The organism is Streptomyces sp. JLYT201 (assembly GCF_059448825.1).
Map to the genome: position 1 here is coordinate 171,178 of NZ_CM182551.1, position 57,671 is coordinate 228,848.

The 57,671-nt window shown below is 72.4% G+C and carries 44 protein-coding genes (2 of these 44 only partly in view); 16 read left to right on the forward strand and 28 right to left on the reverse strand.

All coding sequences use genetic code 11. The features are described from left to right. On the forward strand, positions 1-835 hold the 3' portion of the coding sequence (locus AC5WAM_RS00760) for a ScbA/BarX family gamma-butyrolactone biosynthesis protein (protein ID WP_495521117.1). It extends 251 nt beyond the left edge of the window; only the last 835 of its 1,086 coding nucleotides appear in the window; its start codon lies off the left edge, out of view; the stop codon is at positions 833-835. A gap of 703 nt (positions 836-1,538) precedes the next feature. After that, on the forward strand, positions 1,539-2,207 hold the full coding sequence (locus tag AC5WAM_RS00765) for a GNAT family N-acetyltransferase (protein ID WP_495521118.1): 669 nt from the start codon (positions 1,539-1,541) through the stop codon (positions 2,205-2,207). A gap of 109 nt (positions 2,208-2,316) precedes the next feature. Here AC5WAM_RS00765 and AC5WAM_RS00770 read toward each other — a convergent pair whose 3' ends face one another. Beyond that, entirely contained in the window at positions 2,317-3,297 is a 981-nt protein-coding gene (locus tag AC5WAM_RS00770) for an alpha/beta hydrolase family protein (protein WP_495521119.1), read from the reverse strand. Then, on the reverse strand, positions 3,294-4,214 hold the full coding sequence (locus AC5WAM_RS00775) for a zinc-binding dehydrogenase (RefSeq protein ID WP_495521120.1): 921 nt from the start codon (positions 4,212-4,214) through the stop codon (positions 3,294-3,296). The genes AC5WAM_RS00770 and AC5WAM_RS00775 overlap by 4 nt, the downstream gene beginning before the upstream one ends. An 89-nt stretch (positions 4,215-4,303) precedes the next feature. Here AC5WAM_RS00775 and AC5WAM_RS00780 point away from each other — a divergent pair, with 89 nt between their 5' ends. Further along, positions 4,304-5,236: a LysR family transcriptional regulator gene (locus AC5WAM_RS00780; RefSeq protein WP_495521121.1), complete on the forward strand. Its 933-nt coding sequence runs from the start codon at positions 4,304-4,306 to the stop codon at positions 5,234-5,236. 3 nt (positions 5,237-5,239) lie between these two features. On the opposite strand, the gene AC5WAM_RS00785 is transcribed toward AC5WAM_RS00780, so the two are convergent. From AC5WAM_RS00785 to AC5WAM_RS00795, 3 genes are all read right to left on the reverse strand, one after another. After that, positions 5,240-5,590, reverse strand: coding sequence for a hypothetical protein (locus AC5WAM_RS00785; protein ID WP_495521122.1), 351 nt, complete (start codon positions 5,588-5,590; stop codon positions 5,240-5,242). Next, positions 5,587-5,979 carry a serine hydrolase gene (locus tag AC5WAM_RS00790; RefSeq protein ID WP_495521123.1) on the reverse strand — a complete coding sequence of 131 codons (393 nt, stop codon included), beginning with the start codon at positions 5,977-5,979 and terminating at the stop codon, positions 5,587-5,589. The genes AC5WAM_RS00785 and AC5WAM_RS00790 overlap by 4 nt, the downstream gene beginning before the upstream one ends. Positions 5,980-6,109: 130 nt before the next feature. Next, positions 6,110-6,646, reverse strand: coding sequence for a hypothetical protein (locus tag AC5WAM_RS00795; protein WP_495521124.1), 537 nt, complete (start codon positions 6,644-6,646; stop codon positions 6,110-6,112). Between the two features lie 574 nt (positions 6,647-7,220). On the opposite strand from AC5WAM_RS00795, the gene AC5WAM_RS00800 reads away from it, so the two are divergent. Both AC5WAM_RS00800 and AC5WAM_RS00805 read left to right on the forward strand, forming a co-directional pair. Then, on the forward strand, positions 7,221-7,898 hold the full coding sequence (locus AC5WAM_RS00800; RefSeq protein WP_495521125.1) for a DUF6629 family protein: 678 nt from the start codon (positions 7,221-7,223) through the stop codon (positions 7,896-7,898). A gap of 179 nt (positions 7,899-8,077) precedes the next feature. Next, positions 8,078-8,548: a hypothetical protein gene (locus AC5WAM_RS00805; RefSeq protein WP_495521126.1), complete on the forward strand. Its 471-nt coding sequence runs from the start codon at positions 8,078-8,080 to the stop codon at positions 8,546-8,548. Positions 8,549-8,943: 395 nt separating this feature from the next. Here AC5WAM_RS00805 and AC5WAM_RS00810 read toward each other — a convergent pair whose 3' ends face one another. The 7 genes from AC5WAM_RS00810 to AC5WAM_RS00840 all read right to left on the reverse strand — a co-directional run bounded on the left by AC5WAM_RS00810 (position 8,944) and on the right by AC5WAM_RS00840 (position 28,745). After that, entirely contained in the window at positions 8,944-10,758 is a 1,815-nt protein-coding gene (locus AC5WAM_RS00810; protein ID WP_495521127.1) for a hypothetical protein, read from the reverse strand. After that, the gene (locus AC5WAM_RS00815) at positions 10,751-15,997 is read right to left on the reverse strand and encodes a hypothetical protein (RefSeq protein WP_495521128.1); all 5,247 of its coding nucleotides are present in this window, start codon (positions 15,995-15,997) and stop codon (positions 10,751-10,753) included. Before AC5WAM_RS00815 ends, AC5WAM_RS00810 begins: the two co-directional genes overlap by 8 nt. Continuing rightward, positions 15,994-19,203, reverse strand: coding sequence for a hypothetical protein (locus AC5WAM_RS00820; protein WP_495521129.1), 3,210 nt, complete (start codon positions 19,201-19,203; stop codon positions 15,994-15,996). The genes AC5WAM_RS00815 and AC5WAM_RS00820 overlap by 4 nt, the downstream gene beginning before the upstream one ends. Further along, the gene (locus tag AC5WAM_RS00825) at positions 19,200-20,369 is read right to left on the reverse strand and encodes a Kelch repeat-containing protein (RefSeq protein WP_495521130.1); all 1,170 of its coding nucleotides are present in this window, start codon (positions 20,367-20,369) and stop codon (positions 19,200-19,202) included. The genes AC5WAM_RS00820 and AC5WAM_RS00825 overlap by 4 nt, the downstream gene beginning before the upstream one ends. Before the next feature lie 60 nt (positions 20,370-20,429). Beyond that, positions 20,430-25,223, reverse strand: coding sequence for a DUF6603 domain-containing protein (locus AC5WAM_RS00830; protein ID WP_495521131.1), 4,794 nt, complete (start codon positions 25,221-25,223; stop codon positions 20,430-20,432). 1 nt (position 25,224) lies between these two features. After that, positions 25,225-27,855: a hypothetical protein gene (locus tag AC5WAM_RS00835; RefSeq protein ID WP_495521132.1), complete on the reverse strand. Its 2,631-nt coding sequence runs from the start codon at positions 27,853-27,855 to the stop codon at positions 25,225-25,227. Positions 27,856-28,115: 260 nt separating this feature from the next. Beyond that, positions 28,116-28,745 (reverse strand): TetR/AcrR family transcriptional regulator, encoded by a 630-nt coding sequence (locus AC5WAM_RS00840; RefSeq protein ID WP_366791918.1) that lies wholly within the window; start codon positions 28,743-28,745, stop codon positions 28,116-28,118. An 89-nt stretch (positions 28,746-28,834) separates the two neighbouring features. Here AC5WAM_RS00840 and AC5WAM_RS00845 point away from each other — a divergent pair, with 89 nt between their 5' ends. From AC5WAM_RS00845 to AC5WAM_RS00855, 3 genes are all read left to right on the forward strand, one after another. Next, positions 28,835-29,254 (forward strand): DUF4345 domain-containing protein, encoded by a 420-nt coding sequence (locus tag AC5WAM_RS00845; RefSeq protein WP_495521133.1) that lies wholly within the window; start codon positions 28,835-28,837, stop codon positions 29,252-29,254. Positions 29,255-29,430: 176 nt separating this feature from the next. Next, positions 29,431-29,856: a hypothetical protein gene (locus AC5WAM_RS00850; RefSeq protein WP_495521134.1), complete on the forward strand. Its 426-nt coding sequence runs from the start codon at positions 29,431-29,433 to the stop codon at positions 29,854-29,856. 114 nt (positions 29,857-29,970) lie between these two features. Then, positions 29,971-30,717: a phosphotransferase family protein gene (locus tag AC5WAM_RS00855; protein ID WP_495521135.1), complete on the forward strand. Its 747-nt coding sequence runs from the start codon at positions 29,971-29,973 to the stop codon at positions 30,715-30,717. A gap of 43 nt (positions 30,718-30,760) precedes the next feature. Here the strand turns inward: AC5WAM_RS00855 and AC5WAM_RS00860 are convergent, their stop codons facing one another. Beyond that, positions 30,761-31,543 (reverse strand): MBL fold metallo-hydrolase, encoded by a 783-nt coding sequence (locus AC5WAM_RS00860; RefSeq protein WP_495521136.1) that lies wholly within the window; start codon positions 31,541-31,543, stop codon positions 30,761-30,763. A 110-nt stretch (positions 31,544-31,653) separates the two neighbouring features. Between AC5WAM_RS00860 and AC5WAM_RS00865 the strand changes: the two genes are divergently transcribed. From AC5WAM_RS00865 to AC5WAM_RS00875, 3 genes are read left to right on the forward strand one after another with little or no spacing between them, the layout of a single operon-like run. Further along, on the forward strand, positions 31,654-32,256 hold the full coding sequence (locus tag AC5WAM_RS00865) for a TetR/AcrR family transcriptional regulator (protein ID WP_495521137.1): 603 nt from the start codon (positions 31,654-31,656) through the stop codon (positions 32,254-32,256). Between the two features lie 35 nt (positions 32,257-32,291). After that, positions 32,292-33,308 (forward strand): prolyl aminopeptidase, encoded by a 1,017-nt coding sequence (gene pip / locus AC5WAM_RS00870; RefSeq protein WP_495521138.1) that lies wholly within the window; start codon positions 32,292-32,294, stop codon positions 33,306-33,308. A 55-nt stretch (positions 33,309-33,363) separates the two neighbouring features. Beyond that, complete coding sequence (locus tag AC5WAM_RS00875; protein ID WP_366791911.1) at positions 33,364-33,618, forward strand: hypothetical protein; 255 nt, start codon at positions 33,364-33,366, stop codon at positions 33,616-33,618. A gap of 80 nt (positions 33,619-33,698) precedes the next feature. Here AC5WAM_RS00875 and AC5WAM_RS00880 read toward each other — a convergent pair whose 3' ends face one another. Then, positions 33,699-34,433, reverse strand: coding sequence for a S1 family peptidase (locus AC5WAM_RS00880; protein WP_366791936.1), 735 nt, complete (start codon positions 34,431-34,433; stop codon positions 33,699-33,701). A gap of 222 nt (positions 34,434-34,655) precedes the next feature. After that, positions 34,656-36,695 (reverse strand): hypothetical protein, encoded by a 2,040-nt coding sequence (locus tag AC5WAM_RS00885; RefSeq protein ID WP_495521139.1) that lies wholly within the window; start codon positions 36,693-36,695, stop codon positions 34,656-34,658. 759 nt (positions 36,696-37,454) lie between these two features. Between AC5WAM_RS00885 and AC5WAM_RS00890 the strand changes: the two genes are divergently transcribed. Next, positions 37,455-38,720 (forward strand): neprosin family prolyl endopeptidase, encoded by a 1,266-nt coding sequence (locus tag AC5WAM_RS00890; protein WP_495521140.1) that lies wholly within the window; start codon positions 37,455-37,457, stop codon positions 38,718-38,720. 17 nt (positions 38,721-38,737) lie between these two features. Here AC5WAM_RS00890 and AC5WAM_RS00895 read toward each other — a convergent pair whose 3' ends face one another. Then, entirely contained in the window at positions 38,738-39,904 is a 1,167-nt protein-coding gene (locus AC5WAM_RS00895) for a TolB family protein (protein WP_495521141.1), read from the reverse strand. 347 nt (positions 39,905-40,251) lie between these two features. Here AC5WAM_RS00895 and AC5WAM_RS00900 point away from each other — a divergent pair, with 347 nt between their 5' ends. Further along, positions 40,252-40,878, forward strand: a complete 627-nt coding sequence (locus AC5WAM_RS00900) for a hypothetical protein (RefSeq protein ID WP_495521142.1) — start codon at positions 40,252-40,254, stop codon at positions 40,876-40,878. After that, entirely contained in the window at positions 40,878-41,984 is a 1,107-nt protein-coding gene (locus AC5WAM_RS00905; RefSeq protein ID WP_495521143.1) for an MAB_1171c family putative transporter, read from the forward strand. Before AC5WAM_RS00900 ends, AC5WAM_RS00905 begins: the two co-directional genes overlap by 1 nt. 29 nt (positions 41,985-42,013) lie before the next feature. Here the strand turns inward: AC5WAM_RS00905 and AC5WAM_RS00910 are convergent, their stop codons facing one another. Further along, positions 42,014-42,874, reverse strand: a complete 861-nt coding sequence (locus AC5WAM_RS00910; protein ID WP_495521144.1) for a helix-turn-helix domain-containing protein — start codon at positions 42,872-42,874, stop codon at positions 42,014-42,016. A 480-nt stretch (positions 42,875-43,354) separates the two neighbouring features. Here AC5WAM_RS00910 and AC5WAM_RS00915 point away from each other — a divergent pair, with 480 nt between their 5' ends. Next, the gene (locus AC5WAM_RS00915) at positions 43,355-44,389 is read left to right on the forward strand and encodes a Rossmann-fold NAD(P)-binding domain-containing protein (RefSeq protein ID WP_495521145.1); all 1,035 of its coding nucleotides are present in this window, start codon (positions 43,355-43,357) and stop codon (positions 44,387-44,389) included. Positions 44,390-44,445: 56 nt separating this feature from the next. Here the strand turns inward: AC5WAM_RS00915 and AC5WAM_RS00920 are convergent, their stop codons facing one another. From AC5WAM_RS00920 to fabG, 9 genes are all read right to left on the reverse strand, one after another. After that, positions 44,446-45,768, reverse strand: coding sequence for a protoporphyrinogen/coproporphyrinogen oxidase (locus AC5WAM_RS00920; RefSeq protein WP_495521146.1), 1,323 nt, complete (start codon positions 45,766-45,768; stop codon positions 44,446-44,448). 17 nt (positions 45,769-45,785) lie between these two features. Next, positions 45,786-46,841 carry an alpha/beta hydrolase family protein gene (locus AC5WAM_RS00925; protein WP_495521147.1) on the reverse strand — a complete coding sequence of 352 codons (1,056 nt, stop codon included), beginning with the start codon at positions 46,839-46,841 and terminating at the stop codon, positions 45,786-45,788. A gap of 48 nt (positions 46,842-46,889) precedes the next feature. After that, positions 46,890-48,395, reverse strand: coding sequence for a coproporphyrinogen-III oxidase family protein (locus AC5WAM_RS00930; protein WP_495521148.1), 1,506 nt, complete (start codon positions 48,393-48,395; stop codon positions 46,890-46,892). Next, positions 48,383-49,555 carry a beta-ketoacyl-ACP synthase 3 gene (locus AC5WAM_RS00935; protein WP_495521149.1) on the reverse strand — a complete coding sequence of 391 codons (1,173 nt, stop codon included), beginning with the start codon at positions 49,553-49,555 and terminating at the stop codon, positions 48,383-48,385. The genes AC5WAM_RS00930 and AC5WAM_RS00935 overlap by 13 nt, the downstream gene beginning before the upstream one ends. Next, positions 49,552-50,610 carry an AfsA-related hotdog domain-containing protein gene (locus tag AC5WAM_RS00940; protein ID WP_495521150.1) on the reverse strand — a complete coding sequence of 353 codons (1,059 nt, stop codon included), beginning with the start codon at positions 50,608-50,610 and terminating at the stop codon, positions 49,552-49,554. The genes AC5WAM_RS00935 and AC5WAM_RS00940 overlap by 4 nt, the downstream gene beginning before the upstream one ends. Then, positions 50,607-51,533 carry an SDR family oxidoreductase gene (locus AC5WAM_RS00945; protein WP_495521151.1) on the reverse strand — a complete coding sequence of 309 codons (927 nt, stop codon included), beginning with the start codon at positions 51,531-51,533 and terminating at the stop codon, positions 50,607-50,609. The genes AC5WAM_RS00940 and AC5WAM_RS00945 overlap by 4 nt, the downstream gene beginning before the upstream one ends. Beyond that, on the reverse strand, positions 51,530-52,753 hold the full coding sequence (locus AC5WAM_RS00950) for a beta-ketoacyl-[acyl-carrier-protein] synthase family protein (protein ID WP_495521152.1): 1,224 nt from the start codon (positions 52,751-52,753) through the stop codon (positions 51,530-51,532). The genes AC5WAM_RS00945 and AC5WAM_RS00950 overlap by 4 nt, the downstream gene beginning before the upstream one ends. Further along, entirely contained in the window at positions 52,753-53,007 is a 255-nt protein-coding gene (locus tag AC5WAM_RS00955) for an acyl carrier protein (protein WP_138965708.1), read from the reverse strand. The genes AC5WAM_RS00950 and AC5WAM_RS00955 overlap by 1 nt, the downstream gene beginning before the upstream one ends. Before the next feature lie 137 nt (positions 53,008-53,144). Continuing rightward, positions 53,145-53,936: a 3-oxoacyl-ACP reductase FabG gene (fabG, locus tag AC5WAM_RS00960; protein ID WP_495521153.1), complete on the reverse strand. Its 792-nt coding sequence runs from the start codon at positions 53,934-53,936 to the stop codon at positions 53,145-53,147. A gap of 197 nt (positions 53,937-54,133) precedes the next feature. On the opposite strand from fabG, the gene AC5WAM_RS00965 reads away from it, so the two are divergent. Then, on the forward strand, positions 54,134-54,928 hold the full coding sequence (locus AC5WAM_RS00965; RefSeq protein ID WP_495521154.1) for an enoyl-CoA hydratase/isomerase family protein: 795 nt from the start codon (positions 54,134-54,136) through the stop codon (positions 54,926-54,928). Here the strand turns inward: AC5WAM_RS00965 and AC5WAM_RS00970 are convergent. Both AC5WAM_RS00970 and AC5WAM_RS00975 read right to left on the reverse strand, forming a co-directional pair. Then, entirely contained in the window at positions 54,882-56,432 is a 1,551-nt protein-coding gene (locus tag AC5WAM_RS00970) for an MFS transporter (RefSeq protein ID WP_495521155.1), read from the reverse strand. The two genes, AC5WAM_RS00965 and AC5WAM_RS00970, sit on opposite strands and share 47 nt — an antisense overlap. 167 nt (positions 56,433-56,599) lie before the next feature. Beyond that, a protein-coding gene (locus tag AC5WAM_RS00975) for an amino acid adenylation domain-containing protein (protein WP_495521156.1) crosses the window boundary here: on the reverse strand, positions 56,600-57,671 show its final stretch. The gene runs 3,137 nt beyond the window's last position; the window shows 1,072 of its 4,209 coding nt (coding positions 3,138-4,209); its start codon lies off the right edge, out of view; it ends in the stop codon at positions 56,600-56,602.

Consider the following 57,671-nt stretch of genomic DNA (forward strand, 5'->3'; position numbering starts at 1 on the left):
CCTCGCCCACAACGCCTACCACCTCCCCCACGGCCACCACCTCATCTGGCAATACCTCACCACCGACATCAACCCCCACGCCATGCACCACACCCCCCACCACCCCACCCACCTCACCCTCTACATCACCTGCTCCGACATCCGCCGCCGCCAAAGCGGCCACCTCACCGCCCTCACCCTCCACGCCATCGCCCTGCGCAACGGCACCCACCTCGGCACCGCCCAAACCCGCTTCTCCGCCCACTCCCCCGCCATCTACAAACGCATCCGCAACAACCACCCCCAAACCCCCACCACACCCCCACCCCCCACCCACCCCACCCACGTAGGCCGCCACCACCCCCACGACGTCGTCCTCTCCCCCACCCCCCACCCCCACCACTGGACCCTCCGCAACGACACCACCCACCCCACCCTCTTCGACCACCCCGTCGACCACACCCCCGGCATGCTCCTCCTCGAAGCCGCCCGCCAAGCCACCCACGCCACCCACCACCACACCACCACCCACACCACCACCGGCACCGGAACCACCACCAGGACCGGGACCGGGACCGCCACACTCACCCGCCCCCCGCGCCTGACCACCCCACCCGGACCACCCCCCTACCCCACCCACATCCACGCCACCTTCCTCCAATTCATCGAATACACCACCCCCACCCACATCACCACCACCACCCAACCCACCCCCACCCACACCGAAACCCACACCCACACCAGCCCCCACACCGGCACCGGCACCAGCACCGGCACAACCACCACCCACATCACCGCCACCCAAAACAACCAAACCGCCTTCACCAGCACCATCACCACCACACCCCACCCCTAACCACACCCACACCCACACCCACACCCACACCCACACCCACACCCACACCCACACCCACCAACAGCAAAGCCACGCACCCGCTCACCCACCCAAAACCAACGCCCGCTGAACGCCCCACACAGCGGGCACCCCCACACCCAACACCGCCACCGCCACCGCCACCAACTGGCACAGCCTCGGACCCAACCGACCCCACCCCGGCCACAACCACAACCGGCCAACGGCGACAGTCGCCCTACTGTCCCGCCACCGAACCACTCCGCTTTCCCGCAAAGCCGCACACGCCCGGCGGACTCCACCGGTCGCGAGTAGGCAGGGGCGGTGGCGGTGCGGCCAGGCCGGGTCGTGCTGGAGGGCGGCGGACGACGCGTCAGTGCTCACCCGTCGGTCATGAGCATCAGGTGTTCCCCTGTGCCGGACAACAAGAATGGCGAAGGTCTCGGATGAAAGCCTCATGGGGACGGAGCCAGATGGTTGTTCCCGGCTTCAGGGGCACCTCGTCACGCCGGTGTTGATCGGTTGTTGATCGGTGGGCGGTTCACTACACGTGTTGCCCCACTCTTCGGGACCTCACGCACCGCCCTCCACCGGACAACAGCCACGTCCAACGATCCGAGAGGGTCGAAGCGTCCCGTCCGCCAGGAGTCCGTGGGGAACCTCGCCAGCCCTTCTCGCTCGCACACAGAGGATCAGTAGCATCACCGTGAGTACAGTCGCCCTCTCCTCGGCCGTTTGCCTTCCGTCCACCGCTCGTGTCGTGCGCGAGGGCGCCACGCTCGCGCTGCGGGAGTTCGTCTCGTCCGATGTCGATGCGCTGGCTGAGATCCTTGGCGACCCTCATGTCATGCGCCACACCTCGTCCGGCGCGATGTCGTACGAGGCCGTTGTCGATCTGGTGCGTGAGGCCGGGGCGGACCAGGCGGATCCCGCTCGGAGCCGGCATCGGCTCGCCATCGTCCAGCGTGAGGACGGCGCCCTCGTCGGCACGGTGACGGTGGAGCGCGAGCAGTACTCGAGTGTCTACAGTCACTCGATCATCCTGCGGCCCCACCTGGCGAACCTCTCGGCGGGGTACGAGACGAGCCAGCTCGTTGCGGGCCTCGCCCTCGACGAACTCGGTGTCCACCGGCTGTGGTTCATGACAGCGGTCGACAACCTCGCCGCCCAGCGGCTCTTCCTCGCCTCCGGGAGCACGCGGGACGGGAAGGTCCGAGAGCTCTACTTCCGTGAGGGACGCTGGTGGGACTGCTATATGTTCACCATCCTCGAACACGAATGGCGCGCTCGGGCACACCTCACACTGCGCGAGGCCCTTGCCCTCCTTCGGCGACAGGAGCAGGAGCCGCGGGCTTTCCGACCCGCCGTGGCCTGACACCGCGTTCACCCGACCGTTTGCGAGCTTCTGGTGGAGGGCCCGGTCCCGCTCTCTCGTCCGCGGCCGCGATACCGAGTGCGCCCACCCCGCTTCCCGCGGCAACAGGTCACGTCAAATTGTCGGCCATGTGGTCGCCGAGGCGCGGCAGCCAGTCAGGGCGTGCGTTGCCGAGCAAGTGGTCGCCGTGCGGGACGGACAGGTAGTTGCCGCGCGGTGCAAGGCGGGCCAGGGGCTCGCCGTTGGTCACGCCGGGGATGACGTCCTGGGCGCCGTCCACGACCAGGAGCGGCGCCGCGATGCGGGGTGCCAGTGGGGCGAGATCCACGTGGCGTACGAACGTGTGGGCGGCGTCGGGTCCTCCGGCGCGCTGGGCCATGAGGCCGCGTACGGGTGGGGGCAGTTCCTGCCAGTCGAGGCGGAAGGGGCCGCTGACGGTGGCGACGGCTGCCACGCGCGGCTCCAGCGCGGCGGTCCGGGCCGCGAAGTAGCCGCCCAGGCTGAGGCCGACGAGGCCGATGCGGGCGACGCCGAGGGCGTCGACGACTCGGCCCACGACCCGTTCGTAGTCCGGCACGAACGTCGTGGTGGCCGCGAGTACGCCCTGTCCGGGGCCGTCCATCGCGAACACCGCGAGCCCCCTGGCCAGCAGCGCGGACACCAGGTCCAGGAACTCTTCCTTGGCCGAGTCCAGGCCGGGTACGACGACCACGGTCCCCGGCGCGTCGGCGGGGCCGCGCAGCCAGCCGGTGAAGCCCTCACCGCTCACCCGCCGCGCACCGGGTTCCAGCATCGGGAGTGCCCGGCCCAGGGCGCGATCCGCTTCGGCGGCCGCCCGGTGCGCTTCCGCGTACGGCGCGAGGGTGGCCAGGTGGAACCATCGGGCCGCCGTCAGCAGGTGCTCCCCTGCGGAGAGGGACGACCCGGCGTTGTCCGCGCGCTGGAGGTGGGCGTGCCCGGTGCGCAGGAAGGCAGGTCCCCAGTCGGTGACGGAGGTGAGGCCCTCGGTGACGCGCCGGTACTCGTGCGGGTCCACGCCCGCACCGGTGGCGCGGGTCCACTGGGCGGCGGCGAACTCGGTGGCGTTCATCGTGCTTCTCCGATCAACAAGACGGCCTTGCCGCGTATCCGGCGTTCTCGCAGGTCGACGAGGGTGTCGGCGGTGTGCGCCCAGTCGGCGGTGCGGCCGATCTCCGGGTGCAGTCGGCCCTGGTCGACAAGGCGTACCAGTGCGGCGAGATCGGAGTCGTACGGGGCACCGGCGTAGTGGAAGTGCTGGATCGTGGCGCGCTCGGGCCCGCGGAGGAGCTGGAAGAAGTCGAGGGTCACCGGGGTGCGGCTCGCCTGGCCGAACCAGACGAGGGTGCCGCCCGGGCGCGTCTTCGACAGGGCCAGCGGCAGGTCAGGACCACCCGTGGACTCCAGCACGACGTCGAACGGCCCCCGCGCCGCGGCGACCTCGTGCACCACCTGCGCGCCGAGCTCCACCAGCCGCTCGCCGCGCGACGGCGTGGCCGTCACCGCGGTCAGCTCTGCTCCGGCCCCGATGGCCATCTCGGTGACGTAGTGGCCGACGCCACCGGAGGCGCCGGTCAGGAGCACCCTTCGGCCGGCCAGGGAACCGGCCGTGCGCAGCAGCCGCAGTGCGGTGATCCCGGCCAGGGGAAGGGCCGCGGCCCGTGCGCTGTCGATGCCGTCCGGGAGCACCGCGAGCGAGTGCGTGGGTACGGCGGCGTACTCGGCCCAGCCGCCCTGCGCCGGATGCCCGACGACGCGGGTGCCGATGCCGGGGCCGGTGCCGTCGGCCGCCGCCTGGACGACGAGCCCTGCGATGTCCTTGCCGGGCAGCAGTTCCGGCCGGGGGTGTTCGAGAAGGAAGGTCTCGCCCCGGTTGGGCGCGAACGCCTCGACCTTGACCAGTGCCTCACCGGGCTCCGGCACGGGCTGGGGGGCTTCGACGAAGGCGACGGGGCGCTCCGCCTGCCCCGTGGGGATCAGTCTTTGCATGCCGACGATGCAACCCCCAACGGCCCCGCGGGATCCAACAACGACCGGGCGAGACCGACAACCATTGGTTGTCACCTATGGTGAGAGCCATGGATCTCGACGTGGCGCAGGTGCGTGCCTTCGTGCGCACCGCCGACGAGCTGCACTTCGGGCGGGCGGCCGGGACGCTCGCCATCTCCCAGCAGGCCCTGTCCAAGAGGATCGCGCGGCTGGAGTCCCTGCTCGGCACCGAGCTGTTCCACCGCGGCGGCAGCGGCGTACGCCTCACCGAGGCCGGACAGCGCTTCCTCCCGCCGGCCCGGCAGGCCGTCGCCGCGGCCGACGCCGCCGTCACAGCGGTGGTCGGCGAGGACCGTCCGCTGCGCGTGGACGTCTGGGGGCACCTGTACGCGCCGATGCGGGCGCTGGCCCAGGTCGCCGGGCGAGCCGGGGAACTGGCGTTGGGGCACGGGCGCGACCTGCCGTCGGTGACGGCGTCCCTGCTGCACGGCGACACCGACGCGGCCTTCGGCCGCGTCCACCCGCCGTTGCCCGGCGGCCTCGCCCACCGCCTCGTACGCCTCGAACCGGTGGACGCCGTACTCAGCGCGGACCACCCCCTCGCGGCTGAACGGGCGCTCCGTCCGGACCAGTTGCGTGACAGCGTGCTGTGGGCACCCGGCGCGCTGGACCGCCTCGACTTCCTCCACCAGTTCGCCGTCCGGTTCGGCATCCGGAGCACGGCCGCACGTGTCAACCTGGGGCTCGCCCACTTCCTCGCCGAGGTGGCGCAAGAGCCACGGCGCTTCTCGCTGGTCCCCGCGGACGTACCCCTGCCGGAGGTCCCCGGACTGCGCTCGGTCCCCCTCGTCGCTCCGACGCCGCTGTACGCGTGGTCGCTGCTGTGGCGCACCGGCAACGGACACCCGGGGCTCGACAGGCTCGCCACCGCCTGCGCGGAGGAGGCGAAGCGAAGCCGATGGCTGGAGTACGACCCGACCCGGGACTGGCTGCCGGAGCCGCCTCTTCGGTCCGCCGGGTGAGGGTCAGTCGCAGAACGCCCTGTCGAGGAGCGCGTCGACGGCGTCGTCCGGATCGCCGCGGACGTCGGGCGTGAGCGCGCGGGTGACCTGGCGGCGCCGGCCCTCGGTGGTGAACGACCAGGCCTGGTGAGCCAGGGCGTCGCTGTCGTTGCCGTATACACGGACCCCGCACGAAGTGTCCCGCCAGCGCAGTCCCGGCCCGTACGTCCGGTCCTTGACGCCGGGTGTCCGCATGGCGTCGAGCGAGTGGCCCGGCAGGAGGCGTTCACCGAGCAGCGCGGCCATGAGCCGGTTGAGGTCGCTCGTCGTGGAGATCGTCTCGCCGTCGGCGCCCAGCAGCGACGGATTCGTCACGGTGAGGTCGACGAGCTGCCTTCCGGTGGCCCTGACCCGCTGTATCGGTACGTAGCCGTGCGGGTGCGGTCCCGGAAGGCGCGGGGACGTTCCCGCACCGAGGTGCCGCGCAGCCGCAGGGCGCGGATGGTCCGGCGCTCGGTCTCCTCGCTGTACGGACGGCCGGTCACCTTCTCGATGAGCTGGCCGGGCAGTAGGTAGCCGGTGTCGGGGTACGTGTAGCCGGAGCCGGGGGGTGGGAACGTCGGCGGCTCGGCCACCGCCCGCTGGATCAGCTCGGCCTCGGACCAGGTCCGCAGGCGGTTGTCCAGGAACTCCGGCGCCGGTGGCAGCGGCAGCGCGCGGCGGTGGTCCGGCACTCCACTGGTGTGGTTGAGCAGCTGCCGCACGGTGATCCGTTGACCGTCCGGGACACCACCGGCCCGCTTCGCCAGGGCGATGCGGGCCGGTCGCCGCCCCCCCCTCACCACGCCCCGGTGCTCGGGGCGTGGTGAGGGGGGCGGCGACGAGCTGCTGGGCTCAGCCGGCGAGGGCGGCCCGCGCGGCGGCCTCGGCCTGGTCGGCCTTCTTGTTCAGGGCGGCGTCCTGCCCGTTCGTCTCCTCGTCCTCGGCGGCGGACGCGGCATCGTTCGCGGCCTCGGCGGTCTGCCTGAGGTCGAGGGGATAGTAGCGGGAGCGGTCGGCGGTGAGTTTGGCCCCGGCGGTGGCCACGGCCCACGCGGCGCTGGCGGCCTGGGCGGCGTCGGGGGCCGCCACGGCGTCGGCCTCGGCGGCCGTGGCGGCCTCGTCGGCGGCCTGGGCGGCTTGGACGTCCTCCAAGAGCGCGTCAGGGTTGCGAGTGATGATTTGGGAGTATTCGTGGGCGCGGGCGGCGGCGCTGCGGGCGCGGAGGACGTGGCACTGCTTGGCGACCGCGTTGTCGGTCGCCCCCTTGTCCTCCTCCTCCGGGGTGCACAGCTGCGGCGGGGCCAGCACGACCGCGCCGCGGACCGCAGCGGACGTACCGGCGGCTTGCACCGGCGATGCGAGCACCACGGCACCGCATACAGCAGCCATCACCACAGCGGCAGGAACACGTCGACTCATGCGATTTACCCTTCCCAAGGCGGATGTCCCCAGACAGGACAGACGTAAGGACTGCTCACCCCCAACGGAACCGGACCCCGGTAGCCGTCGTCCACCGACCAGCCGCCCGTCCCACTCGAACGGACGATGTGATTCCGGCGCGCGCTACGGGCGCGCGCTCCCCGGCCGACGGCGACCGGCAGCAGATCACCCGGCACACGTCGGCGGTCGTGTTGTGCACGTCAGCGGTCGTGTTGTGCACGTCAGCGGTCGTGTTGTGCACGTCAGCGGTCGTGCTGTGCGCAGTCGCTCCGGTCGCCTGCGCACAGCACGACCGCTGCGGCACGCACCCGTCGCCACGCGGGCCTACCGGGCCGGTTACTGGGCGACGGTCACCGACGGGCGCGAGCTCGACGACTTCGCCTGGAAGGACCGACGGGACGGACGGTGTGCGGCGCCGTCGACGGTGTGCCCGAGGACGGGGTGCGGGCCCCCGGGCGGGACCCCTGCACAGCCCTGGCGGGCCCGCTCCCGACAAGCCCGGCGCAGCCGTACCGTTGGCCCCATGTGCTGGAGCGCAACAGCCGACCTCATCGCGGGTACGGGCATCACGGCCGCAGGAGCTGCCACCGTGACCCGGGCGGCCCGACGCCCCCGCGACCTGCCCCTGGCCGCACTTCCCGTCCTCCTGGGAGTCCATCAGCTGATCGAAGCCGCCGTCTGGCACCACGGCGGCGGCACCGGGGCCGCCACCACCGCGTGGGCCGTCATCGCCCTGCCGCTGCTCCCGCTGTGGGTACCCGCCGCCGTCCTGTGCGCCGCGCCGCCGCGCGCCCACCGCCGTCTGCTCGTCCCCCTCACCGTGGGTGTCGCAACGGCGGCAGTGCTCGCGTACGCGCTGGTCACTCGTACCGTGAGCGCCGAGATTCGCGGGCACACGGTCGGCTACGCCCTCGGGCTGTCCCACACGGGGTTGACCGTCACGGGCTATCTGCTCGCGACCATCGGTGCTCTGCTCGTCTCCGGTGACCGCGTTCTCACCCTCCTCGGTGTCCTGACCGCCATCGGGGCCGCGGTGTCCTTCGTCCTGTGGCGGCGGGAGTTCATCTCCACCTGGTGCGCGGCCGCCGCGGTGGCTTCGGTGCTGCTGTACCACTGGGCCGGGCAGTGCCGCTCCGCCGCCCCGGAAGCGGCGGCTTCGCGGACGGGCGATCGCCGCTCTCAGCACCACCCAAGGCCTTGAAGTTCCACTGACCGGAACCGCGCTGGCGGCCTACGGAGCATTGGGGCACGGTGAGGGCGCCTCGGTGAACCGGAGTCGCAGGGAGGCCCGGTGCCGGGGTGAGCCTTTGAAATCCCGTCCTGCGGGCGCCGGTTCCCGTGCTCCGTGATGACGGGTCCGGCGGAGCCAAGGAGTCACCCATGGACCTGAGACAGCCCAAGCCGGGATCGCCGCAGGGCGGCGGCGACACCGAGAATCCGGACCGGCGCACCATGCTCATCACCGTGCTCAAGGCGACCGCGGGCGCGGCGGGCGCCACCGCGATGGCCGGGGCCTTCGCCGGGCCCGCGGCGGCGGCAGAGCGGCGACGGAGCCCCGCGTCGGTCCGCGCGAGCCAGGCGGACTGGCGGTTCTGTGTGAAGTGCTACGGCCTGTTCTTCCGTGGCTATCCGTCGGACGGCGCGTGCCCGGCGGGCGGCGGCCACGACTCGGCCGGGTTCAACTTCAACCTGCCGCACGACGTACCGGAGACACCGACCGCGCAGCGCAACTGGCGCTTCTGCGACAAGTGTTACGGCCTCTTCTTCTACGGCTACCCCACCGACGGCGTGTGCCCCGCCGGTGGCGCCCACCGCAAGACGGGCTACGACTTCGTCCTGCCGTATCTGTAGGCGGGCACCGCCGACGCACCGTCCTGATGCGGGCGCTGCGGGGCGACGCCCGTCGGGTGTTGCCGTAGCGGCACGCTGGCGTGGAGCCGGGGACGGCACCTCCTGGCGTCGGCCAGCCACGACGGGGCGACCCTGCTGTGGGACGTCGCCGAACTGGCCGACGTCGTCGCGGACCCCGTCCGGCGCGCCTGCGCCATCACCGATCGCGGCCTCAGCCGTGAGGAATGGGCCGTCCACGCCAAGGGCCTTGCCTACCGGCGCACGTGTGGCTGACCCGGGCGCCAGCAGGTGGTGCGGGTCCCGCTCCGTGCGGAACCGGCCCGCGGTGGTCATGTGGCCCATGCCGCGGGCTCGGCCGACGACCGCGAATGGTCCGGGGGCGGCAGGACGGGGCCTCAGGTGGAGGTGTCCTTCAGGAGGTCGAAGGCGAGGCCGCTGGAGCGTTCGCCGTGGCCGGTGGCGCGTTGGGCCGCGAGCCACACGACGACGCGGCCGTCCCGCCACCGGGTCCTGTGGAAGGCGACGGTGACCCGGGTTCCGGTGCGCGTGACCTCCTCCTCGTTGATGAAGTACGGCCGCCCCGCGTCGAGGCCCTCCCGCAGCAGGGCCGTGCGCGGCCGGACCGGGGTGCCGTCCACCTCACTGGGCATCGCGGCACGCTGGAGTTGCACGCTCCGGCTGTCCCCCGGCACGTGGACGGGGATGAAGGGGATCCAGTTCTCGGGGACCGGGCTCGCGATCTCGTAGGCGACGTCGGCGCGCGGGTCGTCGGCCGGTGGCGGCGGGTGCAGCCTGCGGCGCTGGGCGAGGCTCTCGGCTGCAGCTTCGTCGCCGCTGCGCCCTCCGCCGTTGGCCAGTTGGACCGTCTCCTCGATGCCCCAGACGAGGTTGGCGCTCTCGTCCCGTACGAGCACCACGCCCTCCAGCGGCGGGCCGGTGGCGACCTTCGGGGAGCCCGGCGGCAGGAGCAGCCCGGTCTTGCCGTCGGTGCCGAGCGTGAACATCGACCAGCGCTGCCAGTCGTGGCGCTCGCCCGTGCCCGCCGGGGTGATCCACCGGCGCTGCCCGAAGACGTCGGTGACCGCGAGTCCCTGGACGGTGGCCAGTGTCCCCGCGGGCACGTCGCAGGGAAGCTGGTACCAGTCGTTGCTGAAGACGAGCGCGAACTCCAGGAAGACGAGCCGGGCCAGGTCGGTGCTGTCCGGGGTGACGGCGGCGAAGTTCGTGTTGCCGTCCTCCACCGCCCACCAGCGCGGCAGGGGCATCCCCGCGAAGCGGACCGGTGTCGGGAACACGGTGCGTGCGGTCGGCACGGGTGCCGGGTCCGTGCCGCCGAGCGAGCCGCCGGAGTCGGTGGAGAAGGCGTGCCAGTCGAGTGGGCCGCCCGGGTACTCGGCGGCCGTGAGGACGTGCTCCCCGCCGCCGGGGGCGGGTGCGGAGACGGCGAAGGAGTGTTCGAGGCGCCTGGCGTCCCAGGTGGCGTTCCCCTGCGGCCGCTGCGCGGTCGCGCCGGTCGGGGTGTCGATCAACTGGTCGAACCAGGAGGTCAGTCGGGGGCCGAGGGCGTCGAGGGTCGCGCGGTGCGGGCGGGGCAGGTCGATGCCGTCCGAGGGGTGTCCGCCCGCCTTCAGGTGCTCGTGGAGCAGGTGTCCGTCCATCCGGCGGCCTACGAGCGCCTGCATGGTCGCCCAGACCTCCGGGTGCGCGACCAGCGCGCTGTCGGCCTCGTCCGCGGGGTCGGGCAGCGCGACGGGGTAGCGCGCGGTGAACTGCTCGGGCACGTCGTGCGCGCGCAGCACCGGCACGCCGGAGACCAGCTTGAGCCAGCGGCGGCCGAGCGCGAGGCGCAGGTCGAAGGAGATCGGGTCGGCACCGAGGGCGAAGGGCAGGGGCCGGCGTTCGGCGACCGTCTCCAGCGGCCGGTCGGTGGGCAGCGGCCCGGCCGGTCCGTCCCCCGGGCGGAACCGGCTGGGCGTGCTGGTGGTCACGGCGTACCGGGCGGTCACGGGCGAGCCCGCGTCGGCGCCCCGGAACTCGCCCAGCTGCCACTGCCGGGTCAGCAGCCACAGCGCGTCCCGCACCTCCGCGCGCAGCGCGCGGTCGAAGTCGGTGGTGCGCGGCCTGCCTTCGAGCCGGTTCCAGACGCCGACGGCGGGGTGCGTGCGGTCGCGGAGCGCTGCGGCGAGGTCCGCGATGCGTGGCTCAGTCATGGTCGGCCTTCCAGCGGACGTTCGCGATCGACAGATCGGTGCTGATGGTGATCGGTGGGGTGGTCGCCGACATGAGCGTGGCGGGCAGCAGGTGCGCGTAGGCGCTGTCCTCCAGATGTGCGGGCTCCACGGCGCGGGCCCTGGCCATCGCGAAGGTCTCGTGGACCGCGGCCACCAGGTCGGAGGTGTCCCAGGTGCCGGTGCGCACGGGCGGTACGACGAGGAGCATGGCCTGGGGCGGCTCGGAGTCGGGGCGGTCCACGTCGGCGGTGATCCCGGTGGTCTCCCGCTCGGCGGGGATGACCTCGGTCCACTCGTCGAGGAGCAGTCCGCAGTGCGGCTCGTCCTCGTCCGCGCCGTCGGCGTAGTGCGCCGTGAACAGCAGCCTGTCCTCGGTGATCGCGGCGCCGGGGGCGAACTCCATGCCGAGCCAGTGGTCGTTCGGGCGGTACGGGAGCTGGACGGGAGCCAGCTCGGGCTCCTCGTCGTCGCGCAGGGCGGAGCCGAGCTGCACGACGCGCTCCCAGAGGCGGGGCGCCTCGCGGACCCGCGCGAGCCCGTGGATCCAGTCGTCGAGCGGGAAGTCCCTGTTCACCGGAGGCCGGGTCAGGTGCTCCAGGAGCTTGCCGCTGTCCCTGCGGGCCTTGGTCCACTCGGCGGTGAGCGCGGCGGGCGGCGTGAACTCGGGTACGACGACGGCCTCGGGGCCGAGCATCGCCCGGAGTGCCTCGAGGCCCGCCGCGACCCGGTCGGGGGCGGTCACCGCCTGGTCGTACGCGGTGAGCGCGGTGTCCGCCGAGGCCAGTCGGCCGGCGATGTCGGTGCGCAGGGCGCGGGCCCGGTCGAGGAGTTCGCGGCCGAAGGCGACGACCCGGTCCTCGACGGCGGTCAGGTCGAGCCCGGCGGGGTCGATGTCGGTGAGCGGCAGCAGGTCGGACACCTCGGCGAGCAGCCCGCTGAGCGTGCTCTTCGCCGTCTGTGCCTGCCGGTTCAGGGCCTGGAGGCGGTTGCGGAAGGCGGTGCGACGGCTGCCGACGATCCCGCGCAGTTGCGCGGGCCTGTTGGGGACGGGGGTGGTCGGGCGGGTGGTGAGGAGGCGCTCGGCCTGCTGGAGCACGCGGAAGCGTTCGCTGTCGGCGGTGGCGGGCGGCAGCGCGTCGTACCGCGCGAGCAGCGCGTCGGCGTCGGCCAGCGCCCGGGTCATGCGTGACGCGGTGGTGGCGACCGCGGCGAGCACGTCGGCGTAGGCGCTCCTGCGCCACTGGACGAGCTCGCTCCAGCCGCTGCGTACCATCCCGAACCCGGACGCCGTGGTGGCGAGACCGGCGTACCGGGTGAGGAAGCCGTCGATGGCGGTGAGCACCGCGGCCCGCGACGGCGGCGCGGGCGGGTCGGGGTAGAGCGGTGCGAGGTCGTGGACGTAGTCGGCGGCCTCCTCGTCGAGTGCGGCGAGGGAGGCGCGTACGGCGGCCGGGCGTGCGCGGGGCAGGGACACCGCGTCGTCGGCGGCGCGGTCGACGGGCGCGGTGCCCGCGGCGGGCACGAGGTCGCTGGTGCGCAGGGGCCGCGAGGTGGTCAGCAGGGCGCGCAACGCCCCGATGAGCGGGGAGAGTTCGAAGAAGGTGACCTTGCCGGAGACGCGGACGGTGTGACGGATGGTCAGGGTCACGTCCGGTCGCGGGTGGTCCCGGTCGACGACGGCGCCGGTGATCCGGTCCTCCAGGTCGGTCATCGCCTCGGCGCCCGCGGAGCGGACCGTCCACAGCAGGTCGATCGGGTCGAGCCCGAGGTCGTCGAGGGCGATGTTCCGGCTTCGGTCCTGTCCGCTCACCGGGTCGGTCCAGGTGACGCGGGCGACGACGTCGTCCGCGTCCGGCAGCAGCCCCTCCAGCCAGTCGTTGACGGCGGGTTCGGCCTGTGCCCTGGGGGTCGCGCGGCTGTCCGGGCGCAGGCCGGGGCGCAGCCGCAGGGCGAGGCGGTGGGTGAGGGTGGTGCCGCCGCGCGGGGTCTCGACCACGGAGGGCTGGGGCGGGAAGCCCGCCTTGGCGTAGGCGTCGAGGGTCGCGGAGGCGCGCTCGGTGTTCCCGGCGAGGGCCTGGTGGGCGCTTTCGGCCACGGCGAGATCGGCGAGCGCGTCGTGCACGTCGAGGAGCGCGCGGACTTCGGCGGTCAGGGCCGCGGCCTGGCCCGGGGTGGCGGGTGGCAGCACGCCGTCCAGGCCGAACGGGTAGGTGTCCGGGACGCCGGTACGGGTCACGTGCCGGACCAGGGCGAGGCCGTCCACGACGTTGCGCGCCTCGACCTGTTCGATCGGGACGCTGTCGGCGGGGTCGGGCGCCGTCTGCGGGATCTTTCCGGCGCGCAGCGGGAACTGTGCGCGCAGCGCGCTGATGAAGCGGTCGACCTCCGCCTCGTCGTGCCGGTCGTGCAGGCCGCGTTCGAGCCGGTAGCCGAGCAGCGCGCCGAGCGGCTGGCCCTGCCGCAGGCCGTCGAGCAGGCCGAGCGCGGTCCGCACCCGCTCCGAGCTGAGGTTCACGGCGAAGGTGTCGGGGTGGTCGGGGCCGGCGTTGGCCGTGTATCCGGCGCGCAGGACGGCGGCGGTCCTGGCGTGGCCGGGCGAGGGCGCGTGGACGAAGCCCGCGTTCCGCGGGTCGTGCAGGAGCGGCTCGCCGTCACCGAAGATCTCCGCGAGTTCGCCGGTCAGCTCGACCGGGGTGAGCTGCGCCGCCCGGGGCCGGACGTCCTCCAGCCAGCCGTAGGCGCCGAGGTGCAGTCCCGGGCGGGGCACCGCGCCGCCGTTGGCGCCGAACCGCAGCTCGTCCAGGCGCGCGGTGGCCAGGCCGAGGCGCCAGGCGTCGAGCCGGTAGGTGGCGAGGTCGAGGTGTTCGGCGAGGAGCCGCTCCAGGCGGGCCGTGGGCAGGTCGGCGAGGATGCCGAGGGCCTTGATCTGCTCGGCGAGTTCGGCGGTGGCGGGGGTCTTGCCGAGCACGCCCGGGAGGAAGTCGGCCAGGAGCTGGTCGGGGCTTCCCGTCACGGCGCGCTCGGGCGAGTACAGCCTGCGGAAGCGGCTCTCGCTCGGCAGCGTCTGTCCGGGTTCCGGTATCCGTACGTGCACGAACGGCGGGTCGGCCGCGAGTTCGTCGGGCGTGGCCGCACCGGCGGCGACGGCGAGGTTGCGGGCCGCGTCGGCCCAGCCGAGCAGCACCGCGTGCCGCAGCAGCAGGTACAGCAGCGCGGCGGGCGGCGCGTCGTCGGTGAAGCCGCGTTCGAGCCGGACCGCGTCGAGGCTGACACCCGCTTCGTCGGCGAGCAGGCGCAGGTAGTTGCGGCCGTCGGGGGTGTAGGCGCGTACGGGGTCGGTCTCCGACAGGGGCCGGTCGTCGACCAGGGGGGCGAGGAGCGGCTGCTGGGCGTCGGTGAAGAGCTTGCGCAGCAGGTCGGGGTCGTGGCCCGGGCCGCCGTCGGGGTCTCCGAGGCGGGCGAGGAGGGCGCGCAGCGGTCCCGGCATGTTCAGACGGTCGAGCGCGGGGAGTACGTCGGCGCCGCGGCCGCCGAGGTTCTCGCGGTTGAAGAGGTCCTCGACGCTGTGTGCGTACCGCTGGTGGTACTCGGCCGAGGTGGGGTGCAGGGCGAGGACGTCCAGGAGGAGCTGGTGGGGGTCGTCGGTGTCCTCACCGAGGTGGGCGACCTGGTCCGCGGCGGCCTGCCAGTCCTGGGCCGCCGCGCTCAACAGCCGGTTCAGGCCGCGCAGGTGCGTGGCCGAGTCGGGCCAGGTGAGGCGGGAGAACGCGGTGGTGGGCAGGATGCCGTACGGCTGGCTGCCGATGCGGACGGCCGGGAGGGGGCCTCGCCCGGAGACGTGGCGCAGGAAGAAGTCCCTGGTCTTGCGGACGGTCTCGACGTCGAGGACGGGGTGCAGGGCGGTCTGGAGGAAGGAGCCCCACGTCACGGGCCACAGGGCGGTGTTGGCGGCGCGGGCCTCGCGCTGGTCGGTGCCGTCCGCGTGCGGCATGCCGTCGAGGACCGTGGCCGGGAGGCCGAGGAGTTCGGCGAAGCGTCGGCCGTCGGTCGCGGTGGTCCAGTCGGTGGCCTCGGCGGCCGGTGCCGCGGCCGGGCGCAGGGCCGACTCCGCCTCGTCGGCTTCGCCGCGTCCCGCGGGCAGCCGCTCGGTGTTGTTGGTGGGGGTGCCCTGGGGCAGCAGGGCGTATCCGTCCGGGCCGCGCAGCTGCCGGGTGATCAGGTCGGTGAGCTGCTGCGCTGACGTGAGCGGGTCGGTCTCCTTGCGCAGGCCGAACACCAGCAGCCGGTCCAGGCCGCCGCGCGTGCGGTCGTCCAGCGGGACGCGCAGGCCCATGCCGAGGGCGACGGCGCGGTCGAAGTCGGTGAGCCAGCGCAGTTCGTCGGGGACGTGCAGGGCCCCGGTGGCGGGGTCCACGGAGATCTGGTCGGCGGCTGTGGGGTCGGGGCTCACTGGCAGCGCGTCGGGCACGGGCGCGCCGGTCGCGGACAGGACCTGCTCTCCGTCGACGTAGCCCAGGGCCTGGAAGCGCTCGGGAAGGAGCCGGGCGCGCGCGGCCCGGGTCCATGACTCGGGTGCGGTGGATCCCGTCGCGGGTGGCGGCAGCACCAGGAAGGCCACGTGGACGGCGTCGCCCGTGCCGGCGGGCGCCCCTTCGACGCCTGCGGGGCGCAGGGCCCTGATGGCGGCGGCCCGGGTGGCGCCGACCGCGGTGAGCAGCGCGGTGTCGGCCTGCCGCAGCAGGCGGCGGTCGCCGTGCGCGCGCCAGACCGCGGTCCAGTAGGCGGAGGTCGGCTGCCGGTCCGCGGCGGCCACCGGCTTGGGGCCCACGACCACGAGCACCGTCGTGCCGGCGGGGACGGCGGTCGGCTCCTCGCCGGGGTTGGCCGGGAGCCGCTCGCCGAGGAGCCAGGCCGCGCGCCCGGGGGCGATCCGCCGGGCCAGCTCCAGTTGGGCGGCGCGGAGCGCGGCGGGCTCGCGCGCGGCGGCCCAGCGCGCGGTCCAGTACGCGTCGAGGGCGGCGATCTCGGCCGGTGTGGGCAGGGGCTCGAACTTGTCGACCGCCCACTCGTCGGGGAAGATCCGGATCAGGAGCTCGGTCGGGGTGAAGCGGGTCTCGATCCGTACGGGGCCGAGGAGGACGGGGACGTCGTCACTGAGCTGAGTGGTGGTCGCCGCCGTGGCCGAAGGCGGGGCCGGGGGTGGTGTCGAGTGCGTCATCGCGGCAGCATTTCCTGTGCGTGGACGGCCACCAGGACCGGCACTTGGAAGAGGATGTAGGCGAGGTCGGCGGAGCTGAGGCCGGCGTGCCAGAGCGGCAGGTTCTCGTCCTCGGCGCGTTGTTCGCGCTTCTCCTGGTCGTCCTCGGAGCCGTCGAAGTGGGCCAGGGGCACGGTGACGTGGGGGTCGAGTTCGAGGAAGCCGCGCCCGTGCGGGTCGACGTCGGTCCACGACAGGTCGTTCCACACCTCCACCGGGGTCGGCTCGGCGTCGTCGACCCCGAACCTGGGGTCCCCGGGGCGCTCTTTGAGGAGGAAGAACCAGCCCGCGTCGGCGGGTGGGGCGCCGCGTGCCTCGTCGGCGTCCAGGTCGAACCCGAGGAGGGTGATGTCGGGCTCGATCCTCGCCTCGTACAGGGGGAACCGCACCAGTGAGGGCGGCGGCCGGTCCTCGTCGGGAAGGAGCACGGGCACCCGCTCCTGCGTCAGGTCGGGCAGGCCGTCGGGGCCGGGCGGCCACTGGGCCCGCTGGGCGTAGACGGCGGCCGTCGGGTACCTCTTGAGCAGCTCGCCCCGCACGACCAGGACCAGGTCTTCCTTCTGGGGTCCGGTGGCGGCGCGGTCATGGGCGTTCTGGCCGAGCCGTCCGGTGGTCGGCCAGGTGTGGACGGGCGGGATGTCGTAGCACCGCTCGCGCCGGCGCTCGGCGCTCTCCCCCGGCCGGGGCTGTGCGGTGCGGGGGTCCCAGAACTGCCGGAAGGGGGTGCCGCGTTGGTCGGTGGGGTACTCCCGCCAGAGCAGTTCGCGGGCCATCTCGTGGTTGAGTCCGGCGAGGTAGGCCTCGATGAACTCGCGGTTGTTGGCGAGCAGGGTGATCGAGTTCTGCGGGAGCAGGTCGAGGTGCGGGACGAACGCGTCGACCGACTGGTCGAGGAGGGCCTGGTAGGTCGGCAGGTCGAAGACCGGGTACGCCATCGCCTCGATGAAGCCGTCGGCGAACGGGCGGAGCCGCTCGGGCAGGCCGACCGATCCGAGCAGCGTCCTGGGCACGGTGGTGTCGGCGCGCAGTGCGGACAGCACCGCGCCGGTGGCGGCGGCGACGTCGAGCCGCGCGCGCGGAGCGGCCCTGCCGACCGAGGTGGCCGCGTTCAGGCTCTGGTGCAGGTCGCGCAGCGCGCCCTTGAAGCGGGCCGCTTCCGGGCTGTCGGTGGTGCCCGTCCTGGGCACCACCGCGTCGCCGAGCTCGCGGAGCCGGAAGTCGGGGCTGTGCGGGAGGCTGTCGACCGGGTCCGTCGGCGGCGGGCCGGGGTGCAGTGCGGCGGCGAGCCGTTCGGCCGTGACGAGTCCGGCCGGGGTGGTCTTCGCGGGTGCGGCCGTGACCGCGCCGGAGGCGGCGTCCATACGGGGTACGAGTGCGTCCGGCGGGCGGTCGGGGGTGAAGGGCAGCATCCGCATCAGGCGGGAGCCGGGCCGCGTGATCCGTCGCATCGCCGGGGACAGCGGCGCGCCCGCGACCTGGCTGGCGGCCACCCGGAATCCGACCGCGACCTTCTCCGTCTGCCCGTCGGGCGCCGCGGCCGCCGTGGAGGACCCGGTGACGGTGGACGTCACCCGCGTGTGCGCGGGCGCGGTCAGGCGCAGCGAGCGCCCCGACGCGGCGGCGGACCGTTCCGTCGCCGTGGTGCCTCCCACCGGGTCCAGGTGTTTGGTCTGGAGTACGTGCCCGACCTCGCGGGCCAGCTGCGCCGCGCGGATCCGGGCGTTGGCGGCCAGGACGTCCCCGACCTGGGCCCAGGCGGCGGCCATCAGCTCTTCCTGGCGTGTCTGGACGACCCGCGTGCCCCACTGCGCGGCGACGCGGAAGCGCGGGTCGAGGTTGAGCCGGTGGACCCAGTTGCGGTTCTCGGGCGGGGGGACGGGGGTGCCGTCCTGGCGGGTGAGGAGCCGGGGGGTGAGGGCGTGCCACCGGCCGTACAGCGAGGGGGTGAGGATCGGGTCGGACTCCGCCGCGGTCGGCGGCGCGTCGAGGGGCGTCGCCGCGAGCGCGGCGTGCGCCGCGGCCGGGGTGTGGCGCTGGTAGTCGTCGGCGAGGTTGAGCAGCGCGGCCAGGGCGCTCTGGAAGGGGTGCGGGTACGGGGCCGCGGGCGGCGGCCGGTCGTGGAAGTTGTCCCAGTTCTCCGCGTCGTCAGGTTCGGTGCCCGGGGGCTGCGGCACCTTGAGCGCGCCGCCCATCGGCAGTACGCCGCCGAGCGCCGCGGGTGTCTGGATTCCGGGCAGGCCGAGGCCGGGTGAGCGGTGGACGTCGATGTTCCGGCGCCCCACGCGCGGGTCGGGCCGCTGGGGGCGAAGGAGCCGGACGAGGGATTCGAAGTCGCCGGTGCGGCCGGTGGTGAACTGCCAGCGGTGGTAGTACGGCAGGTGTCCCGACGCGGGCCGGCCCGCGTACGGCGGCCCCCAGGCGAGGTACACGGCGCCGGGCGCGGTCGCGGGGTCGAGGCCGAGCCCGGCGAGGCGACCGGTCTCGAACGCCGGTACCAGGAAAGCCTCGTAGGCCGTGTCCGGGCGCAGCCTGCGCGGACACATCAGCCGCGAGCAGGCGTCGTCGGCGTGGGTGCGCAGCAGCTCGGCGAGCGCGGCGAGGGCGGGTGCCGGGCTGTCGGAGGCGACGGGGCCCGTCAGTGAGCCGTTGACGTGCACGTGGGCCCAGGCGCCGAGCTGGTCGGGCCGGGGCAGGGTCGCGGCGGTGTCCCGTACGGCGATCACGGGCAGCGGTCCGCTCCCCTGCGGGCTCTCGGTGAACTCCGGTGCCGTGCCGTCCGCCGGGGCCTGGGCGGCGAGGACGACGAGGGCGAGCCAGGGGGCGAGGCGCTTGGTGGCGGCGTCGGGCGGGGCGGGGCTGTAGCGCCAGGGGAAGTCCTCGTCGTAGAACTCGATGTGGGCGAGGTAGTTCGGCTCGTGGTTGGTGGTGCCGGGCCGTGGTTCCCTGCGGGAGATCGCGCGGGGGTCGACGCCGGTCACGTCTCCGGGTCCGTAGAGCTGGACGCTCCGCTCGATCTCCTGTGTCAGCGGCCCGCCGGTGCGGGGTTCGCCGGAGATCCGCAGGCGGACCGGGATGCTGGCGCGCGCCGAGGTCCCGGGGTCGCCCGCGATGCGCGTGGCGATCCCGGCGCGCAGCCAGGGCAGGAAGGAGTACGCGTTGGTGGTCACGAGGCGCCCCCGCCGCTGAAGACCTCTGTGCTCGCCGTCAGTTCGGGCAGGTCGGGGTCGGCGGCGGCCGCCCCGGTGCGGGCCGTGCCGCCGGTGACCAGGACCTTCCCGCCCGGCAACGGCGCGGCGGCGAACGCCCACCGGCCGTCGGCGAGGCCCGCGACCGGGGACCAGGTGTCCGCGACCGAGTCGTAGAGGAGGGCGCTGCGGTAGCCCGCCTCGTCCTTGTCGTCGGCGGCGCCTCCGACGACGAGGACCCCGCTCGGGCCGAAGGGGAGCGCGCGGTGCAGTGCGCGTCCCGAGGGCATGTCGGCCGCGGGCTTCCACGTCCCGGCGGCCAGGTCGTACAGCTCGGCGGTGCGCTGGCTGAACGGGTCGAACGCGCCGCCGCCGGGCGCTCGGGGCGCGAGGCCGCCGGTGACCAGGACCGTGGTGTCCGAGAGCCGGGTGGCCTGGTGGTGGCTGCGGGCCGCGCGCAGGCTTGCGGTCGGGGTCCACTTCTTGGTGGTGGAGTCGTACAGCTCGCAGAAGGCGAGGGCGGGTTCGTCGGCGCCGCCGACCGGCGCGGTGCCGCCGCAGACCAGGACGGCTCCGCCCGCGAGCGCCAGGGCGGTGTGTCCCGTGCGGGCCTCCGTCATGTCGCCGGCCGCCGACCAGGTGCCCGCCGCGGGGTCGTAGAGCTCGGCCGTACGCAGGGCCTTGACGCTCTGGGTCGACCGGAACGCGGTGCCTCCGGCGACGAGCACCTTGCCGTCGGCGAGCAGGACCGCGCTGTGGCCCGCGCGGGGCCCCGCCATGGCGCCGCTGGTGGTCCAGGCACGGGTCGCCGGGTCGTACAGCTCGGTCGTCGCGAGGGCGGGGGCGCCCGGTGCGGGGCCGCTGGTGCCGCCGGTGGCGAGGACCTTCCCGTCCGGCAGGAGGGTCAGGGTGTGCAGCCGACGGGGAGTGTTCAGGGCTCCTACCGGGAGCCAGGTTCCCGCGGCGGCGTCGTAGACGGCGGTATGGCTGACGGCTGCCGAGGTGCTGTCGGCTCCGCCCGCGACCAGGACGGCGCTTCCGCCCGTTATCGGGACGGCGTTGTCGTGCTGCCCGTACCAGGTGGCGGCCCGGGGCAGGCCGGGAGCGGACGTCCAGGACCCGGTGGCCTGGGGGGAGGTGGTGGTCATCGAGGCTCCTCGGGTGCGCCGTCCGTATGGGTGGTGGACCGGTCCGTGGGCGGGAGGTGGTCAGGGGATCAGCGCTTCCGCCGTGGCGGCGAGCTGGAGTGGTTCGGGTCCCGGCGCGGCGGCGCCGGCCGCCGCGATGCCTCCGGACACCAGGACGCGGCCGTCGGCGAGTTCGGCCACGGCCGTGGACCACCTGCCCTGGGAGAGGCCCGCGAGCCGCGTCCAGGTGCCCGCTGCCGGGGCGTACGCGATCACGCTCCGGAAGCCCGCGGTGAAGCCGGGGCCCGTGGTGCCGCCGATGATCAGGACGTCCCCCGCGCGCGTGAGCAGCGCGCGGTGCCGGGCGCGGCCGCCGGGCAGGGGGGCCGCAGGGGTCCAGGTGCCGGTGAGCGGATCGTAGAGCTCGGCGGAGGCCAGGGCACGCGGGCTGAACGTGCCGTCCGCCGCGACGACGGCCTCGCCGCCCGTGACGATGACCCGGCCGTCGGGCAACAGGGTCGCCTGGTGCCCTTTGCGGGGCGTGCGGAGGCTGCCGGTCGGGGTCCAGGTGCCGTCGGCCGGGTCGTACAGCTCGCAGTGCGCGAGGGCCGCTTCACCCGTGCCGCCCGTGGGCAGCGCTCCGCCCGTGGGCAGCGCTCCGCCCGTGGGCAGCGCTCCGCCAGCGACGAGGACCCGGCCGTCGTGCAGGAGCACGGCCTGGTGGCCCGTGCGGGCGTCGTTCATCGGCGCCGTGGCGGTCCAGGCCCGGGTCGCGGGGTCGAACAGCTCGGCGGAGCGGAGCGCGCCGAAGCCGTGCCCGGCCCGGGCGGCGCTGCCTCCGGCCGCGAGGACCCGGCCGTCAGGCAGCGGTGTCGCGGAGTGCGCGAACCTGGCCGCGGCCATCGGGCCCGACGCGGACCACGTCGCGGCGGCCGGGTCGAACACCTCGGCGGAGGCCAGGGGCAGGGCGTCGGTGCCCCGCCCTCCGGCGGCGAGGACCCTGCCGTCGGGGAGCCGGGTGGTGGTGTGCAGGCGGCGGGGTGCCGCCAGCGCGGCCGAAGCCGACCAGGCGTTGGCCGTCGGGTCGAAGAGCGCCGTCGCGCCGAGTGCGGTGCCCGTGGGGCCGGTCCCCCCGGCGATCAGCACTTTGCCGCTGGCGAGGACCACGGTGTCCCCCTGGCCGACCGGGGCGGGCAGTGTGCCCGCGGGCGCCCAGGTGCCGGGCACGAAGGCCGGCACGGCCGCCTCGGACGTCGGGATGACGTGCAGCAGGCCGTCGAGCGTCGTGTCGGCGGCGACGAAGTCGGCGAGGGCGTCGGCCGCCGTGGCCTGGCTCCGGAAGTCCACCGGAGCGCCCGCGGACCTGCGGCCGAGCGCGCGCGGCGGCAGCGCGGGCACGTTACTGCGCACGTACGCGACGACGAACCGCTGGTCGGCGACGCGCACGGTGTCGGCCGTCGCGAACGGCTGGCGCAGCAGTGCCTCGCGCCGGGACAGCGGCGACCTGCTGGTGCTGCTCCCCTGGAGCAACCCGTCGAACACGGCGGGGCTGACGCTGTGGAACCGCTTGGTGCGCGCGGCGGACAGCCGCGCGGGCGGCTCGGTGCGCGGGCCGTCGGTGCCTACCGCACCGCGCGCGCCGTTGGTGGCGGGTGCGCTGTCGATGATGTGCAGCTCGTAGCGCGCGCTGCGCCGTACGACGCGTGCGGACGCCAGGGCGCCCGCGGCGGCGGTGAGTTCCAGGCCGGTGTCCTGGGTCTCGTACGCGGGGCTCGACAGCTTCGCCGCGTCGGTCATGTCCTGGTACTGGGCCATGGCGAACTTGTCGCCGGTGTCGGAGATCCGCACGAGCCCGCTGTCCGGCGCGGGCGCGACGGTGAAGCGCCTGCCGTCGGCCGCGCGCCGCGGGCCGACCTTGTCGAGACGTACGTTGAGCGGCAGCGCCCGCTGCTGTACGGACAGGGTGCCCAGGGGATGCAGCACCAGGTCGTCGGACGGGGGGAGGCTGCGGAGGCTGACCAGCGGCTTGCCGCTGCCGGTGGGCAGGCGGGTCTGCCAGCCCTCGGTCTTGCGCAGCTCGGCGGCGAGCAGCGGGAGGACCAGGAGGGGCGGCAGGGTGGTGACGGCGTTCTCGCCCCAGGTGATGTCGAAGTTGGCGGAGATCGAGAAGAACAGGAACCCGATGGATCCCTTCCCGCGCGCCCGCCAGGGGGCCGGTCCCTCCAGCTGGAAACGCAGGTCGATGCTGAACACGCCGACCCCGAACGCCTTGAGCGAGACCTCCGCGCTAATGGCGACGGCGAACCGGAACGGGTTGAACTGGAACAGCGCGTCGAAGCTGAGGTGCCCTTCGACGCCGAACCCGCCGAAGCCGAGCCGGAGTTCCGCCTCCGCGCCGAACTGGGCGGTGTTGCTGGTGAGGGCGAAGTAGCCGGAGACGCGGATCAGTTGTCTGTCGCGGTGCAGGATGTCGATCGACACCCGCTCGGGCACGGCGAAGGGCAGTGCCGGTGCCTTGTACGAGGGGTGGAAGCCGCCGACCGTGAGCACCAGGTCGGGGTTGTCGCCCCAGGCGACCAGGACGCCCATGCCGCCGTCGAGGGGCATGGTGAGCACGTGCGAGTCCACGAGGCGGGCCTCGAACCACAGGCGGTTCTTGCCGGGTTCCAGTGCGCCGAAGAAGTCGACGCGCAGGTCGAGGAGGGGCAGCTTCGTGTTCGGCAGCGTGGCGCGCAGGGTGCCGAGGACGGAGATGTTGCCGGGGATCTCGATGATCAGCCCGAGGGAGATGCTCACCAGCGTCGGGGTGGCCCAGCCGATCCTGGCCATCGGGCCGATGAGGAACGTGCCGTCCTCCGGCGGGAAGAACGCGTTCAGGTCGGACAGGACGCGCGGCGCGTTGGCGATCACGTCGCGCGGGAACATCACGGATTCGATCGAGCCCGTGCGGATGCCCTCCGCGAGCGCCTGGAGGTTCATGCCGCGGTTCAGCCCGATCAGGCCGCCGACGGCAAGCAGGGTGAAGCCGTAGCCGAGCTGGATGCCCTCGCCGAAGTCGGCGGTGACCACGATCAGCAGCGAGAACCCCTTGGAGCCGTCCGGCATCCGTGTGCTGACGAGGCCGACGGCCTTGAGCTCCAGGAAGTCGGCGAACTCCAGCTCCATCGCCCCGGCGTACTCGCCGCGCGCGGGGTCGAAGGCGAGGAAGCCGCCCCCGCGCACCACGCCCGTGTCGATCGAGAGGCCCGCGCCGCCGGGCGGCTTGAAGCCGAGGGAGACGTCGAGCAGGCCGAGGTTCCCGTCCTGCCCGGGGCGCCCGTCGAACAGCGCGATGAGGCCGACCTTGTCCACCACTGCGGTGACGGGGCCCAGTTCGGCCGTGAACGTCGCGCCGATGCCGACCGGCACGGATCCGCCCGAGGGGGCCGCGGAGACGGTCAGGCTCTGGATCTCCAGGGGCCCGAGCCGTCGGCGCACCGGGATCTGGAGGTTCAGGTTCGACGTGCCGCGGAAATACAGGCCGTCGCGGTGCGAGACCCCGACGGACAGGTCGCCGCCGACGCCGAACCCGTCGGCAGGAAGGACCGCGGCGAGGAATCCGTCGGCCTCCTGCCCCGGCCGGAACACGAACTCCAGGCCCGTGAGATCGAATTCGGCGAAGACGTCCACGTCGTCACCGTCGATCCGGACGCCGCCGGTGCCCGCGAGCGCGCGGAACTGGAGCCGGGTGCCGTCGGGCGTACCGAGGAGCAGCACCGGAGCCCGGTCCGCGACCATGTTCTCGGCCGTGACCTCGATGGCCCCCTTGGCGTGCACGGGGGCGCCACCCGACGCGAAGCCGGTGATCACGTCCACTCCCGCACCCGGCCGGGCGAGGAGCGCCACCCCGCCCTGGAGGTCGAGGCCGCTGCGCACCGTGACGGCGATGCCGCACGCCAGCTCGAACCTCACCCCGAGCGAGCCGGTCAGCGAGGGCAGCAGCGCGAGGCCCGGCGCCCCGCCCGGGGCGGCCGGAGGCACTCGGACGAGCCGCACCGCGCCGCGCGCCCGCGCCTCGTCCTCCCCCACCGCCTGGTCGAAGGCGACGAAGGTGAGCGCGGTCGCCGTCGGGCCCAGCGGGTCGGTGCGCGGACCCTGCACGGCGGTCTCCGCACCTTCGGACAGCTGCGCGATGCGCACGTCGAAGCCCATGCCCAGGAAGAGGTTGTCGAGCTGGGAGGCCAGCTCCGCGAAGTCGAGGTCGGGCCCGCCCCACCCGTACGCGTTCTTCAGCACGAGCGACGGATCGTCGAGCACCTTGGGCACGTCGGTCACGTCGAGCGTCATGCGGGTGTGGGAGGGGCGGCTGCCGGTGGGCGGCACGTAGGCCGCCTTGATGACGCCGAGCGCGCGCAGTCCGAACCCGACGGACGGGTGGAAGCGTTGCAGGTACGTGATGACCAGGTGGTCGAGGAGCTGGCGGGGGAACTGCTCGCGGAAGCCGTCGGCCCGCAGGTGTGGCGGGATGGCCGCGTCGGGCGCGTCGGCGATGGCGCGGATCGCGGTCACGAGGCCTTGGACGGCGGCGAGTACGCGGGCCGCCTCGTCGGCGGAGGCGGCGGCGCTCGCCCTCTCGGGCTTTCCGGGTGCCGGGGTGCGGAGCCCGGGCGCGCCCTCGTTGAGTCCGCCGTCGCCCAGCAGGCGGCGCAGGCTGTCGTACAGCGTGTCCGTGGCGGTGCCGAGCGCGCGCAGCGGGGCCGGGGGGTCGTCGACCGTCCAGCCGAGCTGGTGGAGGAGGCCGATGAATGCCTGGGGTGAGGCGACGGCCTCCCGCAGGGGCAGCAGTGCCTGCCCGATCCCGGCGAGGAGCTTGTCGAAGGTGCCCTGGTCAGCCATCTCACGCCCTCGGGTACTGGTGCGCGTCGAGCGGGGCGTGCTGGGCCGGGTCGATGAGATTGACGATCAGCCATTTGCAGAGGAAGCAGAACACGCCCCGCAGGTCCGCGTCGTTCGTCGTGCCTTTGTCCTGGCCGCGCATTTTGCATTCGCCCGACGCCCGGTAGAAGCCGCCCGCGAAGTGGTTGCCGCCTTCGAAGATCCCCACCATCTGGTAGGCGAACTTCGGTGGCACGAAGCCCGGCACGTTGATGGGGAGATCTGTTTCCTCTTCCCTCTTTCCGAAGGGCTTCGTCGTGTCGCGGTTCCGGTTCAGCGGGCCGTGGCTGCGCTGGTTCGCAGGGCTGGGGTCGGCGACGAAGTCCCGCACCGCCTTGTCCACCACGAAGACCGGTAGCCCCGAGGGGTCTGTCCGCTGGACGAACACCACCGAGCCCTTCTTGAAGACCGGTATCGCCGCGACGGGTCCCGGGGTCTGGAGGAAGAGGGTGCCCTGTTTCTCGTCGGGCCTGGACGCGATGGTCAGATTGGTCAGCATGTCGGCGGGCGTCACCGACAGCGGCAGCTGCCGGTTGTCCGCCTTGGTCGTGAAATTGCGCACCGTCACCTTGGCGTTTTCCGTGAACGCCTGGACCCACTTCCCCATGTCGGCGGTGCCGACCGTGACTTCGAATACGTCGGACAGCAGCGTCTGGGACGGCTTCAGCAGCTTTCCGGATATCCGCACCCGGGGAACCTCGAACCACTTGATGCGGCCGGGGTTGAGCTTCCGGTCCTGCGGCGGCGCTCCCTGGTGCAGGAAACTGAGCTTCGCCAGGTTGTCGAAGGTCACGTCATGGAAGGGGTCGTTGTCCCCCTGCCGGTCGCCACCGAAGTCCTCGTACTCGTCCCCCAGGTTGAAGGAGTGGGCGAACTCGTGGGCCACCTTGTTGACGAGGTGGTCGATGTCGGTGATCCCCAGGGGTTGATTCGCCGCGACGGGCGGAGGAGGGGTCCGTGTCATCACCGGTCTGGTACCCGACGTCTTGGTGAACTCGACTTTTCCCTGCCTGCCCACGGTCGAGGCCGTCATCGTGCCGTTGTTGAAGGCCGTGCCGCCCAGGAGCGATTCGTACGCGATGATCGCGACCATCCCCCGGCTCTTACGGAAACGCGTGTCGTCGGGAACCCAGTTCTGTCCGATGGGGAGGTTCGGCGGCTCCGAGAGCCGAAGCCCCGCGAGATAGCCGAGAACCGCATTTCCCGGGTTCGCCGCATTGCTGTCCGCGTACACCTCGGGGGCGTGGCGCCGAGGATCGAGTTCCAGCGTCTGATGTCCCGCGACCCGGTAGAACTCGTAGACCCGGTCGATGAACTCCTTCAGGCGCGGGGCGTTCGGCGTGTCGCCGGCGGGCGGCTGGACCGCGGGTTCCCCCTGGCCGTGGAACCTGCCGCCGTCGGCCGGCCGGCGGCCGAGGTACAGGCCGTAGAACGTGTCCGACGCCTGGAGGAACCCCTCCGACTGGTGCGCCTTCCACGTCTCGACCACCAGGTCGCTCGCCCTGCCTTCGGCGAAGTCCGTCAGGCTCTGCGTCTTCCACAGGTCCCGCAACTGCTGCGGAGACCGGTCCTCGCCGCGCTTGGGCAGACCCACGCGCTCGACCAGCTCCTGCACGCTGTAACTGTTCGCCGGAAGGCCCCGCGGGTCCGACTCGGGAATGCGGCGGCCGGTGAGATCAACCCCGTTTCCCGCCGCGCTCACGACGCGGGGGCCGCAGGTGACGAGTTGCTGTTCGGAGGGTTCGAACGAAGAGAAGACGTTGAAGCTCTTGCTCAGCAGCGCGTAGGGCTGGTGTCGCGGCTTTTCGAACAGGTCGCGCACGGTGCGCTGGACGATGCGGTCGAACAACTGGGCGTCCTTGGCCTGGAACCCCTCCGCGATGAAGACCATGTTGCACTGGTCCTCATGGTTCGCCACGTCCGCGGCCCTGACCCGGGTGAGCGTCGTCCGGGACTTCGCGTAGTCGACCACCCGCACCGGAAGGACGTCGGTCTTTTCGGTGCCTTTGAGTTTTCCCGTGATGATCACGGGAGCCGTCGTCTCCGCCGCTCCCCGCAGCCTTCCCCTCGGCGCGACGACCACGTCCGAACTCGGAGACTTCAGCTCGATGTAGTCATGGCCCGTGATATCGCCGACCGTGTCCGTACCGGCTGCGCGGTGCTCGCTGAACCTGGCGTAGAGCGACGGCTGGGCGTGCGCGAACTTGCTGTCCTTCGCTGTGGCAATGGATGTGTTCCCGAACCACCACTCCTCGATCTTCTCGTGCACCTGGAGCCTGCCCACCACCACGCCGAACCCGCCACCGACCGTGATCTGGAAGAGGTAGACCCCGGGTTCCTGAGCCGTCACGACTCCCTGGCTGTTCACCGATGGGAGCCTGTTGAGCCGGTCGCCCACCGAATGGTGCGGAGCGAAGAAGTGGAATGTGCTGCCCTGCGTCTGTTCCGTCAGCACGAAAGGCTGGGGTGCGGCCTCGGTGAAAGTACGGCTGAACACCTGGATCTTGAGCGGGAGTTCGCCGGTGAGTACAAGATGCAGATCGAGGTGCGGAAAGACGGGAAGATCCGTGGTGATAGGAACCGTGCTGGCCATGGTCACTCCCACCGTTCGATCTCCGGGCAGCGAAGGGGTCCGATCGTCCCACCGCCCCCAGATCAAAGAAAGAGCGAATGCGACATGGCTGGAAAAATGTGCTGGAGGGGCTGAAAATCGCCGTCGCCGGAATTTACGGCTCCAATCGGAAGGGAACACTTACCCGGCCCGCCGTGATGGGTGGGCCGACTTCCGCCGCTACACCGCGATGCACGAAGGAACACGGCATCCCTTCCTGCTGCCGCCCCTGCACGAGATCGTCAGTCGCCCGCGCCCAGACCTTGTCCTGGCCAGTCCGGGGCGGGGTCCTCGGTCAGCAGCGGCCGCAGAGCGCCGAGGACCGCGCCGACGCAGATGTCGCGCAACTGGGTGCGGGTACAGGTCTCATGGGTGAGCCAGTCGACGCAGAGGACCTGGACGAAGACCAGCCAGCTCTTCAGGACGCCGGAGACGGCCTCGCGGGCGCCCTCGTCCGCGAGCGGGAGGACGTCCAACAGCCGTGCGCGGAGGGCGTCCAGCTCGTTCGCCATGATCGTCTGGATCACCGGGTCGCCCGCGAGGACCCGGTTCGCGGCGAGGACGGCGTGGCGGTTGGCCACGAAGTAGTCGAGGTGGACGTCCATCCCCTGGATCAGCTGGTCCACCAGGGAATCGGCGCGGTCCAGGCGCGTCCGCGCGAGCAGCTGGTCCGCCGCCTGCTGGTAGACGGCCGCGAAGAGGGCGTGCTTGCTGGGGAAGTGGCGGTAGAGCAAGGCCCGGGAGACCCCGGCCTCTTCGGCCACCTCCTCCATCAGTACCTCGGCGTACGGGCGGGCGGCGAAGAGCCGTGAGCCGACGGCGAGGAGTTGGGCGCGGCGGTCCGCGGGGGCGAGGCGCTGGCGGGGCGGCATGAAGAGAGCTTAGTTGACACGCGTCTACTGGCGCGCCAGTGTAGTAGACGCGTGTCAACTAAGCTCCGTCAGGACGCCCCGGAGGGATCGTGGCCAAAGCTCTGCGCACACTCACACTTCTGATGGGCTGGGCCTGCGTGGCGATCGGCCTGTTCCACATGGCGCTCGGCAACGCGGCGCTTCCCGGGGCCGGTTCAGCCGGCGCGACGGTCGACAGCTGGGGCCGTTTCATGGGAGCCAGCTTCGTCGGCTACGGTCTGGCCTGGGTGTGGGCGGCACGACAGCGCCCGATCCCGGCTCAGGCGGTGCGATGGCTCGCCGGGGTCTTCCTGCTGGGTGGCGCGGCCCGGCTGCTGTCGCTCGCCGTGCACGGCCGCCCGCACTGGTTCCAGATCGTGCTGGCGGCGATCGAGCTCGGCCTGCCGCCGGTCTTCTTCTGGCTGGCCGAGGCGGAGGAGAGGAGCGGCGCCGGCGCGGCGGCGCGGAGGCCGGTCACCAAGAGCGCATGAGCCGAGCGGGGTCCTGGTCGCATGAGCCGAGCGGGGCCCCACCCTCGCGGACGGGGTCCCGCCCCCGCGGGCGTGGTCGCGTCCGCCCGGAAGGCCGCCGCAGGAAGCAGGGCTCCACCCGCGCGACCGGTCCGAACCCACCGTGGACGCAGGCCGTTGTTGCTACGGTCGCCCGCATGACTGGCTCCGGATGGTCCGCTGGGCCCACAGGTACCAAGGTCTCGGTCAACGTCCTGGATTACGGTGCGGTCGCCGACCATACGACCGACTGCCGGCGCGGCGGCCTCTGGCAGCGGGGCGGCACGCTCTCCTGTAACGCCGTCCAGTCGGACACCGACTGGGCCGTCTCCACCGTCCGCTACACCCCAGGTCCCCAGCGGGTACTCGACCTGCGGGCCAACGGCCGCCGCCACGCATCACGGCGGCGGCACAACGCCGGTGACGCCGAGATCGCCGCGCCTGTGCTCGGCAGCTTCAACAACGGCGAGGACACCTTCACCGGGCTGCTGGCCACCGCGGTCATCATCGACGGCGCCCTGAGCGACGAGCAGCTCGACACGGCCACCCGCTTCCTCCTGCACCACCATCAGATCCCGGTGTAGCAGCAGAGCCGACTTGGCCGCCTCCAGGCATGACTCCTCACCATGGTCAGCCGCGTCATCGCACGCGACAAAACCTGGCGACGTCGGCGATCATCCCCGGGATACTGGTCCCCCATGGATGAGGTCACAGTCGTCGTCGCCCATTCCGAGCGCGCGACCCTGCGCGTCGGTGACGTGTTCTTGAAGGTGGACGCCGATCAGGCGCGCGTCGACGCCGAGGTCCAAGCGATGTCCCTCGCGCCGGTCCCAACCCCCGAGGTCCTGTGGCGCAAGCCGCCCGTGCTCGCGATCGCCGCACTTCCGGGAACGACACTGGGGCGCCTCGGCGGGCCGTCGACCGGGTCGCCCGCGGCGTGGGCCGCGGCGGGCGCCGCCATCCGCGAGCTGCACGACGCGCCACCGCCATCCCTGCCGGGCCGGGCCGGGCGGAGCAGCGTCGCGCTGGCGGCGGAACTCGACGACGAGTGCGAGCTGCTCGTGGCGCACGGCATCCTGCCCGCCGACCTGGTCACCCGCAACCGCCAGGTCGCCGAGGCCGCGCTCCGGCCATGGACTCCGGCGTTCACCCACGGCGACCTGCAGATCGCGCACGTCTTCGTCGACGGCGACGAGGTCACCGGCATCATCGACTGGTCCGAGGCGGGCCGGGGTGATCCCCTGTACGACCTCGCCACCTTCACGCTCGGACACGAGGAACACCTCGACGACGTCCTCGCCGGCTACGGCACCGACATCGACCTCGACGTGATCCACGCGTGGTGGTCGGTGCGAAGCCTGCTGGCCGTTCGCTGGCTGCTCGAGCACGGCTTCGCGCCCTTCGCGCCGGGCTGTGAGGTCGACGTGCTGAGATCCCGGATGTGAGGCCGCCCGGGCCCGACTGCTGCGGGCACGGCGGGGCTTCCCGTCACATGGCCAGGTCCAGCCACTCCCCGACCGCCAGCACGCGTGCGCGCCGCCCGGCATGGGTACGGAACTCCCCCTCCGGGTCGGAGACCTCGACGTAGCCCGCGATCTTGTCCGGCTGCTCCGCCTCGTAGTGCATCGGCACCGCGTACCGGGCGTCGAGGATCTCCGCGGCCGCGGCGGCCTGCCTGGGGTCCAACGCGGCGGGCAGCGGGCTCGGCGGCTGCAGGTGCGGTGCGTCGACCACCGCGCCGTTGGCGGGCAGGAACACCGCGTCGAACGGGCTGAACCGGCGCGCGACGAGCCACCAGTAGCCGTGGAACATCGTGTCGCCGCCGTGGAAGACCACCTGCCCTTCGGCCTCCACCACCCAGTTCAGCTGCGGGTCGCCAAGCCCGTCGACGGCGGGGACCGCGGTGACGCGGAACGGGCCGACCTCGCGGACGGCCCAGGCGTCCACGACGTCGACGGACAGTTCGTGCAGGACCAGCTCCCGCTCGGCCGACAGCGTCGTCACGTTGTCCACGTCGTCGCCGTGACCGGGCGCCGGTCGCAGCACCGGCGCGCCCGGCGTCAGTACGTCCGCGAGCGCGGCCGCGTCGGTGTGGTCCCGGTGCAGGTGGGTGACCAGCGCGGCGGCTGCCTTCCCGCTCGGCGCCGCGAGGCCCTCGCCGGGCCTCCACCCCGTGAACAGCGGTGACAGGTCCCGCACGTAGTCGATCACCAGGCGCTCACCGCCCGCCTCCATCTCCAGTCCGGCCCAGCCCAGACGTCGCACCCGCATCTCGCACTCCTTCGGTCCCGTGATCGCCGCGGCTTCCGCGCTTGCCGGGGAATTTAGCGTACGGTCGTTCTCTAAAACAATAGCGAACGGCCGTACGCTATCCTCGGTACATGTCTCCACGACGTTCAGCGGCCGAAGCACAGGCCACCAGGGGCCGGATCCTCGGCCGTGCCGCCGAGATCGCCTCCGAGGAAGGCCTTGACGGCATCACCATCGGCCGGCTCGCCGAGGAGCTGGAGATGAGCAAGTCCGGGGTCCACAAGCACTTCGGCACCAAGGAGACGCTGCAGATCTCCACGCTGGACAAGGCGTTCGTGGACTTCTGGCACCGGGTGGTCGAGCCCGCGCTGGCCGAGCCGCCGGGCCTGCGGCGGCTGCGCGCGGTGTGCGCCAACTCCGTGGACTACCTGGAAGCGCCCCTGCTGCCCGGCGGCTGCCTCATGACCGCGGCGCTCACCGAGTACGACGGCCGCCCCGGCCGGGTCCGCGACGCGGTGGCCGAGGTGTGGTCGCGCTGGCGGGACCAGCTGCGGGCGGACCTGACCACGGCGGTGGACAACGGCGAACTGCCCGCCGAGTTCGACATCGACCAGGCACTGTTCGAGATCGTCGCCACCGGGCTTGCCCTCAACGCGGCCATGCAGCTCCAGCACGACAGGGCGGCCGCGGCCCGGGCCCGCCGCGCGATCGAACGGGCCCTGGACCAGTCGTGACCACACCTTGCATCCGATCCACGGGAGGTCCGCACATGGCTGAGCTGTACCCGCCGATCGAGCCGTACGAGAAGGGGATGCTCGACGTCGGCGACGGCAACCTCGTGTACTGGGAGGTCTGCGGCAACCCGGACGGCAAGCCCGCGCTCGTCGTGCACGGTGGTCCGGGGTCCGGGTGCGGGGCCGGGGTGCGACGGTACTTCGACCCGGACCGGTACCGGGTGGTCCTGTTCGACCAGCGCGGCTGCGGCCGCAGCACACCGCACGCGAGCGACCCCGCGACCGACATGCGGCACAACACCACGCAGCACCTGATCGCCGACATGGAGCGGCTGCGGGAGCACCTGGGCATCGACCGCTGGCTGCTGCACGGCGGTTCGTGGGGCTCCACGCTGATCCTGGCGTACGCCGAGACGCATCCGGAGCGGGTGTCGCAGATCGTCATCGCCGCCGTCACCACCACCCGGCGCTCAGAGATCGACTGGCTCTACCGAGGGGTCGGCCGGTACTTCCCCGAGCAGTGGGAACGCTTCCTCGCCGGAGCCCCGGGCACCCCGCGGGACGGCGACATCGTCGCGGCCTACGCGCGCCTCACGGAACACCCGGACGCCGCGGTACGGGAGAAGGCCACCGCTGACTGGTGCCGCTGGGAGGACGCGGTTCTGTCCGGGGAGACCGACGGCGCCTCCCACCCGTACGGCGACCGTCCCCCGGTCGCGCGACTCGCCCTGGTCCGCATCTGCGCGCACTACTTCTCCCACGGCGCGTTCCTGGAGGAAGGCGCACTGCTGCGCGACGCCCATCGCCTGGCCGGTATCCCCGGAGTGCTCATCCACGGCAGGCTCGACATGGGCGGACCGCTCGACACCGCGTGGGAACTCGCCCGCGCCTGGCCGGACGCGGAACTGACCGTCGTCGGCGACGCCGGTCACCTGGGCACCGACAGGACACGCACCCATGTGCTCCAGGCCCTCGACCGATTCGCTCACGGCCGCGGCCGTTCCCGGTACGGTACCCAGGACGAGTCGGGACCAGGAGTGGGTGGGAAGTGACGGCAGGCACGGTCCGGGCGCGCGGGCCGAAGGCCGGCGGCGCGGGCGCGCCGCGGTGAACACCGCGGCAGCGACCGCGATGCTGCACCTGATCGCGGCCGAGCCCACGCTGCTCGCCGCGGCACCCGATGACGTGTCCCGGCCCGCGCTGGCCCGCCGGGCTCGCGACGGGGGCCATCCGTGCCTGGGATGCGGCCGCCCGGCCACCGCCGCGATCATCGTCAACTCTTCCGCGGCGGGACCGCGGTGGCTCGACCTGTGTTCCGCCTGCTGGCACGTGGTCCAGCAGGCCAACGAGACCCTGCACTGACCCGCGCGGTCGGGGCGCGCGGCCGCGCGCGGGGTGCCCGGGGCGTGAACGTCCGAGTGCGGAGAAGCAGCGCTTGGACGCTATCGCCGGATGACCGAGCGGATCCAGGAGAGCTGCTGGGACACCTCACCGGCCTCGGCGCTCTTCTCCCGGTCGGAGCCGTTGAAGACGCCGATGAGGGTTTCCTTGCCGCGCGGGCCGATGGTCATCACCGGGCCGCCGGAGTCGCCCCCGGCGGGAATCCCGGTCACCTTCTTCATGCAGAAGTCGGGGCCGCCCGGTGCGGTGTGGCCCGCGCACAGCGGGTCATTGGCGCGTACGACCTTCAGGTCCGACTGCTTGAGCACGCGGGACTGGCAGGCGCTCTCGTCCGTGGTGCAGGTGGCGCCCCAGCCGTACTGCCGCACGATCTGGCCGCGGCGGACGCCGACCTTGGACAGGCGTGCCGTGGGAACGTTCATCGGCGCGACCTTGATGAGCATCATGTCGGCGTGCGCGCTGCCCACGCGCTTGCGGGGAATGGGGCGGACCGTCTTGCCCTTGCGCATGTCGAGGTTGCCCACCCGGAAGGATATCCGCTTGTCGGCGACCGGCTGCGCCTGCTCGTAGAAGCAGTGCGAGGCGGTGAGGATCCACTGGCGGCTGACCGCCGTCCCGGTGCACGCCGGCTTGCCGTCGACGAGCATGCGTACTGCCCACGGGCCGTAGGTGCTCTTCTTCCCGCCGATGACGGCGAAGGCCGGAGGTGATGACATCACCGCGCCCGCGACCAGCGCCAGGGCGGTCACCAGCAGTACACGAATGCGACGCACCAGAACAACTCCTCTTCCTCTTCGGGGTACAGCCGTACAGATAGAGAGAGACCCCGCCGAGCAAAAGCGTTCCGCGCAAGCCCTACAACATCAGGGCAGCAGTATGGCAGGCTCCGGTTCCCGGCCGAGAACGTGTTGGCGCCCTCGGACCTCAGGCGAAGGTCCGGAACGCGATCCGCCCCGGCCGCCGCCGTTGGGGGCGGGCGGGCGGCGGCCGGGGGTGCGTCAGCTGCTGTAGCAGTAGCGGTTGCTGAGCGGAACGTTGTCGAAGCGCACCGTTCTCCACGCGGTGGCGGGAGTCGCGCCCCACAGGACGTTGACTCTCACCACCAGACATCCTCCCCGGTTGTATGCGGCACGGGTGTTGTTGAAGGCGCTGTTGTAGTAGTAGGCGATGGCGATGGCGCATGCCCCCTTGGCCACGGGGTGCGGGAGGTTGCCGCAGATGACCGTGCTCGCCGTGGCCACCTTCCAGCCGTGGTCGTCGAACTTCGACTTCATCCAGCGTGTGGTGGCCTTGCTGAAGTACCAGGAACAGGTGACGATGCCGCAATTCCTCTTCACCCAGGGGTCGGCGACCACGGGGAAGCGGGGCGAGACCGTGGCGCCGGAGGTGTCGGTGACCGGGGTGAGGTCGATGCTGAGCTTGAGGGTGTCGCCTTCGATGGCGTAACTGGTGGGCCAGGTACGCCCGTTCGCGTCCTTGGCCCACGGCTTCTGGATCCGGGTCACCTCTTCGAGGAGCACGGCGGGCTCGGTGGTGCTGGTGTGCTCCTTGACGATGAGGGCGCTGCCGTCCAGTTCGTCGATGGCCAGCCGGGTGCCGGTGGGCAGGTCCAGCGGGAAGGAGTAACTGGTCGGAGCGGAGGCGTCGTCGAGGTGGGCGAAGGTCCGGAAGCCGCCGTCGGTGGTGGGCTGCACGCCGATCGCATGGTTGGCACTGGTGCCGTCGTAGACGATCGTTCCCCCGGACGTGCGGGTGGCGGACCCGGAGGCAGGCAGCTTGAGAGTGGTGGTTCCCGCGTCGGTGGTCACCTTGATGCCCTGCTGCGGGTCCCGGGGCACCTTCACCGTTGTCGTGCCCGAGTCGTCGGTCCTGGAGGTGATGGCGATGTTCTCGCTGTCGCTCTCCACGGTGCCGCTGACGTCCGCGGTACCGGTGATGTTCTCGATGGCCTCGCCGGCGGTGGCCGGAGTGGGGAACCTGCGGTCGACGAGCTCGGCGTAGGACAGGACGTCGACCCAGACGGTCACGGGGTTCGATCCGGTGTTGTGGAGGTTGACCTTCCCGTCGTCACCGAGCTTGGCGAGAGTGAAGCCGGTGGCCTCGGTGTCGGGGACGTAACTGACGGTGGGGCCCGGCGCGGCGGTGGTCCGGGTGGGGTGCACCTGGACGGCGCCCGATCCGGCGCCGAAGGCGGTGACGGCGACGCCGACGGCCGTGGTGTTGAGAACAGGGACGCCCGTCACGCCGCGCGGGTCCACGCTCTTGTCGCCGCCCGCCGGGATCACCAGCTTCTCGGCGACCCTGGCCGGGGGCACCGAGCGCAGGCCGGCGCGCTGAGCGGTGCCGGTGGAGCGGGTGAAGTAGCCGACCACGTCGACTGCGACGTCGGCGCTGCCCCAGCCGAGGTTGTGGATGTTGACCGCGCCGTTGGTGCCGATTTTGGCGATGGCGAAGTTCTGCTGGGCCACGTCCTTCGGGTAGTCGATGGTGGCGTCCGCGGGCCACCCCTCACCCGCGGGGTAGACCCGTATGGTGCCCGTCGAGGTGCTTTTGGCCGTGACGGTCAGCGCGACGGCGGTGACGTCGGTGGTGGGTACGCCGCCCTTGCCCAGCGGCTTGAGTTCGAGGTTGCCACCGCCGTTCAGGCTGGTGGGGGTCAGGATGCGCTGTGGTGACAGGGCCACGTAGGAGGAGCCCTGGCCGTCGTCCTGCCGCAGGGTGTAGCCCTGGACGTCCAGGTAGACGCGTACGTTGGCGGTGCCTTGGTTGACGACCTTGACCTGGCCGTCGGAGCCGGCCTTGGTCACCAGGGTCGTGGATGCGTAGTGCGCCTTGTCGTAGCTCACGCTGGCCGCGTCCGGCTCCAGCTCGCCCGACGGGTAGACGACCACTGTCCCGGAGTCGCTGTCGCCCTTGGCGGCCACGTTCACGGCGACCGAGTCGAGTCCCGTTGCCGGAAGTCCCGCGGTTCCGGACAGCTTCACCGTCAGCGTCGCGCCGGGCTCCACCGCGACGTTGTCCAGCACGCGAGCCCTCATGGGGACGTATTGGCCTCCCGCGGGGTCGGCCGCGGCTTCCGGTCTGGATGCCTTTTGTGTGCCCTGTTCTCCTAAAGCTGCCTGCGTGCTCCGTGCCGGGGCAGCGGCCGTCACGGGAGTGGCCCCGGCCGTCGGCGCGTTGATCACCAGGCCGGTGGACAGGAGCAGGAAGGCCGTGAGAGCGGACAGAGCGGAACAGCGAATGCGCACGTGACTCCCCTGTTCTCAAGTTGGTCGCGAAACGAGAGGTACCTGCGGACGCGTCAGTGCACACTGCGGCGGTCCGGCAGCCGGGGTGAGGGTGGCAGGTGTGACCCCGGATGAGAAGACCGAGTGAGGACTATGAGGGAAATGTGACGCCGGCGGCCGGAAAGCAGTAACCGCATCCGGCCAGTGATCGAGCAGCCGGTGGCGCCACAGGGGGACGCGGGGGCGACGGGCCGGATGACAAGCCCGGTCGGTGCAGGGCCTTGCGGGGACCCTGCGGCCCCTCCTCCCCCACAAGAGTGAAGAAGGCCCATCACCCTACATCCAGACGACGATCGAAGGTGTAATCGAAGTGGCCCCTCGTCGTCGGTGCTCCCCGGTATGCGGCAGCTGCGGGTCCGGACGGTCTGGACGGTTGCGAGTCCGGACAGCCTGGACTCCGGACAGCGTGGACGTCCGCACACCAAGCCGTGAAACACCGATCTGTCGGCCCGGCGTCCGGGACGGCCGCTGATCGTGCGCATGCGGATATCCGACCAAGGAGCATCCCCCATGACCGCTGAACTCTCCCCGCAGCCCCTGGACGCGTTTCTCAGATCCGTCGCCTCAACCACGTACGAAGAGGCACGCCGACTGCCTGGCGCCGCCGTCGCGAGTTCCCGGGACTTCGACGAGATCCAGGCGTACATCCTGGACCTGTACGCGGGCGTGGACGCCGTCGAGAGCTACGTCGAAACCGACGGCCAGGTCGTCGACTGCATCCCGGAGGACGCGCATCCCGCCGCGCGCCGCTGGGGAGGCCTCGCCGTCGCTCCCGGCCAAGGCCCTCCCGAGCCGGCCGAATCCGACGAGCCGATGACCCCGGACACCAGGCCGCCGGACACCAGGTCGCGGGACGCCGTGAGTCCGCCACCGCCCCATGCCCTGGCCGCCCGGACCGCCCCCGCGGGCACCACGCCGCTGTACCGCACCACCCTCTCGGCGCTGTGCCGGTTCCCGAACCTCGCGGCATCCTCAGCGAAGGAACGGCCCCTCGACCTCGCGGCATCCGCGGGCACCGAAGCACCGGCAGCCGCGCTCGGCAAGCGATACGCGACCGGCGAGCAGAACCTCCCCTGCCTCGGCGGAGCAAGCCGCATCAACGTGTGGAGCCCGTTCGCCGCGGCGTCGAACCAGTCGACCTTCAGCCAGCAGTGGTACTACGCAGGACTGGAAGGACCCGTCCTGCAGACCGTGGAGTGCGGCTGGCACGTCGACATCACGCTGTACGGCGACGCCGCGCCCCACTTCTTCGTCTTCACCACCCGGCGGAACTACGAAGCCGGCCACTCCTTCTACAACCAAGCAGGCCAGGTGTTCCAGCCGGTCTCCAATCCGTACGTGCGCCCGGGCGCCCCGCTGGCGGTCTCCCAGAGCGGTGGCACACAAGTCGAGTACAAGATGGGCTTCTACTTCACCAACAACGCGTGGTGGCTGTACTTCGACGACCACGCGATCGGCTGCTACCCGGCGGCATGGTTCGAGAACGGGCCGATGGCCACCAACGCCACCCGCGCCAAGTTCGGCGGCGAGGTCGGAACCCTGATCACTCAGTGGCCCCCGATGGGCTCCGGACGACACGCGTCGGCGGGCTTCAGGCAGGCGGCGTACCAGCGCGTCGCGACGGTGAACCCCGTGAGCGGCGGCGCGGCGCACGCGACCCTGTCCGACGCGGGATCGGTGAGCGGCCCCTGCTACTCCCTCCAGATCACCAACAACTCGGGGCCCGACTGGGGCAGCTACCTGTTCTTCGGGGGGCCTGGCGGGGACTCCTGCTGAACACTGCCGCCTCAGGTTCAGCGTACGTGTCGGACGAACACGTCGCCGATCCAGTTCGTGTCGTCGGGGACCAGGCCCGGGTAGTAGGAGTCGAACACGGCCGTCGAGGCGTCCGCGCTCAGTGCGGTGGAGCCGACGCCGACCGGCTTGCCGTCCGTGCCGGGCGACAGCAGGGTCTCCTGGCCGGTCCGCAGGTCGCGCAGCCACAGGCCCTGTGGCTGCCGGTCGGCGTTGCCGATATTGACGAGCATCCGCGAGCCGTCGGCCGACAGTTCGCCGCCGACGACCAGGTCGGTGGGGGCGTGGCCGTCCACACGCGTGAGGGAACCGGTGCGCAGATCACGGACGAAGACGTTCCAGCCGTCGTTGGGGTCGGTGCCCGGCACCAAGTTGCGGGCGGTGGAGGCGAAGGAGACCGTCGAGCCGTCGGCGCTGAGGGAGGGGCTCACGGACGACTGCTCGGCGGGCGCCCCGTCGTGCGTGGTGTCGGCCTTGACGGTGCGGCCCGTCCGGCGGTCGTGGACGAGGATGTCGCCCTGGTCGTCGTCGCTCGGCCCGGTGTAACCGTCCTGGTACGCGATCTTCCGGCCGTCGGCGCTCATCGACTGCTGCTGGCAAGTGGCGCGTCGCGAGGCACGGCTGACCTGGTGGACCCGCTCGGTGACGCGGTCCAGGACGTGGATCCGGCAGCCGCGGGGGTCGGAATCGTCGGTGGGCCGGGCAACGAAGGCGACGTAGCGGCCGTTCCCGCTGATCGGGGCGATGCCGTACGACACCGCGTAGCCGTCCGGGAGGGAGGGGGCGAGGCGCTCGGTGCGCCCGCTCTTCAAGTCCATGACGTGGACCGAGGTGCGCTCTGTGGCGGTCGAGTACGACGCGAAGGTGAGGTAGCGGCCGCTGGCGGAGAGGGAGGGCGTCGACGTGGTCTCACCGGGTAGGGAGACGCGTCGCAGGGCCGCGCCGGGCGCCGTGCGGACGAAGACGTTGCCGCGCGTGGTGGTGTCGGGCACGAGGTTCGTGGCCTGGGACACGAACGCCACGACCCGGCCGTCGGAGCTGACCACGGGGCTGCCCGAGTGGCCGTTGCCGCCCGTGCCGTCGGGCGCGACGCTGAGGCGCTCGGTGCGTGGGGCGGAGGCACCGTCGTCGGCCGCGGCCGGGAGGGCCAGGGCTGTGAGGACCAAGGGGACAACGCTGAGGACTTGAAGGGCGCGTAACGAGGAACGACGTCTCATCGATGGGCTCCTGGTCGGCTTTCCTGCTCCCGCGACCACCACGGGACCCCAGGATCCAAACCCACTGCCGGGAAGGCGGCAAGACGGCGCCACGCGGGCCTCCGACACCGGGCCCGCCGCCTCCGCTCGGAACATCGGTGGACGAAGGTTGTCCGGAACCCTGAGCCCCGTCCCGGGCCGTGCTCCCCGGGGGTGTGAGAGATTCCCCGAGGCAGGGGGCGATGTCCGCTCGCAGGGGGTCGGCTGGTGTGGGACCTCCGTGTGCAGCGGTCACCGCACGGGATGAGAGGGGCGAGGTGGCGATGCACGGCATGGATCTCCAGGGGGACGGGCGGCGCGCACGGGACGTGGTCCGTCGGGGCGGGCCGCTCGGGTTGTTCGCACGGCGGCTGCTGGCCGCCCGGCGCGAGCGGGTGCGGGACCGGGCCTTGGAGCGCAGGCTCCGACAGCAGCTGCGTGACCTCGATGTTCAGCCACCGCTCAGCGTCGAGGCGTTGTGCGACGCACTGGCGAGACAGCTCGGGCGCCCCATTGTCCTGCGGGCCTACCCCCTGCCGGTCCCCGGCCCGCAGGGACTCTGTGTGGAAACACCCGACGGATACGCCGTGTTGTACCAGGAGCACACCACCCCCCTGCATCAGCGCCACATCATCCTGCACGAAGTGATGGGCCACATCTGCGGGAGTCACCAGACCGACGGCTCACAATGGAGTGCGGTGGTGCCGGGCCTCAGTTCCGAGGCGGTGCACCGGGTGGTGGCCCGCTGCACGTACGACGACGACCAGGAATGCGAAGCCGAGCGTGCGGCGACCATCGTCACGATGTGGGCCACGGTTCTGGACGAGGTCGCCCCGACCGCCTCCGGGCATCCCGAACTGGGCCGGGTCCACTCCGCGATGCGCGACCGGCACGGCTGGCTCTGATGTTCTTCACGATCCTCTTCGTCGTCCTGGCGGCCGAGACCGCCTGGAAGTTCCACCAGCTCTCCCGCGCGCCGCAGAATCGCGGGGTGCGGTGGCTGACCCTGTGCGTGGTCTGTGCCGTGGCCACCTACGCACTGGCCATCAAGCACGGCACGCAGGGCATCGACGGCACCTTCGGCGTCGGCACGGCGAAGCTCCTGATGGACACCCTGTTCATGGGCATGACGTACAGCCTGATGCTCTTCTATCTGTACTCCACCGGCGACACACCGGCTGTCCGGCGCCGCGCGCGCCGGGAGCGAGTGGGGTTCCTCGCCGCCGTGACCGGGATCGTGGCGACGGCCGTCGCGCCGCCTCACCACGCCGTGCTCCACAGCACCTTCGAGGACGCCGACATGACGGTCCCCCGGGTCGCCCTCTTCTACCTGGGGATCGGGCTGTACGCCCTGTACGCCCTCGCGGCGTCCTGTCGCAGGACCCACCGCTTCGCCCGGATGTCCAGCGGCGCCGAGGCCGTCGGTCTCTGGACGGCCAGCACGGGGCTGCTGGGCCTCGCGGCCTCCACCGGCATCCGTTCGGTGTTCGTCGTCGTCCGCTCGCAAGGCGGGGCCGTGCCCGCATGGCTCAGCGTCTCCACGGGAATTTTGCTGGTGGTGTCCCTTCCCGCCTTCGTCCTCGGCGTCACCTGGCCAGGAGTGCGGAGCCGCTGCGCCGCCTGGCGGCTGCGGCGGGAGCACCGCCGGATCCACCGGGAACTGAAGCCGCTGTGGCGGCTGCTCTCCTCGATCTATCCCGACACCGTCCTGCCCCGAGCGGGCCGCGGGGGCCGCGCCGGCTTCCGGTACGCGCGCCGCGTCATCGAATGCCGGGACGGCCTGGTCCGCATCAGCCCGCATCTGAGCTCGGTCGAGCCGGTGCTGGAGTCCATGGCTCCGAAAGTGCTTGCGGAACGCCTGCACCACGCGGCGGAGGCGGTCCGCCGCGGTCAGGTCCCGTCGCGGCCCGGCACCCCCCTGGCCCTCTCGCGGAACGGCGACACCGCCGAGGTGGAGCAACTCGTCGTCCTGTCCAGGGCCCTGCACGCGCTGTCGGCGCCGACCTCGTAGCAGGAGCAGGGAAGCACGGGCGCCGGGGCCTAGCGATCGGCCGGGCCGTCCTGAGTCCTGCCCCACTTCTGGAGGTTGCTGGCGAGGTCGTTCACGACGGCAAGCAGTTCCACCGGCAGGCCCTCGGGGCCCATGCCGCGGGCCTTGATGTTGCTGATGTCGCCGTTGCGCACCTGATGGAGCGTGCGCAGGCCCTCCACGATCGTCGCCACGATGGCGTCCTCGTTCGGCTGGAAGAAGAAGGCGCTGACCCCCAACACCTCGGCCAGACCGTCCCGGACGACGCGGGGAGCGTCCGGGACCGTGCCCTCGCGCAAGTCCCTGACACCCTGTGCGGACACCACGTCGGCTCCGGCGGCCGCGTTGATGCCACGGGCGATGTCCGCGTCCGAGGGCGGCTGTTGGTCGCCCGGATACGTGTGCTCCAGGAGGTACTCGATCTTCTCCGCGAGCGTGCCGGGGAGCGGAGCGTCCTTGGCTCCGAAGCTGCGCCGCTCCGCTGCCAGCAGGGCGTCCTCGGTGACGTCGTAGAGGGCCGCCAAGGTCCTGCGCAGGGCCGGCGTGAGCGGCCGCACACCGCGCTCGGCCCTGCCGATGTCGTGGTCCGTGGTGCCCGCCTTGCGCTCGACCTCGTACTGGGCGAGACCGGCGTCGCACCGCAGGTCGGCCAGGTCGGGGGCGCCGTGCCGGGGAAAGAGCAAATTGATGTCCGTGTGGAGGGCGTGGGCCAGAGCGGGCAGGCGTTCCGGGTCGGGGCCGCGGCCGTTCTCCCAGGTGGCGACCGCTGTGCGGGAGACCTCGACCTCCCGGGCGAAGCCGGCCTGGCTCCGGTATCCGGCTTCCAGCCGTGCTGATCGCAGGCGCTTGCCATCAAAGTGACGTGCAGGCATGGCGGGCTCCATCAGCTGGCAGGCACAGCGTCGATGGCGTAACCATTTGAGCACCGTGCGAAGTTGTCATAGTGTCAATTCCGCACGGCGGCGTGGAATGGAGAGCTGCTTCTCCCGTTCGCACCGCCGTGCCCACCCTTGCTCTTCCGGGACCGCGAGAGGGAGCCGCCCCAGCCGGAGGCCCAGGAACTTCACGGCTGGAGATGGCCCACACACCAACGGAGTCGCTGGAGTTGCCATGAGTGTTGCACCCCAGATGCCCGCATGCCTAGTTGCACCAGCCGAATCGGACCACAGCGCCTTGCGGTACCGGCGCGCCCTTCCTCGCCTCCGCTGAGGATCGTTCCTGGTTGTGCCCCGCAGCCGGGCCCTGCGCCGATGGCTCGCGGCTCGCCCCGCCCGTGGCCGACCGGACGTGAAGACGCACGGGCGGCCGACCGGATCACCAGCGCTCCTGCTTCTCGAAACGGAGGAATTGGCATGCCCGAGCTCACGATCGGTCTCACCGCAGCACACCGAGGGGAGAGTGGCCAGAGCCTTCCTGTCCACCCACAGCACCTGGCCTCTCTGAACACCGACGTCCGCAGTCGGCTGTTCTTCGAAACGGGGTACGGCGCTCCCTTCGGCCTGACCGACGACGATCTCGCGCGGGTGTCCGGCGGTGTCTGCACGCGTCGGCTGATCTTCTCCGAGTGCGATGTGGTGCTGCTGTACAAGCCGGTGCTCGAAGACTTCATGGACCTGACGGAGGGACAGATCCTGTGGGGCTTCCCGCACTTCGAGCAGGACGGCAAGCCCCCCTGGGCGCCCGTCGACCGGCGGCACGCCGTCCTCGCGCGGGAACCCTCCCTGGAGGCATCGGGCGACAGTCCCTCCGCCCCTCCGATAGGTGAGCAACTGGAGGAGATGGCGGCCTACGGCTCCGTGACACACGCTCTGGCGTGCACGGGCAGGACGGGCCGCTGGGGACCTCCGGTGCACGCTGTGGTCCTCGGCGACGGTCCGGTCGGCGATGGCGCCGCGGCGGCACTCCAGGCCCAAGGGATCACCGGTCTCACCCGTGTCACGAAGCGCTTCCCGGCTGCCCCCGACGCGTCACGCGACGGGGTGCGGACGGTCCAACTGGTCGTGGACGACGCAGGAGAGTGCCACGCCGTCTCCCCCTCGGGCCACCTCGCCCTGCGAGACCTCCTGGCGCAGCACGAGGTCATCGTGAACTGCCTCGGCCGGGACACGGACGTACTGCTGCCGCTCCTGTCTGCGGACGAAGCCTCCCCGCTGAGACCGGGCACGCTCATCGTGGACGTCTCGCAGGAGCAGGGCGCAGGGCTCGGCCGGGCGAGACCGGTGGCGTTCACCCCCGTGCGGCAGGGGGCCGACGGCGTCCAGTACTACGCGGCCGACGACCACCCCGCCTACTGGTGGAACTCGGCGACCTGGATGCTCAGCAGAGCGATTCTTCCTCACCTCGGCACGGTCGCGTCGGGCCGGGCCCGCTGGCTCGGTCAGGACTGAGACACCAGCACCGGCCTGTGACCCGGGCTTCTCCGTGACCGCCGCCCGGATGAGGGTCATCCGGGTCGGTCGAGGTGGCGCAGCAGCCGGTCCGTGCGTTCCTCGGCTGCTCGGACGCAGGCCTCGATGGACGCGCCGCGCGCGTAGTCGCCGGTCAGGGTGAGGCCCGGCAGGGCGGCGGCGCGGGTGTCGATGGCGGAGAGGGTGCGCGTGTGGGCGGGGGCGTAGGCGCACAGTCCGTGCTGCCAGCGGGCGGTGACCGCGTCCAGGCGCTTGGGCGCGTCGAGGTCGAGGTGGGCACCCAGGTGGCGTTCGGCGAGGGCGGCGAGCTCCTCGTCGTCGCCGGGCAGGGCGCGGGCCGCTCGGCCGCTGAAGGTGTAGCGGACGAGGTGCCGGTCCGTGACGCCGTAGGCACCGGCGTTGCTGAGAGGGCTGTCCGCGGGGAAGGTCAGCGCCCGGACGCGCGTGTCGAAGACCGGACGGTCGTACTCCGCCACGATGACGGAGACCGGGAAGTAGCGTACGCGGGAGAGGTGTTGGGCCAGCTCTTCGTCGTGTTGCCGTAGGAGTTCGGCGGCGTGGGGAGCGGGCACGGCGAGGACGACGGCGTCGGCCTCCTCCTCCGACGAGGTGCCGTCGGGCGCGAGGGCGCGTACGCCGGTGACGCGTCCGCCGGTGCCGAGCAGGGCGGTGACACGGGTCGCGGCGCGGGTCTCCACCCGGGCGGCGAAGGCGTGCAGGAGCGGGTCGAAACCGTCGGTGAGCTGGTCGAAGCCGTCCAGGAGCATGCCGAGGTTGGTGCCCAGGGTGGAGAGGTGCGACTCCTCCGGCTCCGCTCCGTTCATGCGGATCACCGCGGGGCGCAGCAGGCGCTCCCGCAGGCGCGTGCCGAAGAAGGCGGACAGCGTGGGGTCGCCGGTGCGTGCGGCGTAGCGCTCGATGTCGGGGCCGGACAGGAAGGCGTTGGCGCGGTCGCGGCGGACGTAGTAGGCGAGGCGCAGGATCCGGCTCAGATCGCGCGGGGGCACGCCGCGCAGCATCCCGTACAGGGCAGCGGCCTTGTTGGTGCTGTCGGTGGTGCGCATGCGGCCGTTCTCGATGCGCGAGGAGTTGATGCCGAAGTGCTCGTAGGCCGCCTCGCCCGCCCCGAGTTCGGCGGCGAGGGCGCGGAACCGGCTGTACTTACGGCCGATGTTCTTGCCGCCGAGAGTGATCGCCCGCGCGCCGAGGTGAGCGGTGGCGGAGCGGCCGCCGAGGACGGGACGGTCGTCGATGAGGAGGGGGCGGGCGCCCGCGCGGTGCAGGTTCCAGGCGGCGGCCAGGCCCGACCAGCCGCCGCCTACGACGATGACGCGGGCGCCGGAGCGCTCAGTGCTCATCCGTGGTGCTCCTCCCGTTACTCATCCTTGGTGTTCTTCCAGCGCTCGTCCGTGGGGTCCGTGCCGAGCCCGTCCGGGGTGCTCGTCCCGAGCCCGTCCGGGGTGCTCGTCCCGGGCCCGTCCGGGGCGCGCGTGCCGGGCCCGTCCGGGGTGTTCGTGCCGCCTGCCTTGACGGACTCGCCGACCCACCGGGCGAGGCGGGCGCAGAGGCCCCCGTGGTAGCGGACCCAGCGGAAGTGGTCGATCGGCTTCCCGTCGGCGGCCTCGCTGGTGTACTCCCACTCCTCCAGGGCGCAGCGCGGGACCTTGGCCAGCAGGTGCCGCCGGGAGCCCGCCGGGGCCAGCCGGTCACCGGCGACGCCGACGGCGAGGACCGGGTGGGTGAGGTCGCGCAGGGCCCGCTCGTAGTCGATGGCGCTGCCCCGGGGCCGGTAGTCGCCGGTACGTCCCTGGCGGGCCCAGTCGCGCATGACGCCGGTGGCCTCCGTGCCGCCGAAGCGGAAGCGTTTGCCGGGCCAGTAGCCGATCGCGGTGGCCAGCGCGGCGAAGAGCTGACCGGCGACGAGGTTGCGCAGGGCGCGTGGCCCTTCGAAGCCGCGGTACCAGACGGATCCGCTGGCGACCAGGGCGATCGCGTCGACGTCGGCCGGGTGGGCCGCGGCGTACAGCAGGGCGAGCTGGCCGCCCAGGCTGTGCCCGACCAGGATCACGGGCCGGTCGGGCAGTGCGCGCCGGACGGTCTCCAGGAGGGCGGGAAGGTCCTCCTCCAGGAGTTCGCGATAGCCGAAGCGCACGCCGCGGGCCACCCGGGGGACGGATTCGCCGTGGCCGCGCTGGTCGGCGGTGACCACGGTCAGTCCCTCCTTGTGCAGCGCGCGCACGAACGGCAGGTAGAAGCGGGCGGAGGCGCCCATGGCCGGGAGGACCACCGCGACGGGCGCGGTCGGGTCCTGGTGGCGCAGCACCCGCGCCACCAGGGACACTCCGGAGGCGGGCTCGATCCGGGCCAGCAGGGGCAACGGGGCGCGCTGTTCCTTCGGCCGCGCCGCCGGGTCCGGGGGCTCGCCGTTCATGTGGCACTCCTTTCGAGGGGGCACCGTCGGGGACGGCGCGGCGAAGCGCTACTTCATCAGCCTCGGGTACTCCGCGTCGTGTTCCTTGATGTACACGGTCTCGGCGGTCACCTCGAAGCGGTTCTCGCTGTCGAAGTCCTGGCGGGCCTCGGTGAGGTGGTTCATCAGCACTTCGCCCTTGGTGTTGAGGGTGTGCCGAAGGTAGTCGGTCTGGAGGTTGCCGTGCCAGATGACACCCAGCTTGTTGACGGTGAACCGGTCGCCCTCGTCCTCGATGACGCCGGCGGCGAGGTGCCCGTCGAGCACGGCCCGGACCCGCTCGAAGGCCTCCTCGTCGACCAGGGCCCCGAAGTCGGCCAGGAGCTCCTTGTCGAGCGACTTGTAGCGCGGGAACATCACCATGATCCGGTCCAGCACGCCCTCGGGGCCGATGGACTGGAGGGTCTCGGTGGAGGCGCCCTGTTCGTCGACGTTGCGCTGCCAGTCGTCGACCTTCTCGGGGTTGATCGACACCATGTCGCGGAGGTTGCCGCGGGCCGCGCAGCCGATGCCGATGATGTCCTGGCGGGCGCAGTGGGCGGTCTGGTACTGGGACCGCTCGGGGCGCTTGGACCAGGTCTCGGCGATGGTGTTGTGGTACCCGGCGTCGGTCAGGGTGTCGTAGAGGTGCTCGCGCATGGCGAGCAGCTGCCAGGGGCTGCCGGGCTGTTCGACCCTGCCGTCCATGATCAGCTTGTGCAGCGGCCGATAGGGCAGGTAGATCGTGGTGAAGAGGTCGATCTCGGTGGGGTCGTAGCAGCTGAGCAGTTCGGACAGCTCGGCCTGGAACCCTTCGAGGGTCTGACCCGGCAGGTCGTACATCATGTCCACGCAGGTGTCGGCGGTGTAGCCGATGTCCCGCATCCGGTCGAAGATCGCGTCGACGTCCTCGCGGGTGTCGAGGCGGCCGATCTTGCGGTGGATCTTCTCGTTGAGCGTCTCGATGCCGAAGGTGACGCGGTCCCAGCCGTGGTCGCGCAGGACTTCGAGGAGTCCGGGGCGGCGCAGCGTGCGGGGCTCTCCGGTGAAGCTCTTCTCGATCGTGTCGAAGTTCGGGACGACCTTGCGCAGATGCTCGCTCAGGCGCTCCACCGCGGACACCGGCAGCGTCGAGGGGCTGCCGCCGCCGATGTAGATGCCGGTGAACTCCCGTGCCTGGACATACGGTTGCCGCATGTACCAGTCGATTTCCTTGATGAGGTAGTCGGTGTACCGCTCCAGGCGCTTGGAGTCCTGTTTGGGGTAGTGGAACCGGTTGAAGTTGCAGTAGTGGCAGAACGACTTGCAGTACGGAACATGGATGTACATCATGATCCGGTCGTTCAGGTTGCCGCCCGGGTCCTGCAGGCTGTGGATGTTCTCGACGACCTTCTCGCGCGGAACCTGGTGCCAGTCCATCGTGGCGAAGTTCGGCATGATGTAGTGCGAGACCGTCATGACGCCGTCGAACGGTACGGGGCGGGTGGGGTTGTCCCCCTGGTAGTAGCGCTGTGTCTGCGAACTCACCTCTGACACGGGGTGTCTCCCTGGTCACTCGGATTGACTGTGGGTGTGTGCGTGCGCTCGTGCTCGTGGCTGTCCTTCTCGGGGTGGTGCGTGCGGTCGTGCTCGGAGCTTGCTGAGTCGGTGCGGTGCGTGCGGTCGTACTCGAAGCCTTCTGCCTCGGGGCGGTGCGTGCGGTGGCGCTGCGGGCGGTCCGTCTTCCAGCGCATGAGTCCGGCGCCCCAGACGAAGCCCGCGCCGAAGGCCGCCATGACGATCCGGGCCCCCGCGGGCAGTCGGCCGCGCTCCCGGGCCTGCCACAGCGCGTGCGGGATGGAGGCGGAGGAGGTGTTGCCCACGGAGTCGACGGCGATTTCCACGCGCGCTTCCGGCAGCCCCAGTTCGGCGGCGACCGCCAGCAGGATCCGTGCGTTGGCCTGGTGGCCGATGAACAGGTCGACGTCGTCCAGGCCGATCCCGCCCGCGCCGAGGACCTTGCGGGTCTGCTCCGTCATGTTGTCCACGGCGAACTCGAAGACCTCGCGGCCCTCCATACGCAGGAGGCGTTCCTCTCGGTCCGCGTACAGCAGCTCGGTGTGCCTGCCGTCGGAGCCGAGCAGGAAGACGGGGCGTTCGGCGGCGGGGTGGGCGGTGACCACCACGGCGCCTGCCGCGTCGCCGAACAGTACGGCGGTCGAGCGGTCGTGGTGGTCGGTGACGCGGGACAGGGCCTCCGCCGCGCAGACCAGTACGCAGCCCGCGCGGCCGGTCTCGACGAGCGCGCAGGCGTGGTCGAGGGCGTAGACGAAGCCCGCGCAGGCCGCGTTGAGGTCGATGGCGGGCGGTCCGTCGGTGCCCAGTCGGGCGGCGAGTTCCGGGGCGATGCCGGGGGTGATCCGGTCCGGGGTGAGGGTGCAGACGAGGACGTGGTCGACCTCGTGGGGGTGGCGGCCTGCGTCGGCGAGCGCCTCGCGCGCGGCGCGCTCCGCGAGATCGGCGAGGGTCTCGCCGGGGCCGAGCCGGTGCCGGGTGCGGATGCCGGTGCGCCGGGTGATCCAGGCGTCGGTGGCGTCCAGGGGCAGGAAGTGGTCGTTGCCGATGACGCGGGAGGGCAGGGCGGCGCCGACGCCGCTCAGGACGGGGTGCATGACCCCCGACATCGTGCCCGGGGCCGGGTTCGCCGCTGGATTCATGGGCCCGCTCCTGGGTCCGTGGCAGGTGCCGTGCCGTGCCCGCCCGGCAGGCTCTTCCCCGCGGGCGCGGTGTCGGGGCTCGTGGTGAACTCGACATCCACCGTCCCGATGCCGCGGTCACGCTGCTCGACCGACACCCGTACGCCCGAAGGGCCTTCGGGTCGCGCCCGGCACCACAGGGGCGCGTCGTGTTCGGCGAACTCCCGGAAGGCGGCGCGGCAGGCGGTGGCCACGAGAGCGGTGGCGGGCACGCCGCTCACCTGCGCCCTGGCGACCAGCGCGCACTGGCGGGCCGCCTCGACCAGGAGCATGCCCGGGAGGTGGTCCAGCGGGTGGTCGAAGAAGACGGGGTCCGCCGGGTCGGGGACGACGCGCGCGAGCGTCTCGTGGCCCCGGACGTCCGGTCGGCCGATCAGGACGTTGCGGGGGTCGGTCCGGCCCACGAGGGCCGGTGTGCCGCGGGGCGGGAGCGGGTCGGCGGACTCCGGAACGGAGTCGGCGGGCGAGTCGGCGCAGGTGCCGGGAGGCTCCGGGGCCGGGTCGGCGCGCAGGTCGGTGTAGGTGTCGGCGGGTACGAACCGCAGGGCGCCGGAGAAGCGTGCCGCCGGCTCCCCTTCCACGTGGCACTGTGCCACTCCCTCCAGCGCGCGCAGGGTTCCGTTCCTGCTGCGCCTGCTGCGGTCGATGTGGAGTTCCACCGCGAGGTCGGTGGGGGCGGGGCCGACGCGCAGGGCGGGCAGCCGGGTGATCTCCACGGCCAGTCCGCCCAGGACGAACCGGGCGTCCAGCGGCACGTCCAGGAGTTCGTGGGTCATGGCCTCGACGGTCTGCCGGGCCGCCTCGGCCACCAGTAGCAGGTCGTAGTACGGAGTGCTGGTGTCGTTGAAGTACCGGTGGCAGCGCGGCAGTTGGGCGACGCCGAGGAGCCTGTCGCCGTGGCGGGCCACGGCGGTGGTGAGGACGTGTTCGACGGCGCGCTTGTGCACCAGTTGTCGGCGTACGCCTCGGTCCGTGGTCAGCGGCGTCGTGGCGTCCCGCGGCGCGGTGGTGGTCACGGTGCCTCCCGTTCCGGTGCCGGGGTACTGGGCGCCCCGGATTCCGTGGCGGGAGCCCTCTTCGCCGAGGCGGACTGCGGCGTGGGAGCCCGGTCGGCCGGGGCGGACGGCGGGGCGGGAGCCCGGTCCGCCGGGGCCGCTCCCATGCCGACGCAGCGCATCCCGCCGTCCGCGTGGAGCACCTCGCCGGTGACACCCCGGGCCAGGTCGGACAGGAGGAACAGGGCCGGTCCCGTGACCACTTCGGCGGCTGCCGTGGTGCTGTCCCAGCCCAGCGGGGCCTCCTCGCGCCAGCGGCGGTCCAGGGCGTCGAAGGTGCTGACGCCCCGCCCGGAGACGGTCTCGACGGGGCCGGTGGCCACCAGGTTGACGCGGATTCCGGTGGGGCCGAGATAGAGGGCGAGGTAGCGGCAGACGGATTCCAGGGCCGCCTTGGCGACGCCCATCCAGTCGTAGCCGGGCCAGGCCCGGGTGCCGTCGAAGTCGATGCCCACGACGCTGCCCGGCATCGCGCCGCGCTCCAGGAGCGGGGCGAGTGCCGTGGTCAGGGCGTGCAGGGACAGGGCGCTGGTACGCAGGGCGCCTTCGGCGTCGGTGGCCGAGGCGGTGAGGAAGCCGCCGCCGATCGCCGCGGGCGGGGCGCCCGCGACGGCGTGGACCACGCCGTCGAGCTCGGGCCACCGCTCCGCCACGGCCTCGGCCAGGGCGGGGAAGTCCGGCGGGCGCTGGACGTCGAGGGCCAGGACCTCGGCGGGCTTGGGCAGTTGGGACGCGGCCAGTTCGGTGATGCGCAGACTGCGTCCGTAGCCGGTCAGCAGCACGTCGGCGCCGGCCGACTGGAGGGCGCGGGCGATGTGCCAGGCGATGGAGTCGCTGGTGAGCACGCCGGTGACCAGGTAGCGCCGGCCGGACAGGTCGATCATGGGCCGGTCTCCCCTGCGGGGGTGCGCAGCACGAGCACCGCGTTGTGGCCGCCGAACCCGAAGGCGGTGGACAGCGCGGTCAGGCGCCCGTCGGGGCCGGGGCTCAGGGGACGGGACCGGATCAGGTGGGTCAGCGGCCCCAGCTGCGGATCGGGGACGCGCAGGCCCGCGGTGGGTGGTGCCTCGCGGTGGTGCAGGGCCATGACGGTGGCGACGGCCTCCACCGCTCCGGCCGCTCCCAGGAGGTGTCCGATGGCCGACTTCGTGGAGGACAGCGGGATGGCCTCCAGGGCCGGGCCGAGGCTGTGGCGCAGGGCGGTGACCTCGGCGCTGTCGTTGAGGGCGGTGCCGGTGCCGTGGGCGTTGATGTAGTGGACGTCCTGCGGGGCGACGCCCGCGTCGGTCAGGGCCAGGGTGACGGCGCGGGCCGCCGAGGTGCCCTCGGGGTGCGGCGCGGTCAGGTGGTGGGCGTCGCTGGTGGCGCCGTACCCGGCCAGTTCGGCGAGGACGGACGCTCCCCTGCGCCGCGCCGCCCCGGCCTCTTCGAGGACGAGGATTCCGGCCCCCTCCCCCAGCAGGAAGCCGTCGCGGTCCTTGTCGAAGGGCACCGACGTCCCGCTCGGCGAGAGGGCCCCGGCGTTGAGGAAGGCGGCCCGGACGATCGCCGAGGTCGCCGCCTCCGCGCCGCCGACCACGACCGCGTCCGCCTCGCCGGACCGGATCATGCGCAGGCCCGCGCCGATGGCCTGCGCACCGGCCGAGCAGGCCGAGATCACGCAGTGGCTCTCGCCGCGCAGTCCGAAGCGCAGGGCTATCTGGGCCGCGGCGGCGTTGGCCATCATCATGGGCACCATGAGAGGGGAGACCGCTTCCGGTCCCTCCTTCTCCAGGACGACGAGCTGTTCCTGGAAGGTCTCCAGGCCGCCCACCCCCGACCCGACGACGCAGGCCGTCCGTTCGGGCGCGTGGGGCGGTGCGTCACCCCATCCGGCCGCGCCGACGGCTTCGGCGGCGGCCACCAGGGCGAACTGCGAGAAGCGGTCGGTCCTGCGGGCTTCCCTGCGGGTCAGCACAGGGGTGGGGGCGAAGTCGGTGCAGCGGCCCTCGCCGCCGCTGAGTCCGGTCTCGCCCGCGACGGCCCGCTCGTGCAGCACGGCGGCACCGGTGCCGAGCGGGGTCACCGCCCCGACACCGGTGACGACGGCCCTTCGAGGGGTCATCACAGCCCCGCGGCCGCGAACATGACGTCGAGCGCCTCGCCCACCGTCTTGACGCCGTCCATGTCCTTGGGGCGCACCTGGACGCCGAACCGCTTCTTGACGGCCTGGCCGAGCTCCACGAGGTCCAGCGAGTCGATCTCGAGGTCCTCGAAGGTGACGTCCATGGTGATGGCGTCGGACTCGGCGCCGAAGTCCTCAAGCGCCTCGACGACGAACTCCGTCAGGGCCTCACGGGTGGGAGCGGTGGTGGTCATGGGGGCGATCTCCAATCGTGGCAGGTGCGCCCGGACAGGGCGGCAGCAGGGCAGGAAGCAGTGCGGCGGGACGCCGGGTGCGCGGGCAGGGCGCGTCAGGGCAGCGCCCCGGGACGACGGGCGGGAACGGGTGACTCTCAGTCGTGGACGGCGCCGGGCAGGAACGCCGCGGCGGAGAGCCCTCCGTCGACGGTGAGGGTGGTTCCCGTGACGTAGCCGGCCTCGGGCGAGGCCAGGAAGCTCACACAGGCGGCGATCTCGGCGGGCCTGGCGGCCCGTCGTGCCGGGATCGCCGCGCGGGCCGAACGTCTCAGGAACGCGACGTCACGCACGAGTTCGGTCTCGACGAGTCCGGGAGCCACCGCGTTGACGGTGATGCCGCGTCGAGCGACTTCGACGGCCACCGATCTGGTCAGGGCCTCCAGGCCCGCTTTGGCCGTCGCGTAATTGGCCACGCCCGGCAATGATCGACCGCCGAGCACGGAACCGATGTTCACGATACGACCGAAACGCGCCTTCCCCATAGCGGGAAGAGCTCTGCGCACGGTCCGGTAGACGGAATTCAGGTTGGTGTCCAGCACCACATTCCAGTCGTCCAGTTCCATGGCGGAGAAGACCTGATCGGACCGGATCCCGGCATTGTTTATCAATACCGTGACAGGCCCGAAGGCGGATTCGGCGGAATCGAAAATTCTTTCCACGTCGGTGGAAACGGTGACGTCGGCCCGGACGGCGAGCGCCTTGCCACCGGCGCGTTCGACCGCCTCGACCGTGCGCTGCGCGGCGGCCTCGTCCGCGCGGTAACCGACAACAACGGGCCTTCCGGTGGCGGCGAGCGAGAGCGCGATGGCAGCGCCGATCCCGCGTGACGCGCCCGTCACCAGAGAACAACTTTCGTCAGGTGGACGCAATGGAGCGACGTTCGGCATGCAACCCCCGTGGAACATCGCGTACGAAGAGCCGACGTATAAGGATTCACGTCGGCGGTCTGAGGGCGATGGTAGGACACCGACCTCGAAAAGTCACCGTCGTTAAGCGGTCTTGTGAGCGTCCTTACCCAGACCTACGCTGCCGTGCCATGGAAATGAGTTCGGCGGCCGATTCCTCACATTCCCCATCCGTCACCGTGTCCCACGTCCCCGTCTCCCCCCAGGGGCGCACGGCCGTGGTGACCCTCGACCGTCCCGACGCCGGCAACGCGATGGACACCCCCCTGCTGGTCCAGCTCACGGAGGCGCTGCGGTCCCTGACGGCCGATCCGGAGCTGCGGGGGGTCCTCGTCACGGGCGCGGGGCGGGCCTTCTGTCTCGGCGGCGATCTGCGCGCGTACCACCAGGCCATGTCGGACCCGCAGTTCGACGCCGTGGCCTACGGCGACCGGCTGACGGGGCTGCTGTCCGAAGTCGTACTGACCATACGCTCCTTGGGCTGCCCGGTCCTGGCCGCGGTCAACGGCCAGGCGGCGGGCGCCGGGTTCTCCCTCGCGCTGGCCTGCGACCTGCGCATCGCTTCGCGCCGGGCGTCCTTCCACTTCGCGTACGGCGCCATCGGGGCCTCGACGGACGCCGGCATGGCCTGGTTCCTGCCCCGCGTGGTCGGCCACGCCCGCGCGCTGGAACTGCTTCTGGAACAGCCCGTCCTGCGCCCCCCACAGGCGCTGAAGGAGGGCCTGGTCGGTGCGGTCGTCGACCCCGCGGACCTGGTGGACGCGGGGCTACGCCGACTTGAGGAGCTGGCGCAGGCCGCCCCGCACGCCGTCCGCAGCGCCAAGCGGCTGCTCGACCGGAGCCTGTCGACCGGCCTCGCGGACCACCTCGAGCTGGAGCGCGCGGACTTCGCGGCCGGGGTGGCCTCACGTGACATGCGGCGCGGGGTCACGTCCCTTCTCGCCGGGGAGTGGCCCGAGTTCCGGGGCGAGTGACCTCACCGCTGTCGCCCGTGGCGGCCTCGGCACCGTCGCCCCTGCCCGCCCTGTCCCCTGTGTCGTCCCCGCCGCCCGTACTGTCCTGGTCGTAGCCGCCGTCCACGCCGCGTACGCGCCCGGCGTCCGCGCCTCGTGCACGGCCGGAACCAGCACCTCGCGCACGCCCAGTGTCCGCGCCCAGGAACAGGACCGACACCACGGCGGGGAGGGTGACCGCCGACGCCCACAGCCAGCCGTGCCGCAGCGCATCGCGCAGCTCGGGTGGAGCGGGGGTGCCGACCACGGCCACCAACAGCGCCACCCCGAAGACCGCGCCCACCTGCCGTGCCGTCGCGTTGCCCGCCGAGCCCACCGCGTACCGCGCCACCGGCACCTGGGCGAGCGACGCGGCGCTCAGCGTCGGCAGGGCGATGCCGGCGCCGAGGCCGGTCAGCGCGCTGACCGGCAGCCACTGGCCCAGGAAGTCCGGGTCGGGCCCGATCCAGGTCCCGTACAGGAGCGCGCCGACCGCGAAGACCACCAGGCCCAGCAGAGCGACGGCGCGCGCCCCGGTCCTGCGGGCAAGGCGCTCGGCCGGCAGCGCGACGAGGGCAGCGGCGATCGGGGCGGGGGTGACGGCCAAGCCCGTGCGCAGCGTGGAGTAGTGCCAGATCGAGGTCAGATACAGCACGTTGCACAGCAGGGTGGCGAAGAAGGCCACCGCGAAGACCAGGGACACGGCATTGGCGACGGCGAAGGTACGCAGTCGCAGCAAGGCCGGGTCGAAGGCGGGTGCCGGGTGTCGCGCCGAGCGCAGCGCCATCCCGGCGAGGGCCGCCACCGCGAGCGCCAGGGAGCCGACCGTGGCGGCGGAGGCCCAGCCCCAGTCGTCGCCCTTGACCGCCGCCGCGGCCAGCGCCCCGACGCCCACGCCGAGCAGGGCGGCGCCGATCAGGTCCGGCATCGGCAGGCCCCGCGGCTCGCGGCTCTCGTGCAGCACCCGCCATCCCAGGACTCCCGCCAGCGCCCCCAGCGGGAGGTTGACCACGAACACCAGCTCCCAGCCCTGGGCGCTGATCAGCACCCCACCGACCGAGGGCCCGATGCCGGCGGCGGCCGCCGAGGTCGCGCCGTACGCAGCGACCGCCGCGGCCCGGCGCCCGGCCGGGTACACCTCCAGGAGCAGCGCCAGCGACGTCGGCACCAGCATCGCCCCGCCCACGGCCTGTACGACGCGGGCGGCCACGAGCACGTCGACGCTCCCCGCCAGCGCGCACACCCCCGAGGCGAGGGTGAACACCGCGAGCCCCGCCAGGAAGGCCCGCCTGCGCCCCCAGCGGTCGGCGAGGCGGCCGAAGGGCATCAGGAAGGCGGCGAAGACGATGTTGTAGGCGTTCAGCACCCACGACAGGTCTCCCAGGGAGTCCGCGGGGAACGAGTGGTGCATGTCGGGGATCGCGATGTTCACGATCGTCGCGTCCAGGAACGCCATGAAGGCGGCGACGAGGGTGACCGCGGTCACCGGGCCCGTCCGTGGCACGGATCGATCAGGCACCAGACTCAGCCCCCCCTGTCCTCCGGTCCCTCACCGAGCCGCCGCACGAGGAGCACTGCCCCCGTGGGCAGAACGCGCAGACCTTACGGGGCGAGGGCGACAGCCACAAGGGACGGGCGTGGAGTCCGCCGCATTCACGCCAGGGTGGTGCCGGACCACGTAGGCCGTTCCGCGCTCTCCAGGTCGGCCAGCAGCACGGCTGCGATCTCGGACCGCGGCTGCGGATCCATCAGTTCCTCGTGGCGGAACCCGATCCGGGCGACCTGGACCGCGCCCTCGACGTGGGGCGCCCAGCACTCCGCCCGGGCCCGGAGTTCGTCCTCGGTGGCGCCCTTCGTGCCGACGAACAACCGGACGGAGCCGGTGAAGCGGGTGGGGGCGTAGCGCTGGGCCAGGACCGCGTTGTTGCGCATCACGGCGAGGACGCGCTCCAGGTGCCGGGCGCCGATGCCTGCGAGCCTGCTGCCCTCGTCCCGGGCGAGGGCGAGCGCGCTGTCCGGGGTCAGCGCGGTGCCGGGGTGACGGATTCCCGCGTGGTCCAGGAAGGCCGCGAGCAGTTCGCTCTCCGACGGCGGCCGCTCCCCCGCGACGGCGGGTCGGCTGTCCACCACCGTCAGCGAGGCGACCACCGCGCCCGCGGCCCGCAGCCGCACCGCCGCCTCGAAGGCGAGCAGCCCCCCGAAGGACCAGCCGAGCAGGTGGTAGGGCCCGTTCGGACGGAGCTCCCGGATGCGGCCGACGTACTCCTCGGCCACCTCCTCGACCGACGCCGGGAACCGGGAGGAGCCGCCGATGTGGGGCGATTGCAGACCGAAGACGGGCCGGGCGGGACCCAGGTGCGCGGCCAGACCCGCGTAGGGAAGGCTCAGGCCGAGAGCGGGGTGGAAGCAGAACAGCGGGGGCCGGGAGCCGGAGGACCGTATCGGAAGGACCGGCGCGAAGGAGTCCTGCGGAGTGTCCTGCGGGGTGTCCTGTGCAGAGTGCTGTGGCGTTGCGCGCGCGGTGTCCGGTCGCGCTGGCGTGCCCGGGGCTCCGGCACCCTTGTCCCTGAGTACGACGGCCAGTTCGGCCGCGGTCGGCGCGGTCAGGATGTCGGTCAGGGACAGGCGCACGCCCAGGGCGCGGCGGATGCGCGACAGCGCCTGGGTGGCCAGGAGAGAGTGTCCGCCCGCTTCGAAGAAGCTGTCCCTGACCCCGATCCGTACG

Bases quoted from the DNA above. Each gene is read 5' to 3' on its own strand.
- AC5WAM_RS00795 (WP_495521124.1), bottom strand. From the start codon at position 6,646: ATGGCTGCTGTATGCGGTGCCGTGGTGCTCGCATCGCCGGTGCAAGCC.
- AC5WAM_RS00815 (WP_495521128.1), bottom strand. From the start codon at position 15,997: ATGACGCACTCGACACCACCCCCGGCCCCGCCTTCGGCCACGGCGGCG.
- AC5WAM_RS00955 (WP_138965708.1), bottom strand. From the start codon at position 53,007: ATGACCACCACCGCTCCCACCCGTGAGGCCCTGACGGAGTTCGTCGTC.
- AC5WAM_RS00935 (WP_495521149.1), bottom strand. From the start codon at position 49,555: ATGAATCCAGCGGCGAACCCGGCCCCGGGCACGATGTCGGGGGTCATG.
- AC5WAM_RS00915 (WP_495521145.1), top strand. From the start codon at position 43,355: ATGCCCGAGCTCACGATCGGTCTCACCGCAGCACACCGAGGGGAGAGT.
- AC5WAM_RS00840 (WP_366791918.1), bottom strand. From the start codon at position 28,745: ATGCCGCCCCGCCAGCGCCTCGCCCCCGCGGACCGCCGCGCCCAACTC.
- AC5WAM_RS00770 (WP_495521119.1), bottom strand. From the start codon at position 3,297: ATGAACGCCACCGAGTTCGCCGCCGCCCAGTGGACCCGCGCCACCGGT.
- AC5WAM_RS00850 (WP_495521134.1), top strand. From the start codon at position 29,431: ATGACTGGCTCCGGATGGTCCGCTGGGCCCACAGGTACCAAGGTCTCG.
- AC5WAM_RS00950 (WP_495521152.1), bottom strand. From the start codon at position 52,753: ATGACCCCTCGAAGGGCCGTCGTCACCGGTGTCGGGGCGGTGACCCCG.
- AC5WAM_RS00855 (WP_495521135.1), top strand. From the start codon at position 29,971: ATGGATGAGGTCACAGTCGTCGTCGCCCATTCCGAGCGCGCGACCCTG.
- AC5WAM_RS00910 (WP_495521144.1), bottom strand. From the start codon at position 42,874: ATGCCTGCACGTCACTTTGATGGCAAGCGCCTGCGATCAGCACGGCTG.
- pip (WP_495521138.1), top strand. From the start codon at position 32,292: ATGGCTGAGCTGTACCCGCCGATCGAGCCGTACGAGAAGGGGATGCTC.
- AC5WAM_RS00920 (WP_495521146.1), bottom strand. From the start codon at position 45,768: ATGAGCACTGAGCGCTCCGGCGCCCGCGTCATCGTCGTAGGCGGCGGC.
- AC5WAM_RS00830 (WP_495521131.1), bottom strand. From the start codon at position 25,223: ATGGCTGACCAGGGCACCTTCGACAAGCTCCTCGCCGGGATCGGGCAG.
- AC5WAM_RS00865 (WP_495521137.1), top strand. From the start codon at position 31,654: ATGTCTCCACGACGTTCAGCGGCCGAAGCACAGGCCACCAGGGGCCGG.
- AC5WAM_RS00860 (WP_495521136.1), bottom strand. From the start codon at position 31,543: ATGCGGGTGCGACGTCTGGGCTGGGCCGGACTGGAGATGGAGGCGGGC.
- AC5WAM_RS00925 (WP_495521147.1), bottom strand. From the start codon at position 46,841: ATGAACGGCGAGCCCCCGGACCCGGCGGCGCGGCCGAAGGAACAGCGC.
- AC5WAM_RS00825 (WP_495521130.1), bottom strand. From the start codon at position 20,369: ATGACCACCACCTCCCCCCAGGCCACCGGGTCCTGGACGTCCGCTCCC.
- AC5WAM_RS00885 (WP_495521139.1), bottom strand. From the start codon at position 36,695: ATGAGGGCTCGCGTGCTGGACAACGTCGCGGTGGAGCCCGGCGCGACG.
- AC5WAM_RS00780 (WP_495521121.1), top strand. From the start codon at position 4,304: ATGGATCTCGACGTGGCGCAGGTGCGTGCCTTCGTGCGCACCGCCGAC.
- fabG (WP_495521153.1), bottom strand. From the start codon at position 53,936: ATGCCGAACGTCGCTCCATTGCGTCCACCTGACGAAAGTTGTTCTCTG.
- AC5WAM_RS00835 (WP_495521132.1), bottom strand. From the start codon at position 27,855: ATGGCCAGCACGGTTCCTATCACCACGGATCTTCCCGTCTTTCCGCAC.
- AC5WAM_RS00890 (WP_495521140.1), top strand. From the start codon at position 37,455: ATGACCGCTGAACTCTCCCCGCAGCCCCTGGACGCGTTTCTCAGATCC.
- AC5WAM_RS00945 (WP_495521151.1), bottom strand. From the start codon at position 51,533: ATGATCGACCTGTCCGGCCGGCGCTACCTGGTCACCGGCGTGCTCACC.
- AC5WAM_RS00800 (WP_495521125.1), top strand. From the start codon at position 7,221: ATGTGCTGGAGCGCAACAGCCGACCTCATCGCGGGTACGGGCATCACG.
- AC5WAM_RS00810 (WP_495521127.1), bottom strand. From the start codon at position 10,758: ATGACTGAGCCACGCATCGCGGACCTCGCCGCAGCGCTCCGCGACCGC.
- AC5WAM_RS00805 (WP_495521126.1), top strand. From the start codon at position 8,078: ATGGACCTGAGACAGCCCAAGCCGGGATCGCCGCAGGGCGGCGGCGAC.
- AC5WAM_RS00905 (WP_495521143.1), top strand. From the start codon at position 40,878: ATGTTCTTCACGATCCTCTTCGTCGTCCTGGCGGCCGAGACCGCCTGG.
- AC5WAM_RS00775 (WP_495521120.1), bottom strand. From the start codon at position 4,214: ATGCAAAGACTGATCCCCACGGGGCAGGCGGAGCGCCCCGTCGCCTTC.